The following is a 57475-nucleotide window of genomic DNA, read 5'->3' as shown; positions in this document are numbered from 1 at the left end:
GATAGTGACCACCGGCTTATAATCCAGCAGCCAGCGATATTCACCGCTCTGTGAATACAAGCCAGATAGGCTGATGGCAACCGTACCATGAAAATCGGGTAGTTCGGCGATCTGATCGTTAGTGGGCGGCGAGACATGGTCGATTCCATAAGCTTTCGGGTCGGCCGTACCGAAGTAATGGAAGTAGACAAAGTTTAAATCTCGTTCGTCTAAGTATTTTTTCAGGAGGATCAGATCTTGCCCCCAATCAATATTGGAATCGAGTAGATACTTGTATCCCTGGCTGGGCCCACCGATTGACTGGTTGAAGTAGGAAATATAATGCGGATAAATGGCGAAGGAATCAACGACGTAGAATAGTACCAAGGCCAAACCCAGGAATTTTAACACTAAACCGCGGCGGGACCATTTGAGCGTAGCTAATACGCCAAAACCAATGAAAATGAATGGGTAGATCGGCAACAAGTGCCGTACTCCCAGATTCAGCTTGCTGGTCAGCGTCCAAATGAAGTATGCCGTGGGTGTAAGTATAATGATCCACCAATCGATTTTTGATTTTCTTAATCGCTGGCAAAACGGTGCCAGAGAAAATCGGTGCCGGCGCGTTTTGGCTAAATTCATTGTCTGGTCATGGTCGCGCATAAACAAGCGTCGACCCAGTAAGGCCAATATTACCAACAGAAAGGCCAGGGTGACCAGAGGAGATTTAATTAGAAATGCGATAATAAAGTAGTACCACCAGCCGGTGTTGGAGTAGTGACCCATCAGATAAGCCATATGGCCCCAATAGTTGTGGATTGAGAGAACCACAAAACCCTTGAAATAACTGTAGGCCGGTAGCGGTACGGTTTCGGTCAAGCGTTGAACAAAGTGTCCCACACCCGTGCCGGTGTCGGTGATGAGGTTGATAAATTTCAATGTCGGCGTGTCATAATGCACCAGTGATTTACCTAGCGCGAAGCCGTGCGCTACCTCGGGGTCAGAAGCGGGCAGGCGCATTTCGAAACCGTAGATCGCCCAAGTGATCAGGAAGCTTCCAAGTAACAAGAGCAACGCAAAATAGAAAATCTTCTTTATCGATCGCGGAGCCAGAAACTCCCGCGTATTATCAACGGAGGCGGGGGACTGGCCGCGCCGCTGCCACCAAGCGATGATCAAGTACAGTATGGTAAGTGGGAAAAGAATCACCGCCGAAAATTTGGCTACTTGAGCCAAGCCGTAAATTAAAACAAACAATAGAAAGTTTTTGGTTGACGACCGATCTACAAAACGTTTGAGAAAATAAAGCGTGGCAAACAGACCCAAGGCAATGCCCAAATCGGTCGTAATCCATCGCGAGTGAGCGATCACGGTGGGGTCACACACATAGAATAACAATGACAGCAAACCGCCGGTAGCTCCGAACAAATGGGCTGACCATTTGAAAATAATCCAGCCGAGGATTATACTGAGTAGCATGATTGGCAGGCGCGCCCAAAACAGCAACCATGTGTGACTCGCGGTATTTTCGTACAGGAACTGGCGTCCCAATTGCCACTGGTCGGGATTTGTTTCCCAAGCCGAAAACGACGTAATCGGTTTTAACTTCATAAACTGAAGCGGCAGCGTGGCCAGCATCTTAATCAGCGGGGGGTGTTCTGGGTTCATCTTAAAGTCCCCGGTCGTCCAGTACGAATACCCGGCGGCAATATGAGGCGCTTCGTCAATAATCTGGGATTGGGTCATAGCGCTGGTCAGCTCTACGACCAGCATGCCGGCCAGTAAAGCCAGCGCCAGCCAGGTGGCGCGTTTATTCAGCCAATTGGTCATGTGTATTGCAAAAAAATAATGAAACTACCGCAATATTTCAAGGATAAAATAATTCTACTGCTTGCCGGCGTCGCGATCATTATCAATGGATCGCTGTGGTGGCTGTTATATTCAAAGTTTCAAAACCAAACCGAGTACGTTCCACTTCATTATAACATCTATTTTGGCATCGATCTATACGGTCCGTGGCATCGGATTCTGATAATGCCCCTATCTGGTACCGGCTTTATCTTTATTAATTTAGCCTTGTCCATTATAATGTATAAGCGAGCGCGGCCGATGGTATACGTGCTACTGGCCATCACGGTCATACTGCAAGCGCTGCTACTTTGGGCCGGTTGGCTGATGCGTCGCGAATTAATTATTTGATATTATGGTTTTTCCACAAGACACGGAAGTAATCGCCATTTTTGTCCTGACCGTTTGCTCATTTGTGGTCGCGATTGCTTGGACGCCGGCGCTAACCCACTTTTTGTACAAATATAAGATGGGCAAGCAGATTCGGGATGAGGCTTCGGCGCCGATATTTGCCAAGCTGCACCTAAAAAAATCCGGCACGCCGGTCATGGGTGGCCTACTGATCTGGGTGACTACGCTGGTGCTGGCGATAATATTCTTTGCCCTATCCAGACTTATCGATGGTGATTTTATCCATCGTCTAAACTTTTTAACTAGAGGTGAAACGCTCCTGCCATTAGGTGCGTTAGTGGCCGCCGCATTGGTGGGTTTAGTGGATGACATTTTTAATGTTAAGAAAATCGGTCCATATGGCGGGGGCTTAAAAATACGACACCGCCTATTAATTTATACCGTGATTGCTATTGTGGGTGCCTATTGGTTTTACTACAAGCTGGACTGGGATCTGCTGCACATCCCATTTCTGGGCAACTTCAACATCGGTTGGTGGTATATTCCCATATTTATATTTGTGATCGTGGCGACTTCTTTTTCAGTCAATGAAATCGATGGGCTGGATGGATTATCGGGCGGGACGTTGTTAGCTGCGTTTACGGTTTATAGCGTCATATGTTTTATGCAGGGGAAATATAATCTAGCCGCGTTCTGTGGTGTAATCGTTGGTTCCTTGCTGGCCTTCCTCTGGTTTAATATCCACCCGGCTCGATTCTTCATGGGGGATACAGGAGCGATGTCGTTGGGCACGACGCTGGGTGTTATAGCCATGTTAACAAACACGGCATTTTTGCTGCCGATTATCGGTCTGTTGTTCGTGATTGAGTCACTCTCGGTGATAATTCAGATCAGCAGCAAGAAATTTCTCCACCGCAAAGTATTTTTATCAGCCCCGATCCATCATCACCTGGAAGCAATCGGCTGGCCGGAAACTAAGATTGTGATGCGGTTTTGGGTAATCGCGGCCGTGACTGCGGCAATTGGGTTGATCATATTCCTGGTGGACAAATCATAGGAGGATAATTTAAAAGTGAGAATTATGAATTTAGAATGTAGACAGCTTCCAAGACGGAAGCATTGTTGGGATTTAGGATTATTGCAGTTTAATATACCTTTTCGCGAAAAGTCGAAAACATTTTCGTGTGCCTTTTAATTCTCCGAAAAATATTGTACAATAAACCAAGCTATGAAACATAAATGGAAAAACAAACGCGTCCTGATTATGGGATTGGGGCTCTACGGCGGGGGACTGGCGGCGACTAAATATTTTTTGAAACACGGTGCCAAGATTGTCGTCACTGATTTACGTGATGCCGTGGTATTGAGGCCATCTTTGGCGAAGCTAAAAAATGCACGCGTTTCATACACGTTGGGCCGGCATGAACACCAGGATTTTATGAACGCCGATATTGTAATTCAAAACCCGGGTGTGCCAAATAACTCGCCATTATTAAAGACCGCCCAAAAAGCCGGTGCCAGAATTGAAAATGAAGCCGGAATATTTTTTAGCCAGGTAAAAGTGCCCATCATTGGCATCACCGGTACCAAAGGAAAAAGCACCACTACTACGCTGGTCTGGCAGATTTTAAAACAAGTAAAACCCAAAACGTTGGTCGCCGGCAATATCCGCACTACGGCCATGCTGGAGATTATCGATCGTTTGCCAGTACGCAACCCCGTGGTGTTAGAGTTATCATCTTGGCAACTCGAGGGATTAGTACGACACCGAATAAGCCCGCACGCGGCGTTGATTACCAATGTATTGCCGGATCATCTGAATCGTTATCGCTCCTTTGCCCATTATCGCGACACCAAAGGAATTATTTTAGAATATCAGAAACCAAACGATATCGGAGTGCTCAATTATGACAATGACAGCACGCGGCTGCTCGGTAAACGAGTGCGGAGTAAATTGTTTTGGTTTTCAAAACAGCCGTTTACTAAATCAACAATAAAAGGCGCGTTTGCCGATGGCGATCAAATATACTTCGGCACGATCAAAAAAAATGTCGTTGTAATGCCGGTCAGTGAAATCCAACTACTAGGCGGGCACAACCTAGAAAATGTGCTGGGAGCGATCACCTTAACGGCTGCTCTGGGAGTCTCATTGCCTACGATTCGCCGGGTGGTACGAAAATTTAAGGGGATTCCCGATCGTCTGGAGTTAATTCGAACAGTTGGTGGCGTGCAGTATATCAATGACACGACGGCCACGGCGCCAATAGCGACACTGGCAGCGATAAAAGCATTAGCGCCGCAGGGACCGCTATTTCTTATTGCCGGCGGTCAGAACAAAGATCTGGATTATCAGACCTTGTGCCAGGAAATCGATCGTTCAGTTAAGGCGGTGATTCTGTTGCCGGGCAATGCCAGCGATATCATTCGACATAATATTGCCAAGCGATTAGTTTACCCGGCGGCTGATATGGAGCAAGCGGTTAAAATTGCAGCTGGCCTAGCTAGGTCGGGCGAGACGGTGGTATTATCGCCCGCGGCGGCGAGTTTTAATTTATTCAAGAATGAGTTCGATCGGGCGGAGCAGTTTGTTAAAGCCGTACGGAGGCTATCGTGAAGATAACTCGGCACCGACAAGCTAGCACAGGACACGCACCCGACTACCGTTTGATGGCCACGATCGGATTAATATTATTAATCGGTCTTGTCATGCTGTCTTCGGCCAGTACGGTGGTCGGGTATGAGCGTTTTGGAGACAGCAATTATTATATCAAGCATCAGCTGTTGTATGGCGTGCTATTGGGTTGTTTTGGTTTTTGGATCGCTACCAAGATTGACTATCGGTTTTGGCAGCGCTGGTCATTTCCATTGTTGATTGGGACAATACTGTTATTACTTGTTGTTTTTATTCCCGGCATCGGACTGAATATCAAGGGATCGCATCGTTGGATTAATCTGGGTTTTTCCACCATCCAACCGGCCGAAATAGCCAAGCTGACTTTTTTATTCTATCTGGCCAATTGGCTGCAAAAACGCGGCCAGGGGGTTAAAGATTTTTTGTATGGATTTTTGCCATTTATAATCATGCTGGCTCTAGTGGCCGGTTTGATTTTGCTTGAGCCCGATTTTAGTACCATGCTGATACTGTGCGTTATGGCCGTGGGTGTATTCTTCATCGGCGGCGCCAACCCATGGCACGTGGGATTGCTGGGTGTTTTTAGTTCCGCTTTTTTCATGCTGATGATCAAAATAGCCCCGTATCGGGCAGCGCGCTTTACAGTCTTCTTGAATCCCGAATCCGACCCGCAGGGAATTGGTTATCATATCAACCAAGCCTTGTTGGCGATTGGATCCGGCGGATGGTTTGGGTTGGGCCTGGGGCATTCACGCCAGAAATATAATTTTCTACCCGAAGTTCAGGGCGATTCTATCTTTGCTATTATAGCGGAGGAAATGGGTTTGCTTTTTTCACTTTGCCTAATTGCATTATTTGGTTACTTGATGTTGCGAGGATTTAGAATCGCCCGACAGGCGCCGGATAATTTTAGCCGTTACGTCAGTGCTGGTATCGTTGTTTGGATTGTATTTCAAGCTTTTTTTAATATTGCCGCCATGGTGGGCATCGTACCGCTGACCGGCATTCCACTGCCGTTTATCAGCCACGGCAGTACCGCGGTAGTATCGTCACTCTTCGCGGTGGGCGTACTGGTTAACATTTCCAAGCAAACCAGCGCCACATCGCGCCGGTCGTAACCGGCTTGCATTTTATCCAAATTCGGGTATAGTTGAGGTATGAAAATCGCATTAGTGGGGGGTGGAACCGGCGGTACTATTACGCCCTTACTGGCCGTAGCCGAAGTATTTCGTAAGCGATATCCGGACGCGGTATTGTTTTTTATTGGCACAAATTCACAACCGGAACGGATGCTGGTTGAGCGAGCCGGTATAAAGTTTTATTCGGTTCCAGCCGGCAAACTACGACGGTATTTTTCTCTAAGCAATTTAATTGATCCGTTTAAAGTGATAGCCGGTTTTTTCAAGTCTTACGGTCTGTTGCGGGCTCAAAAACCTGACGCAATATTATCAGTCGGTAGCTATGTAAGCGTATCGGTCATTTGGGCGGGTCGCATGTTGGGCATTCCAGCTTTGGTGCACCAGCAGGATGTTGTGCCGGGTTTGGCCAATAAATTGGTAGCCTCGGTGGCCAAGAAAATCAGCGTTACGTTTGAAAGCTCGTTGCGTGATTTCCCCAGGAGCAAGACAACGTGGATTGGTAACCCGATCCGGACCGAGTTGTTAATGGGTGACCGGGCTCAAGCGGCTAAGATATTTAACCTCAAACCAGAGCCGCCAATCGTGTTAGTTTTTGGCGGCGGAACTGGCGCCGCACCGATAAACGAATTAATCGCCGGAGCCGGCTTCCGTCTGGTAGAGATCTGCCAGCTGATTCATATCTTTGGCCCCCAAAAGATGCTAATCAAGCTAAAGCATGAAAATTACCACACCTATGAATTCCTAGCCGAAGATATGAAGCACGCTTATGCCGCGGCTGACGTGGTTGTTTGTCGGGCCGGTTTGTCCAGCATTACTGAAGCAGCAGCTCTGGGTAAGCCAACTGTTTTTATACCAATGCCACACACCCACCAGGAAGCAAACGCTGATCTATTAAAGCGCTACAACGCGGCGGTAGTACTCGATCAACAGTCAATCGACTCGGAATTTTTAGTCAATGTAATTCAGGGTTTGCTCGCCAATCCAGGCTGGCGCGAGGTACTGTCAAAAAATATACGCCAATTGGCCAAACCAGACGCCGGTGAACGTCTAACTGATTTACTGGTCAGCCTAACGGCAAAATCATGACAAATATTTTGTCCGCCGGCCATGTCCATTGTTTGGGTATCGGCGGTATTGGCGTTTCCGGGCTGGCTCGGTTACTGCACTGGCGGGGGATTATCGTCACCGGCAGCGATTTGCGGCAGTCCATTGTCACGGATGATATGCAAAAGTTGGGGGTGAAAGTCTGGATTGGTCCGCACGACAGTTCGCATGTGCCACCCGATGCAAAAATTATTGTTCACACTGTGGCGACATCGCAGGACAATGTGGAATTAGCCGAGGCCCGCCGTCGCGGTCTCACTGTTATAACGTATCCCGAAGCGGTGGGCCAGCTGACCGAGGGGAAGCGATTGATTACTGTATCTGGCACGCATGGCAAAACGACCACTACGGCGATGATTGGACAATTATTGATCGCGGCCGGTCTTGATCCGACCGTATTGGTCGGCAGCCGTCTGGCATCAATTGATGGCAATGCCCGCAACGGACAGGGAGACTATTTTGTACTTGAGGGCGATGAATATGGCCGGGCATTTTTAAACTACCACCCTGAAATTGCGGTTATCACCAATATTGAATCGGACCATCTGGATGTGTATCGTGATATCGACGATATCAAGGAGACTTTTGTCCAGTTTCTAACTAATATCAAACCCAACGGCACGTTAGTTTTTAACCATGACGATGCTAATGTTTTGGATTTGGCCAAGCATTTCAAAGGCCACGCGGTCAGCTTTGGTTTATCGGGTGGTAATTATCTCGGATTAATACAGGGTCAAGAACGGGGCGCAATATTTAACGAAGCACACACGGGTACAATCAGATTGGCAATCCCCGGATCGTTTAATGTCAGCAACGCACTAGCCGCGATTAGTGTCGGCCAGTTGTTGGGTATAAAGCCTGATTTGATAGTCAAAACCCTGGGAGAGTTTGCCGGTTTGTGGCGTCGGTTTGAAATCGTCGGTGAACACAATGGAGCGATTATAATTTCGGATTATGCACACCATCCCACCGCTGTTCGGGCTACCGTAGCAGCCGCGCGGCAGTACTTCCCGGACCGACATTTGCTGGTAGCTTTTCAGCCGCACCATCGTCATCGAACCAAGGCGCTATTCAATGATTTTGTTGACGCGCTGTCCGGAATTGATAAACTGATACTCCAAGAGATTTATGATGTGGCGGGGCGGGAAACCGACAGTACGCAAGACGTCAGCTCGCGTCAGCTGCTGGATGTGCTGCGCCAGCATGGGAACGATGGCATTTATTGCGCCAACGATGCCGACACCGAAGCGACACTCAAGGGCGTAATCAAGCCAAACGACGTTGTGCTGATCATGGGAGCGGGGACGATTGATACCGTGGCGCGTAATTTAGTAAAACAATGAGTGATACATCGGCGATCGAAAAGTTACCCGGCATCAAAAAGCATGAATTGATGTCCCGACATACCACTTTTAAAATCGGCGGACCGGCTGATTATTATTTTGTCGCCCGATCAAAGCCTGACATTGTCCAAGCCATCTCATCCGCCCGTTCCAGCCAGCTGCCATATCTGGTTATCGGTCACGGTAGTAATTTGCTTGTTTCAGATGCTGGCATTAGAGGTTTGGTGATTCGCATTGAAAATGATGGCATCAGCCGCGCCGGCAGCCGGGTAACGGCTGACGCCGGTGTTAGTTTGGGACGATTGGCACTATGGACAGTTGAACAGGGATTAACCGGTGCGGAATTCATCTCGGGTATTCCGGGTTCGATCGGCGGCTCGATCCGGGGTAATGCCGGCGCGATGGGCGGAGAGCTGAAAGACATTGTCGTTTGCGTCGAGGCGCTGGACGAAGCCGGGCAGTTTCGGATACTGGCCAATTCCGAATGCCAGTTCGCTTACCGCGACAGTCGATTCAAGCACAACTCCGAAATAATCATATCGGCGGTTTTTCAGTTAGCGGCCGGTCAACCGGCTGTTGGACTGGCTCGGCTCAAGGAATATGCTCTGAAAAGAAGCGCCACTCAAGACTATTCAATTCCATCAGCGGGCTGTATGTTCAAGAATCCCGCCGGTCAATCAGCTGGCAAACTGATTGACGATCTGGGTTTCAAGGGGCGCCGGGTGGGGGATGCTATGGTGTCCCCAACACACGCGAATTTTATTACCAACGTCGGTCATGCAACCGCGGCGCAAGTTGTTGAGCTGGTAGCTTTAATCAAACAGTCAGTATTGGAAAAGCACGGCATCGAACTGGGTACCGAGGTGCAGTTCATCGGTTTTTAAAAAAATATTGATAATACAAAACCGCCTAGCATGGGGAACGGCGGTTTTGTTGTGCTACTTACTACTAATTAGTTGTGTTTGTTTGCAATAAGCCCGCACCTAAAGGATTATAGCCGTTGTCTATTTCTTCTTTGTCGGTGTAGCCATCACTATCAGTGTCGGCTTTGTTCGCGTCGGTACCGTATTGAGTCTCTTCAAAGGTCGTTAGGCCATCGCCGTCAGCATCTTCGCTGCCAACATTATTTTCGGTCAGACCGTCGACGGTGTCATCAACTGACGTGATGCATCCGGTACCATCGGCTGAACGTTGGCACGGCGTCACATCAGTGGGTATTGGTTGTTGTTCATATTCCAGCGAGAACGCTTGAGCCGTTGCCGTGTTCGAACCATCAACAACTCCCGCGCCATAATGAAGAAAAGCGAATATATCCATGCCACCGTCCTCTTCCGCCGTAGTTGGCAATATGTTGTAGGTCAGTGTGTAGCCTGTATCGGCGTCAGTCGATTTAGCATATACATATGATGCGTCTGTCACTGTGTCAACGGGGGACTGGGTGTAATAGTCGGGCGCTAACTGACTGAGGGAGTCAGGATAAGACCCGCTCTTTTTTTGGTATTTTTGCAATACGTCGCGCAGCCGGACTATCCGGCCGATCTGGGCGGAGCGTTTTAACTCCATCTCGGGCAGGCGTAGCAAATCCATAGCCAGCTGATCGATAGAGGTGCTTTCGGTGGGAGCGGTGACGGTTAGGTTTTGATTAACGTCGCTGTATGTTATGGTAACATTCATTCGAACCTGTTGATTGGCCAGGTCAGTTTCGGAATCAGGCGGAACAATCCGAAGGCTGAGAGCAATCTTAACCGGCAGGTTGGTTTTTTTTGAGAACCAGACGTCAATGGTCATATTTTGATCCAGTTGCCGTATGAATGTGGCGAATTTGTCACTCTGAAGCATCTGCGAAACCGACGTGTCAACTTTATATTTTTCCGATCCTTCGATCTTATTCATAGCTGCGATCGCGGCCGTGTAAGCTGCAGATGCCCGGCTGGTGTCAATGCCTAATTGCTGGTGTCGGGTGGACTCGGTGCCGATCTTTTCGTCTTTAAGTTTATTCTTGACAATAAATAAGTTTTCATTAATCAAAGCCCTGACAGCTTCTCTAATCTCTTGCTGGAGTTTCGGTTGATTCAGATCGATCCCGGTATCATTGGTGTACTGATCGGCCAGCTGGGTCAGCTTGTCCATTTCCGGCCAGCCGGTTGCGTTCCAGGTCAGAGTATCGGAATCAATCCGGATCCACTTGTTCATATATGGAGCGAGATTAACCGATCCGCTCAGCGCTCCATCGGGCAGCTGAGTTAATTTGAGATAGATCTTTTTGTCAACAATTTTTGACTCGTATCCCACCGAATAGTTTACGCCATCGGCTTGGTAGGCGCCCGACAGGGTCGATTCGGTATCGGTCAGCAATTCATCACTGTTAGAATTAAATAATCCGGTCAGCGTGCCAATCAGTACCGCGTCTTTGGGCAAAATCTGACCAATTGATGCTGTGGCGTATTCTTCAACCTTATCGGCGCTGGTGATGTTTAGTGAATTGAAGTCGATTGATTGCGCGCCGGATGTGCGCGCTTCGTTCACGACCGAAAATTCTATCTTTGAACGACCAGACTTCAAATTGAACCACTCGTTCAGGGCGGTGTCGAGCGTGTCATGGGATGGCAGAAAGGGGATGCTGATGTAGCCCTGGGCATGTGCGAAATATGTTCCCGCCCCCAGAATGATAATAATCAGTGGTATGCTAATAATTAAAAACAAACGTCCGGTCCGGTGTGGTTTGGTCGGGGCTGCCGGTGGCGCAACTGGATTAACAAAAACCGGCGCACTGGATGGCGGCACGGGAGTCTGGGTTTGTGGCTGATCCATGGTTGTGTATTTTTAAATTTATTTTATTGTTTAAGTATAACAAAAATATCGCCCATTGTCAATAAATACGCACGAGAAAACGCCACTATTCCTGTAAGGGATTAGTGGCGATACTGCTGGTCAAGAACTGGCGAAACCTCGGTGCTAGCGGCAGGCTGCTTGAATCGCGTCAATCGCACGGAGGTTCGTAAGAGCCCGATCACGGCTCTCCGGATTACCGCGGAACGCAATTCCCAGCAGAGTCTCGTGATTGATCCGGATTCGGAATCCCACGGGCGAATCCTCGAACCTGACGTGCTTTGCCGCAGCCGGCATAGCGTGTCCGTTTCGAACCACGAACTGAGAAACGCCGTTTCTACCGAACATCTCAACCCCCCGATCTGACCATTTTCCGGACAAGATCCATCCCGTCCGGTGTTTTCCCACCCCGGTATTATGTGGTTCATCAAGTGATGTCTATTGCTTGGGAAAACAAGGGCATATTAGCAGTAATACTGAAAAATGTCAATGCTGCCACGCTAAACACAACGCATAGGACGCCCACTGTCCCACGACGTGAATCACAGTTATAAATTGCCTGGCTTTTAGGCATATTTATCCACAGTGGGGAGTCACTGCTATAGTTATATACCCCCCTTGATAATAGCTGCGAAATGGTATCTTGCTATATCTTGTGGTAAGCGAATAGAGAAAATTCAATATATTGTATTTACAGAATATATTTCATATTTGACTGGACGGGTCCATTTGTATTGTAACTAAGTGTTGACCAGTGTTGGAAAATGGAGTAAAATAGGTATAGAGTGGTTGAAAGTGGATAAAAGTGGGGATAAGTAAGTTGAGTAGTGGATAACCAATTCGAGCCCAGTTACTAACACCTGCTATGTTTATCGGCGAATACAAACATCATCTAGACGAAAAAGGGCGCTTGGCTGTGCCCGTGAAGTTCCGTGGCGATCTCGCGAAGGGCGCCGTGGTGACGCGGGGATTAGACAACTGTCTATTTCTTTATACTAAAGACGAATGGCAGAAGCTGGCGGATAAGCTGGCTGCTTTGCCGATCAGCCAGGCCAATACCCGGGCATTTTCCCGGCTGATGCTGGCTGGCGCGATGGATGTCGAGATTGATGGTCAGGGCCGGGTGGTATTGCCGGAATATTTGCGCCACTACGCCACCATCAAGAAGAAAGTAGTTATTACCGGCCTGTACAACCGCTTGGAAATCTGGGACGAGATCGCCTGGGCTAAGTATAAGCAGGGGACCGAAAAGAATTCCGGTGATATTGCCGAAGCGATGGGCAGTCTCGGCGTTTAGTCCGCACATTGTATGTACCACCAACCCGTACTGCTGGCCGAGACCATCAAGCTGCTGGATCTGCGACCGGGCGATAGTGTCATCGACGGTACAATCGGTGGCGGGGGGCACGGTGCGGCGATATTGGCCGTCACGCAACCGGATGGTCTGTACATAGGCGGGGATCTGGATCCGGACGCGATTACCGCCACCAAGCGCCGATTGAAGCCATACGGATCACGCGTTCACATATTCGAAACGAATTTTACCAAGCTACCACGCATCTGCCATGAACAATTTCCAAATATTCCAATTCGCGCTGTTCTCCTTGACTTGGGGGTATCATCTCATGAGCTCGAAAGTACGGATCGTGGATTTTCTTTCCTAACTAAAACCGCACCGCTCGATATGCGGATGGGCCGAAATGGTTTAACCGCCGCCGATGTATTGAATGCCTACAGCGAGAGTGAACTGCGAATAATGCTGCAACGCTATGGCGAAGAACGTTTTGCGGGTGATATAGCCGACGCTATCGTCAATCAACGCCGGATAAAAAAGTTTGAAATAGTCGGGCAGTTGGTAGATCTGGTTACAAAAGCATATCGCGAAAAGCTTCATTCAAAAAAAGACGTTCCCTGGGTAGGCGGACGGCATCCAGCCACGCTCACGTTCCAGGCTCTGCGCATTGAGGTGAATGATGAGCTGGGCAATCTGCGCCGCGTCCTGCCGGAGTTTGTCGGTCTCCTGATGCCAGGCGGACGAATGGCCGTGATCACATTTCATTCATTGGAAGATAAGATTGTCAAAAAGTTTATCAAGCGAGAAAGTATGGACTGCATCTGCCCGCCCGAGTACCCCGATTGTCGTTGCGGTCACCGGGCTACAGTTAAGGCAATGGTTCGGAAGGGAACAGCACCCAGCCCAGAAGAAATAAAAAACAATCCCAGATCACGCAGTGCGCGGCTCCGGGTAATGACAAAAATATAGCACACCACCATGACTAAGTTCTTCCGCTTTTGCCAGGTCAACAATCAAAAACACACGACTCCCAAACAGGCCGGTTGGTTACGACGACTGCTATCGCGCCGTCCACTGGTGAATGTGCTACTCTTTGGTTTGATATTGGTACTGGGCATCTGCTATCTCTGGCAAATCAATGTTACTGCTACCAGCGGTTTTGCCGTCAAGGATCTCAACGCGCAGTTATCCGAAATGCAGGAATCACAACAGAAGCTGCAACTGCAGATTGCTGATTTGCAGTCATTGCAGCGTATCCAACTAGCCACCGAACGTCTCAAGCTCAATACCCCGACCCGCCTGCAATACATCAATAATGCCGCCGGGGCGGTCGCTTTGGAAAAGTAAAGTGCCGCACCTGATGGGAGATACACGGGTATGACGTGGAAACGACACTACCAAAAAGATAAACGAAGAACCCGATCAATCGATCGCCTGCATATCCTGACAGTGGCGTTTTTTTTATTTGTCGTCGCGATCACCTATCGGCTATTCGATCTGCAGGTATTGCGTCATGGTTTCTATGAAGCGCTAGCGTCGAGTCAACACGACATAAATTCACTGCTGACACCGGAACGTGGTGAGATATTTGTGCGCGATCGTTCCGCTCAGGGACAGCTCTATCCGGTCGGTGCCAACAAAGGTCTATCGATTATTTATGCGATACCGAAGCAGGTCAAGGACGCCCCGGCTACAGCTGAGAAATTGGCCAGTGCTTTGGACATTGATCAGGCGGAAATTCAGCCCCGTTTAGAAAAATCCGAAGACTCTTATGAGCCGATCAAACGCCAGGTTGATGATGAAACCTTAGATAAAATAAAGAAACTGGACTTACCCGGAATTGAATATTCCAAAGAAAGCGTTCGATATTACCCCGAGGGGAGGTACTTCAGCCAGCTCTTAGGTTTCGTGGGCTATCAGGGCGATGTCCGAGCCGGACAATATGGATTAGAAGGTTATTTTGATAAGGAGTTGGCGGGACAGCCGGGTTATTTCAAAGCCCAAACAGACGCCAGTGGGCGCTGGATTACCGTAGGCGATACTAAACTGGAAGAAGCTGTCAATGGTTCGGATCTGGTGCTGACGATTGATCGGACGGTGCAGTATACCGTTTGCACCAAAGTTGCCAATGCCGTAAAAAAGCATGGTGCTGACGCCGGCAGTGCGATTGTCATGGATCCCAAGACGGGCGCTATTATTGCCATGTGCGGCTATCCGGATTTTGATCCCAATAAGTATAATGAGGTCGAGAGTCCAAGCGTCTACTTTAATCGGTCGGTCTATCAGCAGTATGAACCCGGATCAGTGTTCAAGCCGATTACCATGGCGGCCGCGCTTAATGAAGGCGCGGTCGGGCCGGACACAACGTTTGTTGATACCGGCTCGCTCCAAGTAGGCAAGTACACCATACGCAATGCTGATAACAAAACCTACGGCGAACAAAACATGACGCAAGTACTGGAAAACTCGATCAACACCGGGGCGATATTTGCTGAACAGAAAACCGGTAATGAAAAATTCAGTCAGTACGTGGAACAATTTGGTTTTGGCCGTACCACCGGGATTACCCTGAGCTCGGAGAGTGGCGGTGATATTAGTTCCTTGGAAAAGAACAAGGACATCTATTCCTTTACCGGATCATTTGGTCAGGGTATCACGGTCACACCACTCCAATTGGTTACGGCCTATGCGGCGATTGCCAATGGGGGCAAGCTTATGAAGCCATACGTAGTGGATGAAATCATTAAAGACAATGGTTACGAGGAAAAGACCGAGCCGACCGTAGTCCGGCAGGTGATCTCTCCCAAAACCGCTGCTACCTTGGGCGCGATGCTGGTGCGGGTGGTGGAAAACGGGCACGGTAAGCAGGCCGGAGTGTCGGGATACTACATTGCCGGCAAAACCGGTACGGCTCAAATACCTTACACCGACCGACCGGGTTATGATCCGAACCGAACCATTGGTACGTTTGCCGGCTTTGGACCGGTGGAAGATCCAGCCTTCGTCATGGTAGTAAAACTGGATGTACCGCGTGACGTGATCTGGGCGGAAAGCTCGGCCGCGCCATTGTTTGGCGACATTGCCAAGTTTCTGTTAAACTACTACGAAGTTCCGCCTACGAGGACGGATCAAAAGTAAATTCAAATATCTAATATCGAAATTCTAAACAAATACCAATTAGGGATGATCAAATATCTTTAAGCCTTGAGAACAATGTGATTTGATAAATTGAAGTTTGTTTAAGGGTTAGAAATTGGTATTCTGTGCTTACACGACCATGTTTAAGAAAGTAATCCAAAACATTCTGCGTTCGCTGGCCACCAAAGTGATCCGCAGACATCAGCCACGAATCATCGCCATTACCGGCAGCGTCGGCAAGACTTCTACCAAGGAGGCGATCTTTACCGTCGTTTCGGAAAAACTGCACGTCCGACGCAATATCAAGAATTACAACAACGAATTGGGCGTACCGCTGACCGTGTTGGGTGAGGAGTCGGGCGGATCAAATCCACTGCGCTGGCTGGGCATCATCTGGCGAGGATGGCGGCTCTCCATGAAACCATCCAAAAGCTACCCGAGCGTATTAGTATTGGAAATGGGCGCCGATCACCCCGGCGATATCAGCTATCTGGTTAAAATAGCGCCGCCTTCGATCGGCGTGATCACCAGTGTTGGCCCGGTGCACTTGGAATATTTTCATAAGATCGAAAAAGTAGCGCATGAGAAATGCGAAATTATCCGTTCTCTGCCAGCCAGCGGGTACGCGGTTCTCAACGCCGATGATGACTTGATTGTGCCCATGCGCGAATTGACTGGTGCGAAGGCTATTACCTATGGTTTCGGTGAATCGGCTGATGTTCGGGCGCACGATGTAAATATGGATATTGAATCTGGCGATACTGGATCCATGCGAATAAAGGGTTTGAGATTCAAGGTCACCTATCGCGGCAGTGTGTTTCCGGTGCAGCTTCCTGGCGCGGTCGGTCGTCACCAGGTATATCCGGTATTAGCGGCTATGGCGGTTGGATCGGTGCTTGGCTATAATGCCGTTGAAATGACTCAGCGGCTCGAACGCTACCGATCTCCGGCTGGTCGGATGAAAATAATATCCGGCATCAAGCAAACCACTTTGATCGACGATTCCTATAATTCTTCACCCGCCGCGGCTAAGGCGGCACTAAACACCATTCGTGACTTACCCATAGCGGGCAAAAAGTACGCGGTGCTGGGAGATATGGCGGAATTGGGACACTACACCGAACCGGGCCATCGCGAAGTGGGGGATCGGGTCGTTTCTTGTGTTGATTATCTGGTGACCGTAGGCGAACGGGCTCGGATAATTTCCGCCGCGGCTATGACAGCCGGTTTTTCCAATGATCACATATACAACTTCGATGATGCGTCATCCGCCGGGCGATTCTTACAGGATCGCATTCAGCCCGGTGACGCTCTTTTGGTTAAAGGATCTCAAGTAGTTAGGATGGAGCAAATAGTCAAGGAGCTGATGGCTCAACCAGACCGGGCAACAGAATTACTGGTCAGGCAGGGACCGGAATGGCAGAGTTAAGGGTCGGTTCGATTCAGCGAGGAGGGATCGAGCTATGGATAGCCCAGGAAGGTCTGCGATGGACATCGGACAAGCGACTCGACTGGTGTGGACGATCTTCGAGTATACCGGCGATGCTGTGCCGGTGACCTACCTGATTGAGTACGCTCTGTTCGAGGGTGATGGCCTAACGGTGTGTCGAATGGTGCCTGGCAATAAGTTCATACTGGAACTACCAGAGACCCAGGCGCTGGAGGAACATCGGGTGGATGTGGCTGACTTAGTAAGAGCCCATGCCTCGTAAGAACGCATGGGTTTACTTTTTTATGCGACGGCATTTACCAAATTTATACCTTTTAATTAAAAGGTTAATAAACCACCCCCTAACCTTGATATACGCAGATATATATGTTATTCTAGAGCCGTCTAATTGTTAAGAGACGGCGCAGGGTAATATGCCGAACAAACGGCCCAAAATATGTGTTATGTTCTGCGGCGGATCGAAGCTGATCGGTCGGCTCAACAAGACTCTAGAAGTGCGATCCGAGCCGGATATTGCCCGCTGGTTGGACGAAGTTCCAGAGCTGAGAATTATCGCTGATCTGGATCCGGTGTTTATATTTGACGGCAGCGGCCAAGCGATATCGCCGGATATTTGGATCCAGCTGGCTCGGCAGATAAAAAAACACTACGCGCAGTATGACGGCTTTGTGATCATGCACGCGTTTGACTCCATGGTTTATACCGGGGCGGCCTTGAGTTTTATGCTCCAGAATTTAGGGAAGCCAGTTATCTTGACCGGAGCACAGGAAAATACTAATGATGACACAGACGAAGGCGCCAACTTGGGCGGTTTCCGCCGTCTCGGCATTAGAGCCAATTTGATCAATGCGGTTCAAGTGGCCACCATGGATATTGCCGAGGTCTGCATTATGTTCGGCAATCGCCTGATGCGCGCCACCCGCACCCATCGGAATCAAAATGATCCGGTAAATATATTTGATTCGGGGAGCGACACGCTAGGAAAGGTAGATTTTGGCATCAAGCTTAATGAAGTACGACAACGCCGACGCCGAACCGGATTATTGGTTCGAGCGGAAATTTCTTCGGATGTAGTTGTGACCGGCATTCATCCCGGCATGCAGCCGCAAGCACTTTTAAGCTCGATTGGCGCCAACGTAGCGGGCGCCATCTTGCCAGCCAACCTTATGCGCCTGCCCAAATCGGAATGGGCCGAACTCAACCGCCAGGCTCAAGCACGAAAACTGCCGCTTATTTTACCTGGTTTTGCCGAACATATACCAGCATCACTGCAATATCTGGTTCCCGTACCACGCATGATTGAGGAAGTCGCGTTGGTAAAAGTCATGTGGGTGCTGGGGCAGACCCGGTCGATTAATCAGGCGAGAGAATTGATGACGGCCAATTTGGCGGACGAATTCTTGCCGGAGCTGGAGGTTAGACAATGAAAATATACTTCTTTGCTAGTGCCAGTTTGGCCGAACGTACCCGCCAGCGGCAGAATAAAATCCGGGATCTGCTGACACGTTCAGGTATTACTGTAGCTACCAATTTAACTCCCTTGAGCGAGGTCGATGCGACCTGGCAAGATCGGGCCGAAGAACTTGGCCAAAGCCTCCTGGACCAAATGGACGCGCTGGTGATCGAGGGCACACAATCCGATCCGGAAGTCGGTTATCTATTGGCTTATGCCATCTCCGGAAAAAAACCGACCCTGTATCTCATGGAGAAGGGGAGCCAAGCCAAGAATCCGTTGTCGTATCTGGCACCCAAAAATATACCAGCCAATATCTTGGTCAGAACATATACCGATCACACGATTGACCGAGCCGTTTCGGAATTGTTGGAACAAATAGAACACAGCGAGTACGCCGAAACACCCTCGATCAAGTTTACGCTCCGTATTACGCCTCTGATTGAGCAGTATTTACATTGGAAGACGCACAACACCGAGCTGTCAAAAGCTGATTTCCTGCGCCAGCTGATTATTGATGAAGTGATCAAGAAAGATGAGGAGTATAAGAAATATCGGCATAGACATACTGAATAGAGCAAGTCAAAATTCAAAATTAACAATGCAAAATTAAGGTAGCTCCTAATGCGGGGGCTTTTTAGGATTTAACATAGCAGCAATCAACGCATAATACGGCGTTATCTATTGACTTCGATAAGCCAGGTGCTAAAATGTAATTAGGAAATAGAGCCGTCGCACATTATAGCGCCGTCGCACAAAACTGATAAAATTGGCCGCGGGATATATTTACTGGACAAACAAACCGCCGTCGGCCAATAGCGCCGTCGCGAGGCATTGTGGATAAACTGGTTACAACCAGATACAAAAAGCCAGGCCGGGAGAAATCAAGAGGCATCATGAATCTAAACAAGGCCAGCCTGATCGGCAATCTAACCGCCGATCCGATCAAACGGACGATTCCGTCCGGTCAGCAGGTCGCCACATTCTCAGTCGCGACCAACTATGTCTGGAAGGACGCTCGTTCACATGAAAAGAAAGAAGTAGCCGAGTTTCACAATGTGGTTGCCTGGGGTAAGTTGGGTGAAATCTGCGCTATGTATCTGAAGAAAGGTAGCAAGGTATATCTGGAGGGGAGACTTCAGACTCGATTCTGGGCTGATCGCAAGACCAACACGCGCCGATCGCGCACCGAGATTATCGCCGATGATCTGATTATGCTGGGCCACATTGGCACTAAGCGCGAAGAAGCCCGCGAGCAGAAAAAGCAAGAAGTCATGGCCAAGGAAGGCGTCAGTATTGATGAAGTCCCGGTAGAGTAACGAACCATGTTCGGCCGGGGCGCCACCGAACCGCGTTCCCGGCCGAACCTAGTTGCGCATTTACAACAGACAAAAGAACTTAGGCTTGCCCATCGTTGATCGATGCCGCATGGAAGTGATACCCGTCCTCTCATTTTCATCGGGACGGTCGAGATGGGCAGTTCCGAGATCTTTTGACAACATAATCAGCCGAGAACATGAAGACGGGCGTGTACCGTCTTTTTATTGTCCGCCGACGCAATTAGCGCAAACAGTTTTGTGCAACGTTTAGGCGGACAATCCACCGAAACTCGAAGAGCGTAGGTGGGTGCTTTGGCGGATTACGCGCGATATGGAGTATTCGGTGAAATCATCGTTACTCCAAAGCTTTGGTCTTCGTATTCCCGGCCGCGCTCTGCTCATCGGAGAAGATTATTAACTAAGACATCTCCCTGCCGTCTTTTCCTTGTTTGATCTGGGGAGAGAAAACCCCAGGTCGACCGAGGTTTCTTCCGGCCGGTGGGCAGAGTGGGGGAATCGCTCTTTCACATTCACAGAAAGGAGGATCACGTAACCGTTCGGTCCGTGTCTCGGTAAACTTAGGGTACGGTCACGCATATTCCGGGAGGTTTGAAATGAAGAAACTTCTGGTGCTCGGTTTGCTGGCGGCGGTGCTGGTGGTCGGATGCGGGTTGGAGCACAAGGCTCTAACCGATCTCGGGCAAGACTCCGTCGCGACTGACCCGCACAATACTATCCGTACTGTGCAGTTCCAAGAGCCGGTCAGCATCGATCAGTTGATCGACCTTGAGCAGCGCTATGGATTCAAAGTGGAGGAACTTCGTTTCGAGTACGATGGTATGACCTGCGGATACACCGTGAATGGTCGCGAGCTTGCTAGCGTACAGGACGATTTCTATCGGCAGCATATGGATTTCTTGACGCACACCCAAATGAAGATTGCCGGTGGCGGTCAGGAAAAAGGTCGACCTAGCGATGCTATGATGGCAGGTATGATCGAGGAATGCCGTAGCCGTTCCATCGGTGTGCCGATCGTCAGTCTGCGTAACGAGTTGGCTGATACTACGATCCACAATCTGAAGCTGATACTCCGCGATGATATCGTTGTACTACCAACCAACCGCCAGATTGAAACAATACCCGTATTGGTTGATAGCAGTCACAATGCCCATGGACAACCGCAGTCGCTCTGGCATGAACGCTGGGCACCGTACGGTGGCGGGTCAGCAGTGACTCGGCAGTACACCGACCAGTCGTTTATCTTCAATGATGGCCGGGACTTTGTCGACAATCGGACGTATGAGCACGAGACTCAGATCTACGATCGCAACTTCGCGAACTACGCTGGCTATTGGGCGACGAATATGCCAAGCGCGTACAAGGACACGCCGTTCATGGACAGCATCGACAACTTCACGGTCGGGTGCTATCGCGCGAATCAGCTGCAAATGAACCGGTGGTACTGGACCTACATGTCTCTAAGCGCCCAATCTCACTCCACGGCAGTTTGCAGGATCAAGGGACAGATCGGGCATCGTAACCCATCGTGGTGTTACTCCACGTGGTGTGTCTTTCCCGACGGTACGACGGGTACGATGGCCTACTTGGCTCTTCCCAACTATGGCTGCAGCTGGCAGTACTAGTTGGCTGGGGAAACCGCAGGGTTTCCCCTTAACTCTATTATTTGTTACATTATATATATGAAAAAAGCAATCATCATCTCAATCATCGTTGTTGTGACGCTAGGGGTACTATTTCCACTAGTTGGTCAGCTAATTCAATCCAACAACTCAAATGTTCCGCCAATCTGTCGTAGTCAAGCCGCCCTGCTAGTTCCGAAATCATTGCGTTTGATAACCCTATTTCAGGATACAAAAGATTACCAACCTATTGTGGTATCAAAGGCGCGAACAATATTTAGTATCCCAGTACGTAAAATAAGTTTTCCAACGATGGAGGATTGTCGAAACGGAACCAGCGCAATAGCTGAATAAAATAACAATACATATGAGCAAACTATCAAAACTATTTTTCATCATACCGGCAGTAAGTTTCGGTATTATAACAGCGGTAGGTGATTTTCCGCACAAAACATTGATTGAAGTTGTATGCCTTTGGATTTTGCCGCTGATATATGTTTATCTACTATTGCGGAGCAATTTATCGATCCGGAAGAAACTATGGTATCCCGTTATTATGATCGTGAACACGGGTATTGCGGAAGCCATTGGTATTTTTCTCGAACCGCGCTACCCAATGTCAATCACCATGTCCAGCTGGGATTGGTATAATTACCGGGTATTCTATTATTTTATTGGAATTATTCAATTTGTGCTATTTACGGGTCTGATTGTAGTTACAACATCAAAGAAAATTAACGTCGTACTCTCAAACAGTATCACGGGTGTCGTACTGGCGTTCTATGGTTGGCTGAGCACATCTGCTTTCGCGGATTATCGGCCATTGCTGATATCAAAACAACTGCCGATAATATTGGCGCTGTTTGTAGTTGTGGGATATATATTTTATCGAATATTAAAATTGAGAATGAATACGTTATATTCGATCGTACTAACCCTGATTATTTCATTCATCTATCTTTATCCAACTGTTTATTCAAGCGGTGTGTAGATGTTCGTAATTAGTAACGTCAGCTATAATCAAAAACAGCCTTCCGCTTGGTGGCTGTTTTTGCTGTATACGGTTTACAAACTACGCAATCTTCTTATTAATCGTTTCAAGTACGTTTCTTACTTTCGTATCCGACCCAACCCGCTCCACTATTTCCATAAAGACTTTACGCATGGACTGTCCGACGTCCCGGGCGGATCGGAAATCGAGTCCGGCTTTTTCCAACGGAGCGCTTAGGGCGCCGGCTTTAGCGGCGTCGGTTACTTTCATCTCGCCCAGCGAGTGCAGAACTTCGCGCGTCGTCCCAGTCTGGGGAAGTTTTTCTAGAATATCCAGTCCCTTGCTAAGCGCGTTAAGGTTTGATGATGACAGTTCGATGCTCCCCGCGGATGATTCCACGACCGGGGCGGCCGTTTCAACAATTACGCCCGCGACAGCCGGATAGCAGTCGGGATTGACTTCGTGGAATCGAGCATAAAGTTCGGGATTCGTATTGGCCAAGTCTAGGATTGACTTTTGGATCGCGTTTTGAGTCATGTGGTCGGCAAGGGCGGCGGCTAATTGATCATGGCTGGCGCCCAGAAGTTCCGCGGTCGGATTGGCCGTATCGGGAGCGGTAATGTTAGCGCCATGAATCAAGTGATCGATAATAGTGTCGTTAATCGGTTCACCCGGATGATTGGAAATCCACTGGCCGATTACTTCGTTGTTGTGTGTGATCGAATCAACGGCTTGCTGGCTAAGCTCTTTGGCGTGCGACACCACCTCCGGCAGGTTCACGGCATGCGGTCCTTCAAACGCGGCCGTAAAATCAATTTCCTTGCCCACAGCCAGTTGATCCACATTATCTAAACCAAATTCCTGGGGATTGGCGACAACCCGATCTTTAATGCTATCGATAATATAGGCTTTACGCGCCGCATCCAGTTTGTCAAAATTATCACCCAAGCGCCGATGCAGCTGATCGGTGGCCATCTTCCACACGCTGTCGCCTTTATGGGTCACCTCCTTGAAGCTGGCGGCTCGTTCGGCGGCTTGCCGTCCGGCTTCGACAGAAGCGCCAGCACCAGTTTCGGCGGCAGGCGCGGCATGTCCACCGGCCTCGACCGCAGCTCCAGTGCTCGTTTCAACACCAGCCGGGGCGTGTAATCCTGTATCGGCCGACATACCTGAACCAGTAGCGCCAGCGTTGTGGCCCGTTTCCGAGGCTGCCAAACCGGCTTTACCGGTCGCGCCAGCACCGTGGGAAACGTCGGCCGCGTTAGATGATTGGCCGGCGTGTTCCAAGCCGGATTTGGCGGCCGACTTGGCAGCTCTGGCGTTCTCCAGACGATCCATGCCAGCCATGGCTACGGTGGCACCCGTCACTACGCCTATGCCGATTGACGCGACCCATTTGAAGACTGCTCGAAGACGGTTATCGGCTCGATCAAAAGCAAAGGCTTCGTGCAGGCGGCTTTGTTCATCGAGAGAATTATCCAATACTCCGGCAATAATTTGCTCGGGTGTCTCGCCGACATGGTCGCGGAGATAATTTTCAATTTCCTTTTGTTGGTCTAGTTGGTATTCGGCCAATAGCATATTGCCAGTATCGTCCGACCATGTTTTTTTCAGTAGACGGGTGGTGTGGGTGCCAAATTCTCCCTGCCCGGCTTCGCCGTAGCGGGTGATATGGGCAGCTAGTCTGGTGCGAAGCTGGGCACGACTCATACGGGATATTTGTTCGGCCGTAAATTTTTTGGTCCAACCCTTTTTCTCGATCAAACCCTGCAGGCCACCTTCGGCCATCATGGTTGAACCGACGGACGACATGGCTACCCGGGCGCCCAGAATGGCAGCACCCAGAACCGGACTGGCCAGACCGCCGGTGGCGATACCGGCGCCGAGCAGGCCAATACCAATCAAGGCTCTTTTACCGGAATTTTTGCGCCAAAATTCTTTGAGTCTATGTCCGGCCGAACGTTCACCGGATGATTTCATTGCTTCGCGCAGGGCAGTCTCCTCGGCGAATCGATCGGTTAACGCTAACTCTACCAAGCGTGTCTGCAGTTCTCGGGCCACGTCTGGCTGAGACAGGTCGCGCCCGGCAAAATCTTGTTTGATTTGTTCAACCTTGGGTTGCTGTTCAGCGGCCAGCGCTGCTTGGTACTCGACAATTGATTGATTTACTTCCTCGTTGCCTACCCGGCCAAAGATTTGACCGCGTTTCATCAAAGTACGAGCGGCTTTGGCTCGAGCTAGCTCCAGCGGTGTGGGTTCGTGGGGTTCGTCGGACTCGGGTCGATCGAATGTCTCCAGCGGCGGGGGAGCATCGATGGGTTCTGGAGGCGCGTTTGTTTCCGGTCGCTCTGATGCATCAGCCGCCTGTGATGTATCGGGCGCTGATTCTGGTGAAGCTGTTCCTGAGCGGTGATCAGGGTTGGCGCGCCGGTTTACCTCAGCAGCCAGTAGACTCGATTGTCTTTTTAAGTGTGACACCCTTTCTTGTAATTTTCGCATGCGAAACTCAAACGCCAATGTGCCGTCTTTGTCTGATTCGGGCGGTTTGTGGGCCTCTTCGTGAAGAATTTCAATATTCAATGCTCCAGCTCGCGATTCTAAACTTTCCTGTTCATTTAGCAGGGCTTTGGGTGAGGCGCTAGCGAGTCCGCGGGCATATGCCTCTTCCGTATATGCGTCGGTGTTTGTACCTGGTGGAGTTTCGGTTGGAGAGGCGATGTCTGGGGTGGTTTCGGGCGCTGTATCTGGTCGGATCGGGTCGGTGGCTGTTTCGGTAATGTGTTCTGGTGCGGTAACCACGCCGGGTGTTTCTTTAAGCTGCTGATCAATACGTCGGAACTGGTCGGCAAGGGTGCGATCAGCGTAGGTGTTTCGACCGTTGTAACCCTCCATTTTTGCGGCCAAAGTCGCACGGGCCTTTGCCAGGTCTTCCGGTGATAATCCGGCAATATCGTCTGGTTCCAAACCCAGCACTTCGTGGGCGCTGGTCAGGTCAGGCTTGAGCCATTCTTTTGTTATCCGTCTTTCAACAATTGGTGCGTTTGGTGTGGCTGGGGTATCAACGTCACTTCCAAGGTCAGCTTGGTGAGAAGCTGTATCCGGTCCTGCCTCTACTGGCTGGTTAACATTCACTGTGTCCGGGACCGTGTCTACAGCAGGCTTAATCCCCATCACATCGTCATAATCATTGCCCAGAATCTTTCTGAGCTCTTCTTCTGTGATATCTGAACTGCGTGAGAGTTCGGGTAGTGGTTCGGCTGGTTTGTCGTCGGGAATAAGTGGCTCAGCGATGTTGTCTAGGTTATCCGAGGTGAGTTTGGCCGCTTGTTCTACCTCTAGTGCCATTTCGAGTTCTTTGTTGTCTAGTTCGCTCGCTAAGGGTACCGTAGAAACAACGGGCTCCGGCGATGGTTCGACGGGTGGCTTGGTGGTGTCGGCAATGGTTCTGAGCGGCGCAGGCGGCGGTTCAGTCGGATCGGGCGGGGCTAGAAATTCTTGAGCTTCAACGATGCCTAATTGCGCCACTAACTTTTTCCGCCAACTTTCGGATCGGACTTTTCCATCCAACTCGGCCTGCAAAGTGTCAGCGGCTTGTTTGCGATCGACTGAATTAAGCGCGGCCAACTCAGCCGGTGTCATTCCCATAACATCATGCGCACTGGTTAGGTCCGGTAAGTCATGCGCCGCCGTGTCCCGACGGCCACGTTTTTTATATTCACCTCCGGGGCGTTTTGGCTGGCGCGGGGCTTCATCATCTTGGCGTCGCGGATGTCCTTCTCGTGATCGAGCCATATTATTTAGGCTTAACGGATTCTTTGGTTACCATTTGGCGCAGGATGCCTACATCATCGAGCATTTCTTGTTTGAATACGGTGATTTCTTCGGCCATGATCTGGTTGTACTCGGGTATCACTTTTTGGAGAAAACCATCAAACTCTTCGCTGGTAGCGCCTTTGGCAATCAATGCATCAAGATCGGCTTGGGCAGTCACGGGCAGGCGTTCCAACAGCCGGTCAGTAATACGATGCTGAACCACCTCGCTCATTTTGGCAACCAAATCATCCTGCTTTTCCTTGGGCAGGTCTTGCAGGCCAAGCAGTTCGATAATATTCGACTTTAGCAATTGGGTCGGTTCCATAGTTTTAATGTTATGTATTTGAATTTATTATGGCATCATTTATTTGATTGCGCAAATAGAAAAACAGCAGGTGATCAGCCTACTGTTAGCCGTTGGCGGTACAGCTCGTACTTCCTTCGAACCCTCATCTCAATGCGCTTGGGATGCTGGCCGCGGGTAACGGCTTTGAACGCGCCCATGGTTCCTTCCACTATATCGACGGGTACGCTCCCGCGGTAAGTGGCGACATGCAACAGGCCTCGGATATGCCGGAGATAGTGGCGCGGAAGGAACAACCGGCCGCCTTTGTCGAGTCCCACCCCGGTGATGACCACCGGTCGCTTCAGGATATCGACTACCTGGCATTTGCGGTGCTGGATCGGCAGGCCAGCCGCGATGATGATATCGCGGATCTGCCAGCGTATGCGGCAGCCAATTACCACATCGGATGAGAATGTCAGATCGTCCAGGTAGCGGGTATAGGTGATACCGTGTTGCCAGCAGAGCTCGATCAGCTGCTCGTCGATCAAACGTGCCGCGTAGAAGTTGAACAAGTCGGGCGAAGCTGGCGCGCCGGTGACCAAGCCACCGCGTGGATCCAGGCAGTATCGATCTAGGAATTCACCGATCGCTACCGCATTATTCTCTGGTACCAGTCTGGTCAGCAGTTCGATCAGTTGCAGTCGGTTCACCTGGCGATAGGCGCTGTGCAGGTCGATCAGATAAAAAAACTGATGAAAGCGGTGCGGTAAAACGTTGTTTACCGGACTGCAGCCTGGCAGCATGCCTGTGACCACACTGCTGTCTACCGGGAGTTGTCTGATGCGTCGGATAATCCGGGCGTGGACGAGGCGCATCGACCGGTTGGGTGCGCCGATCCATCTGATCTTGTGATAACCGCTCACCGGATTCCGATCCCGATATGGGAAATAGCGGAATGCCGGAGTTTCGACTGAGGTATCATCATCCGGCATTTTTGCCTCCAAGGTAAAAAGGGCGTGGGCTGAACAAGTCAGCGGACGCCCCGGAAGTCAGCGAGATAGTGCCATTGCCGCTGAGGCCGCTGTCTCCCGTACATCGCACTCCGTGCGCATTCAATGCGCGGCGGAAAACGCCCCTCACGCTCAAGCCATCACATAGGATGCGAACGGCACAAGGTGAGAAAGGGAGAAGTCGGCCTGTCATGAGACGCAGCCCGTGGGCTGTGCTCTCTCCACGACGTCCGTCGTGAAGGGTTCCTCAATGGTACCAGCACCATCTCATTGCTGACTTCCGGGTGCTTCCCGGATGGGAAGCGTGGCGTCTGCCAGGGGCTGGCAGCGCCCTGACTTTATCATTCTGTCTAGTGCGGTGTCAATTAAGTAAAAAAACAAAGATACTACTAGCCCATATAGTATTTTGAAATAAAAAAACGGGCAGAGAGTGACGAGGGTAGGGCGTTGTCTCTCGGCCCGTTGCTAGCCGTGGTAGAGGGCACGGCTAACATTGTGTAGCTGGTTGCTGTGGTCGGCTACTGGAGCACGACCACCTTCTTGGTGATGTGTTGGTCGCCGGCGACGAGGCGCAGGTAGTACGCTCCGGACGCGACGGGTTCATTGTACGTTACCGCGTGCGAACCCGCTGTTTGAGGTCCGTTGATGAGGTCGGCCACTCTCGCGCCGGCGACGCTGTAGAGGACCAGCTTCACGTCACCTGCGGTCGGCAAGGAGAACCGCGCTCCGATCCGTCCGGTAGTCGGATTGTCCGCGCTCAGGGAGAAGGCGAGGGGCGCGTTGTCTGTTGGCACGCTGGACGGGTTCGGGGTCACGAACGCGTCGTCGCTCGTGTTCCCGTTGAAGTCCGTGGCTGTAATCCGGTAGTACATGTTGGCCGGGGCGTTGTCCACGTACCCGGTGTTGCTCTGCTGGACGATCAGATTCTCAGGCCCGGGCACGAAGTCGGGTAGCGTGCTCCCGTATAGGCTGAAATAGTCGAAGTCCGCTTCCGGACTTTCCAGCCACGTGAGAACGTTCCCGCCGTTGTAGTTCAGGGCGAATCCGGCAGGCGGAGCCGGTGCCAGGTTGTCGACCGAGTAACCCGAGTCTGGGGCGCAGTCGTAATGCACGGAGGGCGAGCCGGTGTTGGCTCGGATGAAGAATGTCGAATAGCACATACCACCGGAAAGGCTAGAGTCGCAGAGCGTCGGGCACACGGCGTTGTAGGCGTCTTCACCCCAAGCCGGTACGGTCTGCAGGACATCCCAGTCTCCCGGAGGATACAACTTGTCGAACGAATCGACCCGTCGGAGGATGGTGTAGCTCACCACTGTTTCGGGGTCGTAGCTTGATCGACCCCATGAGATCCTGACCTGCTTGCCTTGGTCTCTCGGAATGTCGATGACCGAGGTGATCACGTAGCCGCAGGCAATACCGAGCGCGCCGATGCGACCACATCCGTACCCATCGACGCACGGTGACTCCGTGCTGATGGTGTACTGGCCAGTAGACGGATCGCAGAACAGCGGGTCTTCGGAGAAGTTCCCGCCGATGCCCGCGAAGTCACCGTCGCTGATGTCGCAACAGGTGATCTCGCTCGACAGAACGCCGTTCAGGTCGTCGGCGTTCCACAAGATGGTCTTGTCGATCACCAGGCTTACCACGGCGGAACCCTTATTGATCCCCGTGGCGCAGTCGGCGATGGTGTTGTTGGTGCTCTCGACCCAGATCTGGGGGCTGTACCCGTAGATCGAGATGGCGGCGACTGGGCAGTTGTAGATCAAGTTGCCCGACATGAGCGCGTGGGTGTCCGAGGAAGAGTTGGTTGAGACGTTGATCGCTGGCGTTGACATCATGGAGTTGCCGCACGCTTGGATCACATTGTCTTCGAGGTATCCCCAGACGGTCACGTCGCCGGTACCACCAAGGCTGACCGCGGTCCCGTTCAAGTTCTCGAAGAAACTGCGCCTGACGTAAACTGTATTGGTAGTCCCGCTACCAAGAGACCCCGTTCCTCCAACGTCGATCGCGGTTCCGTAACCGTACTCACCGCCGAACGTACAGTTGCGGAACGCGCAGTCCTCAACGGTCACAGTCGCGACGCGTCCACCTGTGTTCGAGATGTCGATAGGGGGCTGAGTCATACCGCCCCCCGAGTTGAAGTCGCGGAACTCGCTCCGCAAGAACAGCATAGTCACATACCCCGTGATGCTAACCCCGTTGTCCACGAAGACACAGCCGTCGATCGTGGGGCTAGCGCCGGACACGTAGATCGCCAAAGGCGCGTAGTACATGTAATCAAATCCGTTGATGATCTTGACGCCGATCAGCTTGGAGCCTGCCCCCTCACTTGAGTCGAAGTAGAATCCGATGTGGGGCGTTTCCGAGCTTCCCTGGCAGTCGATCACGCACGATTCCGGATTCCCGCTTTGGGAACGGACGGTGATCGCCTTGCCCACGAAGTCGATGTCGCGATTGCCGTCACCGGTAAAGATGCCGTCGGTGAGTTCGATGATGTCACCGCCGATGGCAGCGTTGATCGCGGCCTGGATGTTCGGTGTCGGCCCGCTTCCGTCGGGGTATACTACGTAGGTCGTAGCGTCCGCCCTATGCGGGACGATGAGTCCCACGAGCATGACTATGCACAGGGCGACGAGTAACTTCTTCGGGTTCATTGCTTGTCCTCCATAGGTTGAACCCCTGAACGCTACAGCCGACACCTTGCCAGCTGTAGAAACTACGCGAGTTATCAAAAAGCACCAGTGCTAGTCCAGTTCGCCCCTCCTAATTCGAACGGGTTAGCGTGAAAGTACCCGAATTATTCCCAGTACAGACGCCTATACCCTACAGGAATAGGGTATTTTGTCAATATTTTATTGCCTGAATTTGTGTGTATCAACGCCAAAAGCGGCTGGTGAGCCGGTCTTGGCGTTTGAAATTTTGGATTGTTATAGTTTACTCGAAACTAGTGGCTCCAGCGGTATCGGAGTGCCTTCGGGCGCGTACTCGATCTTGGTTCCAGCCGGCCAGATGAACTGAATATCTTCGGGCATAGATAGATCAAGATAAATATTTGCACCGGCGGTGGATAGGCCGGTTAGGTTCGATGCATCTTTGAAGTTGGCGGTGTGCTCGCCGACAATAGAATTAATGTAATCAACCGAACCCTGATTAGCGGCCGTGGTCAGCATGCTACTGCCGCAAGTCCAAGTGCCGGGCGTGCCGGTAACTTTTTCATGCACGGTGCCGCTGGGAATAGCCGGGCCGTCATTTGGCAGGTCATTTGGTCCGATCTCCATGTCAGCCAGATTGAGGTCGATCCAACCGTCGATATAGGTCACTTGTTCCTTGACTGTGACACAGCCACTGCCCGGCATCATCTGGGGGGCGCGCAGAACTTGGCTAAAGTCGACGCGCCAGGGGACGAAGTAAGCATTTGATTTTATTACGCTGGCTTCCGGGATCGGGTGGCCGAGAATAAACTGATGCGTGGTAATACCGCCGGGTATCGGTGCCGGAGTGGTGGTGTCTTCATAAATCACATAGTCGGTTCGATCGGTGACATTGCCCGACGCGGTACCGCTTCGATTCGTCGTGCCAGACGCGGGAACGGCGTCACCGTCCGTGGCGTCGGGCTTACCACAGCCCGCCACAAACACAAAAGCTACCAGAGCGATCGCGACTAGGAGCGTTTTTTTAAGCATAGTCAATTTATTTTACAAGTGATGTGCCTGTAGACATTATACTACATCGAGAACGGGGGACAAGCATGCGACTTTGGGCAGTAGGAATTTTTGGGAAATAATGAATGAAGGCTGGGCTGGATAATATATTTTGATATTAGTAGCCCTCTGTACCTCTCAAGATTTTATTGTCGTATTTTCTGTAATAGGTAAATGCTGTTCGGGCGGTTTTACATTTTGCAACAATAGATCCCCATTCCTATACGCAACCATCTCCTCTGTGTTAAGTGCATTTTGAAGATAACGAAAATAAATTTCAACTAACTTTTTTTCATTTTCATTAAATCGTTTAAATGGTTCTGCTAAAACAATCTCCCCGTACCCCCAGCGAGGAATTGTTCTCTCGGCAATATTTATAGAGCCCTCTTCCTTTACACAGATGTTAATTTCTCGAACAGCATCATCATATCCCTTTGTAAATAATGCATATATTACTTTAAGGTAATGTAGTAATACTTTTTCAGGTCGATCAATAACCATACTCTCAAGCAGTATGACCTTCTCGTTAAATGCTTTGTAATCAGCAGTAATCAAGTACAGTTCGGTTAGGTTTAGAAGAGTGTTTATATTTGACGGATCAAGGGAAAGAGAATCTTCTAAGTCTGATTTAGCTCTACCAAGTTTTCTCTGTCTTAAATTTTCATACCCAGTCTTCTGTTTTTGTTCAGCTTTTTGTATTGAAACCTGCTCAAAGGCAAAGTAACCAACAACTATTGCAAATAGAAGAGTAATATTTTGACCAACCACGCTAATTGCGTGGTCAAGGCTATCGCCTGTATATCTTTTAAATATTGATAAATATACTATTACAGAGATCAGAATAAATATTGCACAAATTAACCAGTACCTTTTAATTAATCTAGCTTTTAAAATATATAACCTTCCCGCACCCGAGGAAATAAATTTAATAAGTAGGGGTATTATTACCCCAAGCAATAGACCCGATAAAAAGTATATCATTATGCTGATGGATGAGTTTTGCATTCGTTATACTTCAAAAATTACCCTTCCTCCACCTGCGGCACCTATCCTTATTAGCGAGTCTGAAAGTAAGTGTTTGTCAGCATTTCGAATTACAATGGTTGCGCCCGATGCATTTGCAGCCGATGCAATTCGAATTAGCGTATCCGCCAGAAATATGTCCTTATCTAAATCAATTATTAAACCACCACCTACTGCCGCAACTTGAATTAATGTATCAGATAGAAACATTTTATTATAGCTATATTGTTAGGTAGGAATGTACTATTTTCTACATATTATAAACAAAGTGATTATATTCTATAAGTCTAAATATTACAACCTAAACCTCATTACGAAAAGTATATACAGATGTAAGGGCTAGCTCTTGACACCTCTTGGCATGCATAGTACAATAGTTCTGGGTTAACAATATTCCTGATTTCAAGAACTCGTCTCGACCCGGCAGAGAAGTAATATTCTTTGTTGTAGACGTTCTTGATTGAACGTTTTTCGTTTATAAGTAAGCATTTTCAATGCTACCTACGCCCCCGCGACGTGAGCCTCCCAAGGCTAAACCCGGCTTCATTCAGATGGCCGGAGTAGTGGACGAGCTATTGCCCAACGCGACCTTCCGGGTCACGCTGGAAAACGGGCACACGATTCTGGCTCATTTATCCGGTAAAATGCGGATAAATCGAATCAAAATCGTACCAGGTGACCGGGTATTGATGGAAATGACCCCCTACGACCTGACCAAGGGTCGCGTCACATTCCGTCTGTAACAACTTTATTATCGGCTATGAAAGTACGAGCATCGGTTAAGAAAATGTGCGCCCAGTGCAAAGTTATTCGCCGAAAACAACGCGTACGCGTTTTGTGTTCAAATCCGAAGCACAAACAGAGACAAGGCTAATTAACACTATATTATTGATATATGGCTGCAAGAGTCGCCGGAGTCACATTACCTCAAAACAAGCGGATCGAAATCGCCCTGACCTATGTCTATGGCATTGGCCGGACTACGGCGAGTAAGATTTTAGAGGCCAATAAGATCGATCTGAATACTCGCACCCAGAACTTGAGCGTTGACGAACAAAAGCGTCTAAGTGATTATATTGAAAAAAATATCCGGACCGAAGGCGATCTTCGGCGCGAACGCATGGGCAGCATCAAGCGTCTGCGCGAAATTGGCTCGTATCGGGGCACCCGCCACGCGAAGGGATTGCCAGCCCGTGGCCAACGAACCAAGACGAATAGCCGGACCGTCCGTGGCAACGTTCGTAGAACTATGGGTTCGGGGCGACGTCCATCAGCCGAAAAGACTTAGAATAGCCGCGAATGTGACAGTCCTAATTACGCCATAACGATAATTTAATAGCTGAAATGACCGACGAAGCTACAATCGAACCGAAAGACAACACCAAGTCTGCGGTACCTGCTATGAAAAGCGACACCGAGAGCAAACCGACTGCGAAAGGGGCAACCACCGAAACTAAGACATCCAAAACGAAGCCGGCTTTTCGATCCAAGAAAAAAGTCCGGAAGTTTATCAACAAAGCGGTGGTACATGTTTTGGCGACGTATAATAACACCATTATTACTTTCACCGACCCCGAAGGCAATGTGCTAGCCTCCTCTTCGGCCGGTCAGAACGGCTTCAAGGGTCCCAAGAAATCCACGCCCTACGCGGCCGGTATTATTGTCCGTTCGGTTGTTGATCGAGTGCGCGATTTCGGCATCAAGGAAGTCGATGTGCGCATCAAAGGTGTCGGATCCGGCCGGGAAGCGGCGGTTCGTGCCCTGAATGCCCAAGGTTATACCATTTTATCAATCCGGGACGTCAGTCCGATTCCGCACAATGGCCCCCGGCCGCGCAAAGTGCGCCGAGTGTAACATCTGATTTATACCCTATGTCAAAAGTATCCATATCAAAATGCACCCAATGCCGACGTGAAGGCGAAAAACTCTTTCTGAAGGGAGAGAAGTGCTACACGGGCAAGTGTCCGATCGTGAAACGGAACTATCCGCCCGGACAACACGGCGGCAAGGGGCGCGGCCGGATGTCCAACTATGGCCAGCAGCTGCGTGAAAAGCAGAAAGCCAAGCGGCAGTATGGCTTGAACGAAACCCAGTTTTATAACTATTTTCAAAAAGCCGAACAGCGTACGGGAGATACGGCGGAAAATCTTGGCCGATTATTGGAGACGCGCCTGGATAACGTCGTCTACCGTCTGGGCATCGGCACTTCCCGGGTATTATCGCGCCAGCTGGTTAGCCACGGTCAGTTTTTGGTCAACGGCCGCAGTACCGACATACCATCCTATCAAGTACGTGCCAATGATACGATCCAGGTCAAACCAAATCGGATGGCCAAGAAATATTTTCAAGATACGCTCAAGCGAATCGCCAAGCAGGAAGTGCCGGTTTGGCTAACACTCGATAAGGTCAAACTAGAGGGCAAGGTATTGGCATTGCCGGCGGCGGAGGATCTGAAACAGAACTTCCAGACCCAGCTGATTATCGAATTCTATTCACGATAAAATATTAATATTTAACGGCGGAGATAAAACGCGATGGAACTTATATCCCTTCCCAGCAAAATCGATGTAAAAAAGACCGGCGACAACGTGGCTATGTTCACGATTGAGCCCTGCTATCCCGGTTACGGCATGACGCTGGGCAACGCGATGCGCCGAGTATTATTGTCGTCGCTGGAAGGCGCGGCCATTACGGCCGTAAAAATCGAAGGCGTTAACCACGAATTTTCCACCATTCCGAATGTCAAAGAAGATGTGGTGGAGATCATATTGAATCTAAAGACTTTGCGGTTCCGCAGTTTCAGCGATGAGCCGGTCACGGTCAAGCTTTCAGCCAAGGGTGAGAAGAAAGTCACCGGCAAGGACATCAAGGCGACCAGCGATGTCGAAGTAGTACATCCCGAACAGGTGATTGCCACCCTGACGGACAAAGCGGCCGAACTGGAAATGGAATTAAAAATCGAAAAAGGCCGGGGTTATGTGCCGGTAGAGACCCGCGAAAAAGAGAAGCGGGAAATCGGCATGATCGCCGTTGATGCCATATTTACCCCAATTCGAAACGTCAACTTTGACGTGGAGAATGTCCGGGTTGGGCAAATGACGAATTATGACCGGCTGATGCTGGAGGTCATCACTGACGGCACGCTATCTCCCGAAAAAGCATTTCACGAAGCCGCCAAACTACTGGACGCACATTTCAATTTCCTGCTTAACGGTTTAACAGAAACGGGCAAGCCCGCCAAGGTTAAAGCAGAAGAGCCCGAAGTTACTGAAACCGCCGTAGAAGATGTTATCACCGACCTGGCCGAACCAAAGAAAAAGCGCGCACGGGCTAAAAAAAGCGAGACTAAAGAAGAATAGTTTTATTATCACGCACTCATGAGACACCGCAACAAGACGAAAACTCTCGATCGCCCAGTTACGCAGCGTTTATTGATGCGGCGCAATATGGCTGTTAGTCTAATCATGCATGAACGGGTGGTTACTACGGAAGCCAAAGCCAAGTGGCTGCGTCCCTTTGTAGAACGATTGGTCAGCCGGTCGAAATCGCGTACCGTATCTGTGCGACGCAGTTTGATTGAGATTTTGAATAACACGGCTGCCGGGCATAAACTGGTGGACGTATTAGCCGAGCGCTTTGCCCAGCGTAATGGCGGGTATCTCCGTATTACCAAGACTGGCACCCGTTTGGGCGATGGTGCGTCGACTGCCGTGATTGAATTCGTAGAGCGCATGTCAAAGACCGAACTAACCAAAAAACAGCCCGGCGTGAACAAGAAGATTGATTCCAAAGCTAAGGAGAAGAGCCATGATACCAAAAAATAAGTCCAAGATAAGTGAGGTGCACACAGTTGACGCAGCCGGTCGCGTACCGGGTCGTTTGGCTACCGAAATTGCCCATTTATTGCAAGGTAAGCATCGGGTTGATTACGCGCCTAATTTGGATATGGACATTACGGTCAAGGTATCTAACGTGAAGAATATGCGCCTGACCGGAAATAAGCTTAATCAAAAAGTTTATCGGCACAATACCGGTTATCCCGGGGGTTTGAGAACGGTCGGATTAAAAGTTTTAATGAAAGAACGGCCGCACGTGGTGCTGACCAAGGCCGTCAATAAAATGCTGCCTAAGAATCGTTTGCGCAATCCACGTATGCGCCGAATAATATTCATCTAACGTATGCCCAAAACTGCCAAACCGGCCGCGGACAAAGACACGGCCAAACCAATCCGCAAACGCGGGCGACCGAAGAAAACCACGGTTTCTGCCCACACGGCGGCTCCAAGATCTCACCCAGTGGATCAAGCCGAACCCGCCAAACCTAAAGTAGCCAAAAAGCGAACCTATTTGTTTGCGGTTGGTCGGCGCAAGACTGCCATAGCGAGGGTGCGCCTGCACAAGAAGGGTACCGGCATATACCAGGTCAACGGGCAGCCGGTTGAAAAGTATTTCAATACTCTCGAGATGCTGCAGGTGGCTAAAGCGCCAATTGATCTGCTGAGTCTTGAAACGCAGGACGATATTACCGTGCGGGTCAGCGGCGGCGGGAAACGCGGTCAGGCTGACAGTGTCAGACACGGGCTGGCTCGTGTTTTAGTAAAATTAGATCCGGAATATCGGACGCAATTAAAACAGGCAGGTTATTTAACGCGGGATCCTCGAGCCAAAGAACGGAAGAAGTACGGATTGAAACGTGCCCGGCGCGCGCCGCAGTGGCAAAAACGTTAATTCTTCTAATCATAACAATCCAAGAGTGACTGCCGGCTCACATTCAGATCGGATAGCGCGGAACGCTTCATATCTTACGCTTGCTCTGACGCTGCAGAAGGTACTCTCTTTTGTCTACTTCGCTTATATATCAAAGGCTGTCGGCTCGGAAGAAATCGGCCGATATCTTTTTGCTATCTCTCTAACCACGATATTTGGTATTTTGATCGACGTGGGCTTGAGCCCAGTGCTGACTCGTGAGATTGCTAAAGACCGGGATCAGACTAACACGTTTTTAAATTCAGTGGTATCAATCAAGATACTCACCGCCGTCTTAGCTTATCTGGCAGTCATCACCACGGTGGCCATTATTGGTTCGCCTGAATTGACTCGTCATTTGGTATATATCACCGGGATCGTGATGATATTAGACACGTTCACGCTCAGTTTTTACGCAATATTACGTGGCCACCAGGTGTTGAAGTTCGAAGCGATCGGTACGATTGTCAACAAGATCGTGGTCATGGGCTTGGGCATATTCCTACTGCGGATCGAGCACAACGTCATGTTTCTCGTTTTGGCCATTTTACTCGGCAGCTCGTTCAACTTCTGTTATAGCTTGAGCCTATCGATACGAAAAATGAAATGGCGCCCGCGGATTTACTGGGATAGGCCCATATTGAGACGGATATTTATTATTGCTTTTCCATTTGCCCTAGCTAGCGTATTCATGGTCGTGTTCGGTTATATTGATACCGTATTACTGAATGTTATGAGTGGCGAAAAGGGCAATAGTTATGTGGGCTGGTATGGTACCGCCTACAAGCTCACCTACGCTTTTCAGTTCATCCCGATCGCCGTCGGCGCGGCATTGTTTCCGGCCATGAGCGCTTACTTCGTCAGTTCGAAAGAAATGTTGGCGCGAACTTTCGAAAAGGCGGTCTATTATTTGCTGGTGATTGTCATTCCGATAATATTTGGAGTATTTGCTATCGCCGATAAGCTAATCTTAGGTGTCTGGGGGAAAGCGTTCGGCGCTTCGATAATTCCTTTGCAAATTCTCATTTTCAGTTTATTCTTTGTGTTTATAAATTTCCCCATTGGATCATTATTAAATGCGTGCAATCGGCAGATGCGAAACACGATAAATTTGGGCATCGCCATGTCGGTAAATGTAGTTTTGAACCTGATACTGATTCCCGCCCGGCAATACATTGGCACCAGCATTTCATCTTTGGTGTCAACGATTGTGCTTTGCGGTTTGGGCTTGATTGTCGTAGATCAAATCATCAAATACAATAAAAAGTATTTATTTACCATCTTGGCAAAAACAATGATTTCTGGCGGCGCGATGATGGCCGTATTGTATGCGTTAAAACCTGAAATCAAGTTTATCTATCTGATACCGATCGGCGTGCTGGTATATTTCATAGTGCTGTTCGTGATCCGTGGTTTCGGGGTGCAGGAATATCGCCGTGTTTACCAAGCGCTAATCAAGAAGTTCACATGAGCCACGACCTCCTGGTGACCCAGGACTATCCGCCCCGGCTGGGTGGAGTGGCGCGGTTCTATCAACGGCTAGCACAGTTTTACCCAGTCGGAGAAATGACCATTCTAGCACCGTCCGATCCGGTGGCGATTGGTTTTGATTCCAGCCAGCCGTACCCGATTATCAGACGCAGGTTTTTCTGGTCGCAGCGCTGGTTATGGCCGCGCTGGTGGCCGCTGGTGTGGCAGCTCTACCGGATATTATTGAAGAAACAAGTCAGGTCTATTATCGTGGGACAAGTTCTACCGGTGGGTACGGCCGTAGCGCTGGTGACCCGGCTATTTCGGGTGCCTTATGTTGTGATTACCCACGGGATGGATATTCGTCTACCGCAGTCGCGCCAACGTAAAAAAATAGCCATGATGAAAGTGCTGCGTGGCGCGCGATTCATCGTTGCCAATAGCGAATACACCAAATCAGAGCTGATCAAGCTGGGTTTGCTGGCTAACCGGATTCGTGTTATTACTCCAGGATGCGATAAGCCCCGACTAGCTGACGCGGCCGCTGTTCAAAAAATACGCGATAAATATGGTCTGACCAGCCAAGCGCCCGTGCTCGTAACCGTGGCTCGTTTGGAAGAACGCAAGGGGATTGATACCGTCATGAAGGCGTTAGCCCATCTAACCAGTGATTTTCCGAATATTAAGTACCTGATAGTTGGCACCGGTCCGGATGAGCCACGCTTACGCCAGATAGCTAAAAATTATGCGTTAAATGACCGGGTGCTTTTTGCGGGCGCTGTCTCTGACAATGAATTACCAGCTTACTATGCCGTGGCTAGCCTATTTGTCATGCCGGCACGCCAGCTAGATAATGGTGATGTGGAGGGTTTTGGCATCGTCTATCTTGAGGCGAATTCATACGGCCGGCCGGTGATCGGTGGCCGCAGTGGGGGCGTATCCGAAGCGATTGTTGATGGAGTAACTGGAATACTGGTGGATCCAACCACCAGCACTGAAACAATCCAAGCCATACGCCGGTTACTAAATAACTGGCAGGAATGCGACCGTATGGGAGCGGCTGGGTTACAGCGGGCGAGAGATCAATTCTCATGGACCGACCGGAGTCGAGCCGTGGCACAATTAATGCGCGCAATCAAATGAAACCATTTGATCTGGTCATGCTGAATATGTCTAGTTTCCAGGAATGGCAGAGCGGCGTGGTTAATCGCAATTATCACGTACTGAAAATGTTGCTGCGACGTCCGGAAGTACATCGGATATTTGCCATCGACTACCTGCCACTGACGCTGAAAAGATCGATTCGCGCCTATTTGGAAACACTTATGTTTGGGGTAAAGGGAAAATTGCTGTACCAAGATTTTAGCTCGCGGCTGGTTCGGATGGATCGATCGATTATGGGTGATTATCCAGGTAAACTTTTTGTCTATTCCACCGTTGACAGCGCTTTTTCCGAGTCCGTCACGCGCCGCAATATTCAACGGCGTTTGAAATCATTGAAATTTGACCAACCGGCACTTTGGTCGTACCTGCCGCTGTTTGGCCGGTTGTTCACCGAACTGCCAGCATCGTTGCGGGTGTTTGACGCGGTGGATGATTGGACGGCGCACCCCTGGATGGCGCAATGGCGCGGGCGTTTGGAAACAAATTATCGTACCATCAGTAATCGGGCGGATGTAGTTTTTACGGTGGCCAATGAATTACGGGACCGGTTTGACCATCAGCCGAAGGTGCACTGGATCCCCAACGGGGTTGATTTTGAACACTGGCAGAACCACGGACCCTTCCCCGATGATTTGACCGGCATTCCAGCGCCGATTGTCGGCTATGTGGGCGTGATCCAAAACCGGATCGATTCAGAGTTGATCCAACAATTAGCCGAGCGAAATCCAGCGAAATCTTTTGTCTTCATTGGCAATGTCTATTCCGATTTTAACAAGAGTGTGTTTGATCATTGTCCCAACGTGCATTTTCTGGGACAAAAAACTTACGCTGAATTGCCGTCCTACGTTAACCGTTTTCATGTCTGCATGATTCCGCACCGGATTGATCCATTTACCCGTTCGATGAATCCGCTGAAATTGTACGAATATCTGGCTTGCGGTCTACCCGTCATCAGCACGCCCGTATCGGGGATGAGTATGTTCGGTGATTTGGTGCGGCTGGCCAAAGACGCCGGGTCATTCAGCGAACAGATTGATCTGGCCCTGAGCGAGGATAGTGAGCGTTTGCGCTTGCAACGCAAAGCGGCGATGCGAAGCCACACTTGGCATCAGCGGGTGGATCGAATGATGGAAATTGTTGAAGCGACTATGCTGAATAAATTAGCCGGGCAGGCGGTAAATTGCCCAGATGGCGCCGCGGCTGATAATCTGGTAAAATAAACTTCAGAACCGTTGACAAGATAGCCATAAAAGTGTACGGTAGATTCCTGCCCAACGGCAATTACGCAGATGTGGCTTAGCTGGGTCGACCCCGTGTATATGGGGGAGACGGGCAGCAGCGAGCCGAGTCTGAAAGACGAAGGTGAGCGCCGATTGCTTCGAGTAAACGCAGAAGCAATCGCTGCCCGGGAAAAGCAGAGATTTTGTCCCACACATTATTGATTGAGAGTTAATGTATTGCGGGATCCACGAATGTTTTGATAATTTGCCAGCGTAGCTTAGTGGGTCGAAGCGGCCGAAGAGCGACTGAACTGCTTCAATCGTGAGCCGCTGAGATGGGCTGGCCGATGTCAATAAGACCAAGCCAGCACCGGACAGACATGCCCGCCAGTCGCCGAGTGCCGATGTAGCTCAGCTGGTAGAGCAACGGTTTTGTAAACCGTAGGTCGTCGGTTCGAACCCGACCATCGGCTCCAGAACAATCTATTTAAATCAATCTTCAATTAATCTTCTATTCCTATGTCTCAAGACAATCTAATCAAGCTAGAGTGCTCGGTTTGCAAAAAGGTCAATTATTTTTCCAATAAGAATAAGAAGACCATCAAGACCAGGCTGGAATTGAGCAAGTTCTGCAAACATTGCAAAAAGCACACGATTCACAAAGAAACCAAATAGTAAATATGGCCGACGCTAATTTGTTTGCTGGTACGGGCGCTCAACTGGAATCACACGACGGTATCATTGTTTTCACGTTGGGAGGAGAGCGGACGATCGATAATGCCGCTAAGGAACGCCGTTGGTTCGATGATGGTGTGCAGGATTTGGAAAATAAGCTGCCCAGTCAAATCTGGGGTCTGGCGATAGATTTTAGAAATGTAAAAGCAGAACAATCCGATACGGTTGGAATAAAAACATTAGCCACCCGGTTATTGCAAGATAAGCAGATCGGCGCAATTGCGATTGTCAAAGCCAACAAGGGCTACCAGCTAATTATTCGTTCGATCGTGTTCGCGTTGACATCTGAAACCGGAAAACTGAAATTTTTCGAGGCGACCGATATGGCGTTAGAATGGTTAAAAATCAAGGGCTCGGCCAAGTAGAGTAGAATATTATGTTGTAGTGCATGGGGGCGTAGTTCAACAGTAGAATACTGGTCTCCACCCCGTCAGTCGCGACTGGCGGGGTACAAAACCGACAGAGTACAATTTGGAATTTGCTGGTGGGGGTTTCGTCCAGTGGTAGGGCGGAGGTCTCCAACCCCGCACCAAGCGGCACCACCAGCATATAAATATTTTACGAATTGATGATGGGGGCATAGTGAAATGGCTATCACAAAGGTCTCCAAAACCTTTATTCTAGGTTCGAGTCCTAGTGCCCCTGCCATCAGTTCGCAAGCACAAAACTATCTGCTTTGGTGCGGGGCGATCCCCTCAACCCCTGCCAGGAGATCCCAAGTAAAGATAGCGGGGAGTAGCGCGGAGAAAATAATGTACTATGTGTATCTATTGCAGAGTTTAAAAGACAGTAAGTTATACATTGGTAGGACAGATAATTTAATAAACAGACTCGAAGAGCATAATAGAGGTAATGTTCAGTCAACCAAGTATCGAAGACAGTTGGAGTTGATATATTATGAAGCATATAGGAATCGTGAAGACTCAAAGGGTAGAGAAAGGGGACTAAAGAAAAGTGGATCTGTATATATGGCTCTCATTAAGCGAATTGGGTTAAGTCGTGAACAGCGGAATGGTCTCCACCCCGCCAGTCGCGACTGACGGGGTCCACCCCGACGTCATCGAATGACAGGGTCCAAAACCTTTATTCTAGGTTCGAATCCCTGTCTGCCGACAGGCAGGCTAGTGCCCGTTCCATCAGTTGATAACATATAGTTAGACGATATAATAATTTGCTATTTAATTAGAATCACTTAGTAAACTAACCAACAAGTGTATGATAATGCGAAATGAATCAGAAATGCCTTTCCCTGAATCGAAGGGGCAAAAAGAAGCAATAGAATCACCAGAAGAATTTATTGAAAGAGTTTATAGCGATCTCGTAGAACAATTAACTATCAACGGAAGAAATTTAACGAAATATGATGATATCGACAGAATTGTTGAAATATTTTGTCAATTTATTGATAGAGAACAAGTCGCTGGAAAAATAACAGAAAAAACCGAAGAGACGAACCAGGGGGAGGGTACAAAAACCTGTATTTATTTTGACAATGTTCTTATAATGGAAATTGATATTTGGGACAACGAGGTAGATTCGGTGCAAATATCTGATGATCTTCACGAACTTGTTAGGAGGCTTGCAACCAACAAGGAATAATAAAATTATTCCACATTAACGTTGTTAATAAAGATAACTCGTTTAGTATTACATCATCTAACACGGTATATACGACATTAGTTCCTCACTGCGGGGATACGATATGGCCGACAGTTTAGTCCCTCCGTTCAACACTGACGTCGCATGATGCCTAAATAATAAATGAACAAGCAAGCTCTCTACAAGCTCATTGGACTGGGATTGTTCCAATGGTTATTGTTGATGATTACAATCTTCGTTATCTCGCTTATCTATGGTGTAAATGAACAGGCTGAAATGAGCGCCCCGCCGCTGTTGGGTTACATTATCGCCGCGGTTATTTTGGCTGTTTTAGCTTACGCCTGTGGACGCTGGCTTAAGCCGGCCCGTCGCAGCCAGGCGATTCAAGCTGGCTTGTTCTGGTCAATTTTGACGACTGCATTCTGGTTGATTACTGTGTTTGGAAATGGCACTCAAGAAACCATCTTTAGCAATTGGGGCGTCTATTTGCTGTTTATCGCTCAGCTAGTTGGGACGCTGTTTGTCCGCGCCAAGAAGACTAACGACGTCATCTCAAAGCCGGTCGCTTAGGAAGCGAAAAGACATGAACTCAAAACCTCTGGTAATGATCGGTATGATAATCGGCTCCGCCGTTGGTGCATATATCCCGTCCCTATGGGGCGCGGGTATTTTTACCGTAGAATCCATCCTGGGTGGTTTAATCTTTGGAATACTTGGAATCTGGGGAGCGTACAAGATTGCGCAGCGTTTGTAATGAATATTAGTTGCATATAAATGTTTCATCGCCACGCACCCATGCCGACGCCAGCCAAGCATATTGGATATCTGATTGCAGCCATGATTCTAGGCGTCCTGTTAGGTGTGCTAATTCACGCTGGGATTGAGTTAATCTATTTATACTGGGCTGCAACGCACGATAAAAATATTGTCTGGCACGGTGGCTGCAGTTTGTCGTGGATTATCCAAATTATACTACCAATCTTAGGTGTAATCGGTGGTTACACGCTGGGACGCTGGTGGTGGCGCGTGATCTATATCGAGCAACGCTGGCTTAAGCGTAAGTAGGATAGATCGTTAAATTGGTACGGTGAATTTTCGATTAGCGCCCTTGCCAAAGGCGTATTTTTGTGATACACTGGCTGGACTATTAATGACTACCCATGGCCGATAATAACGTCGTCCTGCGATTTTCCGACGTCACATTTGAATACGAGCACGGTAAAAAATTACTTGACGAAGTAACTTTTTCGATTCGGTCCGGGAGCCGGATCACCCTGATGGGGCAGAATGGCGCTGGCAAGAGCAGCATACTGAAAATGATCACGGGCGAACTAACACCCGCCGATGGTTCGGTGGTGCGTGTACCCCCAGACGCTACGGTGGCCATCGCCCGGCAGGTTATGCCTACAGAGTTACGCGATCTAACGATTAGGGAATATTTTGCCACCGCGTTTGATAGGGTGGAATATTCGCTGGACAAAAGGATCCAGGATGTTTTTGAAATTGTAAATCTTTCGTTACCTTTAGATCGGGTTGTCAATAAACTATCCGGTGGTCAACAGGCTCGGTTACTTTTAGCGCATGCCCTGATTCAAAAACCAGATCTGTTGTTGCTGGACGAACCAACTAATAACTTGGATCAACACGGTATTGACCACCTGACCGGATTTCTGGTGATGTACGATAAAACCGTGCTGGTTATCTCGCATGATGCGGATTTCTTGAACGCATTTTCCGACGGTGTGTTGTATCTCGATGTCCATACCAAAAAAGTCGAACAATATTCGGGCGATTATAATGACGTGATCGAAGAAATCAAAGCTCGAATGGAGCGAGAAAATTTAGTAAACGCACGCATGCAGCGGCAAATAGTTCAGAAGCGCGCCCAGGCCGAAGTCTTCGCCCACAAGGGCGGTAAACTGCGCGGCGTAGCCAAGCGGATGCGTGGTGTGGCCGAAGTGGCCGAAGAAAACTTAGTGGAAGTGCGGCGGGAAGATAAAACAATCCGTTCGTTTAATATTTTAGCACAAGAATTCGATATCCACTTTCCCGGCAAGGTAGCCGAGATTCGCTCTGTAACGATCGTGAAAGACCATCGAGCCACCGATCAGGCTATGGAATTGGTGGTTCGAAAAAATATGCACGTTTTGCTAGCCGGCCCAAACGGTATTGGCAAAAGCACCTTGCTCAATTCGATCGTGCAAAACCAATCGCCGCATGTCACGATACCAACGGAGGTGATCGTCGGTTATTACCAGCAGGATTTTGGTAATTTGAATCCCAAAAAAATTGCTTACGACACCTTGAAAGAAGTCATGGTCAAATACGACGAACACATTCTGCGCTCCACAGCGGCCGGGTTTCTGATTGACGGCGCGCTGTTGACCCGACCGATACAATCATTATCCGAAGGCCAAAAAGGGCTATTATCTTTTTGCCGATTAGTTTTGATGCGACCCGGTCTATTGATACTTGATGAACCAACCAATCATATTAATTTTCGTCATTTGTCGGTATTAGCCGCAGCGCTCGATGCTTATGAAGGCGGGATGATTATGGTGTCGCATATTCCAGAGTTTGTGTCTAAAATTAGAATTGACACTACCGTCGATTTAGCCAGTTTGTAAAGCAAGCCATATGAACAGCCACTACGACGTAATCGTGATTGGAGGTGGTGCCTCCGGTATGATGGCCGCGGGGCGCGCCGCCGAACGCGGACGGCGGGTGTTGTTATTGGAAAAAAATGATCATCTTGGGGACAAACTAGCCATTACCGGTGGCGGTCGGTGCAATATTTGCCATGCTGAAACCAACCTGAGGCTATTACTGAAGAATTACGGTGCGGCTGAAAAGTTTCTTTATTCAACGTTTTCACAATTCGGTGTCGACGACACGTTCACCTTTTTTGAATCACATGGTTTGCCGCTGCAGATTGAGGCCGACCAAAGAGCCTTCCCGGTAACAAATCGTGCCAGCGACGTAGTGCGGTTACTTGAAAAGTATCTGACGCAGGGTAATGTGACAATTCGTACCAACGCCGAAGTGCGCGGTTTTATTGAATCAAATGGGAAAATAGTCGGAGTACAATTAGAAAATCAAACGCTGACCGCCGAATCGTACATTCTGGCCACCGGCGGCAAGTCGCACCCCGAAACTGGTTCCACCGGTGATGGCTTTGGATGGCTAAAAAAGTTGGGTAACGATATTGTCGAACCAACGCCAACGGTGGTGCCTTTGGCCGTGCGGGAAAGTTGGATAAAATCACTGGCCGGTGTAGCGCTGGACGATGTTAAGGTAACATTCTTTGTGGATCAGAAAAAACAATTGTCAGTAAAGGGTCGAATACTTTGCACTCACTTCGGAGTTTCGGGGCCAATAATTCTTAATACCTCGGGGCAAGTAGCCGAACTTTTAAAAGAGGGAGCGGTCACTGCGTCCATCGACTTGTTCTCAGGTCTTGATCTAGGCGCGTTGGACAAGTATATAACGCAAATATTCAACGATAATAAAAATCGGGATCTGAAAAATGTCATGGCGCTAATCGTTCCACCGGGAACATCAGCGGTGATATTATCGTTATTACCCGAGTTGGATCTGGATAAAAAAGTCCACAGCATAACCAAGTCAGAGCGCAAAACGCTGGTCGATCAATTAAAGGCGCTGCCGATTACGATTACAGGTTTGATGGGCTATGAGTTAGCCGTGGTTAGCGATGGCGGTTTGGCGATCAGCCAAGTTGATGGAAAAAACATGCGTTCGCGCCGGTACTCAAATTTATTTGTCACCGGCGACCTGCTTCACATCAACCGGCCATCGGGCGGTTTCTCGCTTCAACTCTGCTGGACGACCGGCTGGGTGGCGGGAGAGCATGCCTAATGAGTTGGCTGGTGCGTTCCATTGCCTATAATCTTCCCGGCACGTATACTGTAGATATCCCAACTCAATTGAAACCCGGACAAATTGTTAGAATATGCCTGGCACAAAGATAAAAAAACCTTCGGTGACGCACCATATCAATCCTACGGCCAAAATCGGCAAAGTTTGGCATACGCTCGGCCCGGGTCTGACAACTGGCGCGGCCGATGATGATCCTTCGGGTATTGCCACATATTCGCAATCAGGAGCCAAGTATGGTTTCTCGCTGCTTTGGTTAGCGCCGCTGACTTTCCCGCTGATGTCAGTGGTGCAGGAAATGTGCGCTCGGATCGGTTTGGTGACAGGTCGAGGTCTAGCGGCGAACATCAAACACCACTATCGCCCCTGGGTGCTATTTCTCTGCGCGGGATTATTGTTGATTGCCAATACATTTAATATCGGAGCGGATCTAGGTGCGATGGCTAAAGCGACTCAACTGTTGCTGCCATCGGCCAATTTTGTACTCTTGATAATCAGTTACGCCCTGATTAGCATTTTGCTGCAGGTTTTAGTGTCTTACCGACGGTATTCAAAGTATTTGAAATGGCTGGCGCTGGTTCTGCTGGCCTACGTTTTGACGGCATTTACCATCAAGATGGATTGGCTCGATGTGATTCGTCACACCCTTATCCCAACTCTGACACTGACCAAAGACCAAATTCTGTTGATCACCGGTATCCTGGGAACCACTATCTCGCCCTATCTGTTCTTTTGGCAAACATCGCAGGAGGTTGAAGAAGAAATTATGGTGGGTCGGTCGAGCGTTCAATCACGTACTGGAGCAACCAACAAGGAAATAAAGGACATGCGTTTTGACGTGTGGACGGGAATGTTGTTTTCCAATCTTGTAATGCTGTTTATCATCGCGGTTTGTGCCGCCACGCTCAATGCCAGCGGTATCAGCAACATAGCTACGGCGGCTGACGCGGCCGCAGCCTTAAGACCGTTAGCGGGCAATGGAGCGTCGTGGTTGTTTGCTCTGGGCATCATCGGCACGGGTTTATTGGCTGTGCCGGTACTGGCCGGTTCGGCGGCTTATGCCATTACTGAAAGTTTTGGCTGGCACGAAGGACTATACCGTAAATTCAAAAAAGCTCACGCCTTCTATGGCGTGATTGCCTGCGCTGTGGTGGTGGGCGGTTTGATAAACTTCATTCATCTCGATCCGATTAAAGCCTTGATATATTCGGCAGTGTTAAACGCGCTGGTCGCGCCCGTGGTGTTGATCTTGATAATTCGATTGAGCAGCAACCGCCAGATCATGGGCGTCAGAACAAATTCGCGTCCTGTGAAAATAGTGGGCTGGGCGGCATTCGTATTAATGTTATTGGCTGGTCTGGCGACGATCGTGTCGTCAATAAATTAATAAACTGCTTCAATAATTATTACCAACAATGAAAACCAACTTATTTAGTCCTTGGGTCTTATGGCTGGCACTGTTAGTGGCGGCAGCAATCTGTACAGTTTGGCTGCCAACCGATAATGTATTTCCACCGAACACGTATATTGCCATATTGCTAATTCCAGCCATTACCAACTGGATATATTTGATGATTCGTGCTTCCCGGGCACATCCGGAAGCCGGGCTAAATCCCGAGAAGGTCACTCAGCTGGTTCAAACCGGCATATATGGCCGTATCCGGCACCCGATGTATTTGGCTGACATCGTGTTGGTCTGGTCGGTCTGGTTATTTTGGCCGCAGTTGAGAATCTTAGTGTTTGCGGCCTGGCTTACTATAGTGGTTGGAATATGGATCGCCGTTGAAGAGCGTACCATGCGGCGCCGATTTGGCCAGGAACACGTCGAATATTCCACGCGCGTGCCCATGATCATTCCGCGGTTTGGCCGCAAACCATAGCCAATGTGATAAACAGAACAATACCCGAATTCAATTTACGTCTGCCAACGATTGACAGTCGGATGCATATCGGGTAGCATGGAGATTGTCCGTAATATGTTTTTAACTGCGCCGACGCAATGGAAATTCGCGGACAGTCGGCGGCGTTCGATTATACAATGACTACACCAATCAATCCTGAACAACCCAGTTTTTCAACACTCGGCATTAGTCCCAAGCTGTTACAAACCATAGCCAAAAGGCGTTTCCAAAAACCAACCTTGATTCAAATGCGAGCCATTCCGGTCGGCTTGGCGGATCGAGACCTGGTGGCTTTGTCAGGCGCCGGCACCGGAAGAACCCTGGCTTTTGGCATTCCGATGATCCAGAACATTGCCCGCCGTAAAGGTGTCGGCTGGGTAGTGGTGCCGTTCGCCGGACTGGCCGCGCATGTGGATGCAATTCTGCAAAAAGTTGGTCGTGAAGCCGGATTGCGCACATTGGTGTTAGTCGACGGTCTGTCCGATGATCAGATAAAACGTCGGTTAGCGCGCAAACCACACATAATAATCGGACAGCCGGCCAGCCTCCTTCGTTGTCTCGAATCTAAATTGACGAGCGTAGATAAGTTGAAAGTATTTGTCTGCGATGAGGCGGAGCGTTTATTCGAATCAAGATACGCCGGTCTAATGGAACGTTTGTTGTCTATGCTGCCAGGCGATCGGCAGCTGATGGCCTTTTTTTCCGTGTCATCGCCATCGGGAGAAGAAGCGCTGGCAAAATATACCCGCAATCCCGAAATCATAAAAACTGATCCAATTGAGAATCCGGCTCGGCGACGCTGGCCCAGAGGTCGAATACCCGACCGGAGATCAACCGACAGCCCGATCCGGCCAGCACCGAAGGCTTCAACGCTTGACTTAGAGTTTGCGGAATTTCGTCCGGCCAAACACTACGGTTCGTTGGGATCGAGCGCGTTGACCAATACGCACAAACAAACGCCCGCAACACCCAGCAAAGACCGCCGCTAGAATATTGATTAATAATCCCAGACGCTACCCGTCTGGTTAATGTTTATTGTCCCATGTCAAGTCTCCAGGAAGTATTTGACCGTATTCAACAAGCCAAGAAAGAGCAGCGCATTATCAGAAATACCTATCGGGATGCTTTATCGGCTAGTGGCAGTTATAAGGAAACGACGGAAAAACTGCGCGGTTATAAATTAAAAAAGAAACAGATCGAAGACCGAGTCAAAGAAGATCTGGGACAGGAGTATCGACGTCTGGAGGATTTGGCGTTTGATATAAAATCTGATCAGGAGTTATTAAGCGATTTGTCAATCAATCAATTGACCAAGGGCGAAGAAGTGTCAGTGACCGACGAGGAATCAAATCGCTATGAACCGCTATTTACCGTGAGATTTAAAAAGAAGAGATAGTTAGGCTAATATTAGCCATTATAAATAATCAAATTATAAAAAAAGCCATCCACCAGAATTGGCGCTCTCTTATCTCTGGGTGCTATTTTGTTAATTATGCTATTTGGTTGTATAATGTATCTGCTGATACCTATTTAATAATTCTAAATCGGTAAAAAGTGAATAAAAAAGCCACTATAACAATAGTCGCGCAGCGCACCAGAACTGAAATAATATCACAGCGGCTGGTGGTTTATTATTGTATTATGGCTACTTTTGGAGTGGCTATCGCTATTTTAACGGCTATTATGGCCGGCGTGCAATATGCCATGCCACAGGCGAAGTTGCCCTCGGTATTATCCAGTGATGCATCCAATTCGGTGACGTTAAGTTGGACAGCTCCCGGTGATGATGGCGCGGTGGGACAAGCGGCGCAGTATGATATCCGATATGCTGCGGAGCCAATGACCTCTGAGAACTGGTCGGCTGCAACTTCTGTATCGAACCCGCCGTCACCTCAAACAGCCGGAAATAGCGAATCAACGCAAATCACCGGCCTGGCTCCAAAAACGACCTATTATTTTGGCCTGAAAACAGTTGATGAGTCCGGCAACTGGTCGGCGTTGTCCAATATTGCCAGTAAAACAACCGCCTGTGTCGAAGCGTGGAGTTGGGGCGAGTGGTCGGCTTGCGTGAACGGCCAGCAAACGCGCACGGTTTCCGATCTGAACGATTGCGGTACGACGATTAATAAGCCAGCCGATACCCAAACCTGCGTATCGGAACCGGTGGTGTGCCAGGAGAACTGGACCTGCGCGGATTGGTACGCCTGTGCCGATGGCCACCAGCAACGTACCTGCACCGACCAAAACAATTGCGGAACGGTTGTTAATAAACCCGGCGAAAGCCGTACTTGCGAGGAGCCGGGAGATGGCCAGGGCGGCACTGAAACCCCATTGTATCAGGATACCTATATTGTTACAGCGCCGAATGCCGGAGCCGAACCGGAAATACGGGTAATCGATCAAAATGGTAAAGTGATATCGAAATTTTTAGCTTATGAAAAATCATTCCGAGGCGGGGTTAATGTCGCAGTTGGCAATCTGGGCGCCGACAACATTGATGAAATTATCGTTGGTCCGGGTCCTGGCCGTGAACCGATCGTGAAGATATTCACCTATGGCGGCCGACTAATAAATCAATTTTACGCTTACCCTAAAACCTTTACCGGCGGTGTTAATGTGGCGGTGGGAGATATTGATGGAAAACCAGGTGGCGAGATCGTTACCGGGCCAGCCTTTCGAGGCGATCCGACCATTCGTATTTTTGGCTATCGTAATTCCCGGTTTGAATCGGTGATTGGCGACTTTCTGGCCTATGACTCAAAATTCCGCGGCGGTATCAGCGTCGCCGTGACTGATTTTGAAAATGATGGACGCGCTGAGGTGGTGGTGGTGCCCGACGAACGCAGTGGCGGTCCCCAGGTACGAGTATTTCGCTACGAAAAAGGCAAAATGCAGTCGCGTACGCTGGGATTCATGGCTTATAGCTCCAATTTTCGTGGCGGTGTGAGTTTTGCCACCGGTGACTACAATGGCGACGGTCGGGGCGATCTAATGACCACTCCGGCATCTAACGGCGGTCCGCATGTCAGATTCTTTGGGCTGCGGCGCGACGGTACGCTAGGTCTGCAAAACCCCGGTTACTTCGTCTTCAACGATAAATTCCGCGGCGGCGTCAGCGTAGCGGCAGGCGACTTCGATTATAATAACAAAGATGAAATTGTGGTAGCTGTGCGTTCGGGTGACGTAGCCTTAGTTAGAATATTTCAAGCCGATGGCAAAAAGATAATAAAAGAATTCAAAGCTTATCCTGACACCATGCGGTCCGGCATAAAACTTGCCACGGGGCATTTCACTGAGCCGAAATAACCAATCGTACTTGCACTATTAGGACAAAACAAAAACCCCGGCCATTAGACCGGGGGCTTTTGTTAATACGATGTTGTATTAGAGAATGGCGTCCTTGGCTTGCTTGGAAACGCGGAACTTCAGAACGGTCTTGGCTGGAATTTGAATCGTGGCGCCGGTCGCTGGGTTGCGGCCTTGGCGGGCGGCTCGGTTCTTCTTAACCAACTTGCCCAATCCGGGGAAGGTAAACTCGCCCTTCTTGGCTTCCGCATAGGCGGTCTCAACTATCAGATCCAGTAAGTCTGAAACTTCCTTTTTTGGGCGACCAGACTTCTCAGCTAGATAGGAATAAAGCTGCGACTTGGTCATTGTTTTTCCTGTCATACGTCTCCTTTTTGAATTATTAATAACTCCTTAATGAGCTTTTACTAGGTAATTATAGCTGATATTTATGGAATAGCCAAGAAATGTCAATAAATTAAGTCCATTTTACAGCCTAATCAATCTGGAATATAAACCAGCATCAAGTAATAGCACTAATATTAGCACAAATAATATAAAACATATTATAGTGCCGACTAAAGTACTTTGAACAAAAAACAAATAATGTTTAGATAGTTACGGCAAAAAATTTATCTTCACCAAACAAGCTATACACAGGTGAGCACTGTTGTCTATTTAAGGGCGGGTTAGGCTGGCATCACTATCGAAAGCCGATAAAAGAAAAAGCCCCAGGAGGTGCGAGAGTGGGGGCCTTTATGGTTGGGTCTCTATTGCCAGCACGCTAGGTGTTGGGCATAGAAGACGGCAGGTGAGCCAGGGCGGAGTTTATCAGATTAAAGACTTTCTCAACCAGTTCAACTATTGAGTGGCTCACAGTAGGAAAGAACAGTTTCAAGATCACGAGCGTCACTACTAGCAGGAAGATGTTTCTCATGGCTTTGTCACTTAGTGAGTCAAGCCTGAAAGGTGAGGATTGGCTTACGGGACTAGCGTAGGCCGGGTGTAGTGACACCGGATCCTATGATTCCCTCCAGCGGAATTGGCCCGTTTCATATGTTAAGACAGGCCGTCACCGCTAGAGGGGATGCTTTTTCAAAGAACCAGCTTGGCAGTATAGCTTGGCCGGTCTTGTGTGTCAAGGATGGAGAGATATTACAGATGTAACCGAACCAGATTCATTAATTATTATCATACTATGTAGCATTGACCGGTGGTAAATCGCGTGATAGGTTTGGGGCAACATCGACCAAGAAATACTGGGTCATATTCCCAGGGCTGTCCACAACAAGGAGGGGAATGTGGATACGCTGACACGGGTTGACATCACGCAGGCTGCCAGACCGGCCACAATTGCTTTCGCTTGCCTGAAAAGACACAACCGGGTGATTGGGCCCGGGTGGCTGGCGAGAACGATTTTGCGCCGTCGGCCATTAGTGCTAAACAACGGTTTCGTGGTAGTCATTACCGGGAAACCGGGGGCGATCGATCAGACACAGAGCGCCACGATCGGTGATTTCGCTGATGCCAAAATGATTCCCATCTGGCAAAATGAAGCGATAGCGATGCTTCGGGGGGTTCAAGATCACGGCAAGTCAGGCTATCGCAGCAGCTGGGAATGTCGATCTCCCGAGCATGGCGTCTGGAGCGGCGGTATCGTTACCCGACATGGCCTATACATAGCCTGTCGCGGAATCGGACACGAGCACTACGACGAAGTCATGGCACTGGTGGTAACTGCGTTGATGGGATGGGAAGATCTTCCTTATCTGCGGGACATTGCCCACACGAGCGGAAACGCTCACTTCGAACAGATCCATCTGGCAGCCGCCAAGTTTACCGCTGCCCCCGCCTCCACCCGTTAAAAGGTCGAGGCTTTTCTATTATATTGCCTAATATAAGCGACATTATCGTGATATTGATTCACTAGCCATTGACAACTATTGCGATCGGTGCTAAGATGGTTCGTATCGCTTGAAAAGGCGATATATGAGGCAACGATCAGTGATCCGTCATTTGGACGCTTGACCGGCCGATGTTCCCCAATAGCGGGACGGGGCTGGCGCGAATCACTGGGAGCCAGTAGCGTAACCGGCAATACAGGCAGGATACGCACAAATACTGGGGAGTGTCTCATCGATGGACGCTCTTTTTGCGATATAGAAAGTTAGGTGAGGCGAAGATCAACAGTCCATAATATGGACGCTTAGCTTCCGATTGGTTCTTTCGTTTGAGAAGATGCAACGTCTTTTCAGATGAAGGAATCAGCTGGAGGCGTGGACTGTTGGGAGCCAGTAGCGTAACCGGCACAAGGTTTGCAATACTGCTCGGGATCTAGGATTGATCTCGTCTACGCCTTTACAGCGACAAGGCTTGTTTCTGTTACCGTAAGGAGGTAATTGATCATGGCAAAGATTCTGGTCTTTGATGTGAATCCTGCTCGGCTCATGGGTCTATGCGCGGCACTAGCGCCGCATCAGGTGGTCAGCGCGGGCAACATTCTACAAGCCGTGCAGGAAGCCGTACTCAGTCACCCCGACCTGATCATCAGCGACTGGGACGACTCCGATGGGGTCAAACTGGTTCAGGAGTTGTGGCGCGTGCCCAATTTCACGCCGCCGCCGGTGTGCTTCACGGATACCACCCATGGTCCGCGCTACACCAAGAAACTCCGGCTGGCGGCTCTGAGGCGGGGTGCCTATGGATTCATTCCACGTCCACTCAGCCATGCAGGATTGGCGTGTCTGGTCAATGCGCTGCTTGGCAAGATCCGTCTGCACGGATATCCCTGCGGGCCGGTTGGACCAACGGAACGTCAGGAGTTGGTCGAGGGTGATCCAATTCTGATGACCGTACGGATTCTGTCCGAGCCAGCGCGGTTGCCAGAGCACACCGCTAGGGTTCGTCGACTGGTGGCGTATCCGTCGAAGCTGCGTCTGGTGACCTTCGAAGAGGGTGAGTGGCCCAAGCAGTCTTCCAACTAAACCACTCGAATCGAATCGCTGACTTTGGTCCGGCCGTCTCTACGGGGAACCGCGCTGGTCCACTGGTTAAGCCGCCCGGGAGCTGATCAGGGTGTAGACCTTGGTTAGCTGCCCGGGCTTTTTTATTAATAACTGATTGGAAGTTATTGCGCATGATTCAGCGGGGCTTCCATAATTTATTACAATCTGTTACCATACGTTCGTTATCTTGGGTGCGTTATCTCTGGCGGGGACCGTGAGTCAGATTGGTTTAGTTACGTACTATATTAATAGAAAAATAACGTATTGCTGGTCGGGGTGTGGCGCAGTTGGCTAGCGCGCAGCGTTCGGGTCGCTGAGGTCGTGGGTTCAAGTCCCACCACCCCGACCAGCAGTATGTTTTAAAATACGCTAGTTGTCGAAGCGTTCGGGTCGCTGAGATCGTGGGTTTCTTCAAAAGAAACAGGCCCAGTACCATTCGCGACGCATGGCTAGTCTCACCACCCCGATAGAGCTAAGGTGTATTTTGGTTTTTATAATGGCTTTCATTGGTTTGTAGTTGATCCAATAAAATCGGCTGGCTATTATTGTGCCAGCGAAAAAACTATTGACTTCGCGGATAGATATAAGGTAAAGTATTGGCGGTTTTCAGGTTAGTGTGTTAGTTGTGCCGGAGCACCCGTCAAAACTGACGGAGAAAGAAGGAGCCGATGAAACTGGGGTGGTTGTTACTTTGTATCGTGATGCTGCTTATGCCTGTTGGCGTTTTTGCACAACAGCACGCGGTATCCGATCTACCCGTTCAAGAGTCGTCTCATCAGCACAAGGTTGTCGTCATCGGTGACGCTTTTGAACGGTACATCAGTACAACTAACGTGGGGGATGTCACAGAGCGGGAGTCTAGGTACTTTCTGCAGGCACCTAACCGCGATATTCTGATCGCTTTCGAAGCCCAGAACAATGTAGTCAAGGTGCCGGTAGAAGCAGGCCTGGAACTTCAGTTGACTGGTGTATCGCTGGGTGTTAGCCCGCCTTTGAAAGAGTGGTGGGGAAAACCACTCGCTCTCAAGCTGGCTGGCGAGCGATCTGCGTACCAGCGTAAGCGCGGCGAACCGGTGAACGACTTCTGGGCGTTTGGGGTGTATCCAAAGTACGTACCCAGCGACACGCGCACTTTCAACCTCGATCTCGAACACGATTCCGAACGGACCTGGCAGTTTGATGGGTATGCCGGTTTTGGCAATACGAACCGACTGTATCTCGGTGCCGGAAGATCGGAATATGTTAAGCAAGGTTCCAAACGCCTAATGTCGGCGCGAAGGGTTGGCAGCGCGGCCAGGGTAGCGTTTGGCACGAACAATCTGGCGTTTGGGGGAGTCACGTACACGTTCGACACCGAACGGCCAACCTGGAGCCTGGGGTTAGCTCATTGCGTTAACCATGGTGGGCCGAGTGGTTCGGGGGCAAACCCCGCCTTTATCGCTATTGGCCGGATCAAGCCCGAAGCCAAGTTCGGTCTCGGAATTGTCACTCTGTGGGGTCAGGCTTTGGGCAAGGGTATGGTCGGCGGTCTGATGGAGTCGTTCGTGCCTGGCTCGTTCGTGCAGACCCAAGTGGTCAACAACAAAACCTTCGACACTCCGGGACAGAGCAATGCCTATGACGCCCAGGACTTCGGCCGGATCGCGGCGACGGTTACTATCGTGGACGTCAAGGCTGGTGCCACCACTCGAATGAGGCAGGCCGAGTATACATTGTATGGCACGCTGCCACACTCTGGAGTGATCACCAATCCTTACGCGGGCCTCTCATACGATGAATCTACGGATTTGCTTTTCAGTCCGCGGTTGCGTCGGATGACTGATCCGGGTCACGTCTGGACTACGGTAAAGGCTGGAGCGAAGCTGCAAATCGTATCTCGGCCAGATCCGCGGCGTTTGGCTCGCAGTGGCTACTTACGCATCGAGCTCAATACTCGGATTCATGGCCATATCCAGGGTGCGGGGATTGAGGCCACGTATTGGATCTAAATCGAATGGCGGACAAATACCCGAAACGGTAACGTGACGGGTTTTATATTTTTATATATGTTTTGCCAACTGACACCTTTTTTGTTATAATTAGCCGGCAATTTAATCGCGTCACAGCCAAT

General features: G+C 49.6%; 58 protein-coding genes, 3 tRNA genes and 2 pseudogenes (2 of these 63 running past the window's edge). 51 read left to right on the top strand and 12 right to left on the bottom strand.

The annotated features are described in order from the left end of the window. Positions 1-1809 carry the 5' portion of a glycosyltransferase family 39 protein gene (locus tag WC734_01825; GenBank protein MFA6197876.1) on the bottom strand. Its footprint begins 42 nt before the window's first position, so 1809 of the gene's 1851 nt are visible here — the first part of the coding sequence; its start codon is at positions 1807-1809; the stop codon falls past the left edge of the window. Between the two features lie 18 nt (positions 1810-1827). Between WC734_01825 and WC734_01820 the strand changes: the two genes are divergently transcribed. From WC734_01820 to murB, 7 genes are all read left to right on the top strand, one after another. Further along, positions 1828-2178: a hypothetical protein gene (locus WC734_01820; protein ID MFA6197875.1), complete on the top strand. Its 351-nt coding sequence runs from the start codon at positions 1828-1830 to the stop codon at positions 2176-2178. Between the two features lie 4 nt (positions 2179-2182). Beyond that, the gene (gene mraY, locus WC734_01815) at positions 2183-3235 is read left to right on the top strand and encodes a phospho-N-acetylmuramoyl-pentapeptide-transferase (GenBank protein MFA6197874.1); all 1053 of its coding nucleotides are present in this window, start codon (positions 2183-2185) and stop codon (positions 3233-3235) included. Positions 3236-3406: 171 nt separating this feature from the next. Then, a complete protein-coding gene (murD, locus tag WC734_01810) occupies positions 3407-4792 on the top strand; it encodes a UDP-N-acetylmuramoyl-L-alanine--D-glutamate ligase (protein ID MFA6197873.1) in 1386 nt (461 codons plus the stop codon). Beyond that, positions 4789-5928, top strand: a complete 1140-nt coding sequence (gene ftsW, locus WC734_01805; protein MFA6197872.1) for a putative lipid II flippase FtsW — start codon at positions 4789-4791, stop codon at positions 5926-5928. Before murD ends, ftsW begins: the two co-directional genes overlap by 4 nt. A 39-nt stretch (positions 5929-5967) precedes the next feature. Further along, complete coding sequence (gene murG, locus WC734_01800; protein MFA6197871.1) at positions 5968-7035, top strand: undecaprenyldiphospho-muramoylpentapeptide beta-N-acetylglucosaminyltransferase; 1068 nt, start codon at positions 5968-5970, stop codon at positions 7033-7035. Further along, a complete protein-coding gene (gene murC, locus WC734_01795; GenBank protein MFA6197870.1) occupies positions 7032-8396 on the top strand; it encodes a UDP-N-acetylmuramate--L-alanine ligase in 1365 nt (454 codons plus the stop codon). Before murG ends, murC begins: the two co-directional genes overlap by 4 nt. Beyond that, positions 8393-9280 carry a UDP-N-acetylmuramate dehydrogenase gene (murB, locus tag WC734_01790; protein ID MFA6197869.1) on the top strand — a complete coding sequence of 296 codons (888 nt, stop codon included), beginning with the start codon at positions 8393-8395 and terminating at the stop codon, positions 9278-9280. The genes murC and murB overlap by 4 nt, the downstream gene beginning before the upstream one ends. Positions 9281-9344: 64 nt before the next feature. Here murB and WC734_01785 read toward each other — a convergent pair whose 3' ends face one another. Continuing rightward, entirely contained in the window at positions 9345-11207 is a 1863-nt protein-coding gene (locus WC734_01785) for a hypothetical protein (protein ID MFA6197868.1), read from the bottom strand. A 144-nt stretch (positions 11208-11351) separates the two neighbouring features. Next, positions 11352-11573, bottom strand: coding sequence for a hypothetical protein (locus WC734_01780; protein MFA6197867.1), 222 nt, complete (start codon positions 11571-11573; stop codon positions 11352-11354). A gap of 517 nt (positions 11574-12090) precedes the next feature. On the opposite strand from WC734_01780, the gene mraZ reads away from it, so the two are divergent. From mraZ to WC734_01720, 12 genes are all read left to right on the top strand, one after another. Next, entirely contained in the window at positions 12091-12522 is a 432-nt protein-coding gene (gene mraZ, locus WC734_01775) for a division/cell wall cluster transcriptional repressor MraZ (protein ID MFA6197866.1), read from the top strand. A 12-nt stretch (positions 12523-12534) separates the two neighbouring features. Further along, a complete protein-coding gene (gene rsmH / locus WC734_01770) occupies positions 12535-13488 on the top strand; it encodes a 16S rRNA (cytosine(1402)-N(4))-methyltransferase RsmH (GenBank protein MFA6197865.1) in 954 nt (317 codons plus the stop codon). 9 nt (positions 13489-13497) lie between these two features. Then, complete coding sequence (locus tag WC734_01765) at positions 13498-13866, top strand: hypothetical protein (protein ID MFA6197864.1); 369 nt, start codon at positions 13498-13500, stop codon at positions 13864-13866. 30 nt (positions 13867-13896) lie between these two features. Beyond that, positions 13897-15657, top strand: coding sequence for a penicillin-binding protein 2 (locus tag WC734_01760; GenBank protein MFA6197863.1), 1761 nt, complete (start codon positions 13897-13899; stop codon positions 15655-15657). A gap of 139 nt (positions 15658-15796) precedes the next feature. Next, positions 15797-17086: a Mur ligase family protein gene (locus WC734_01755; protein MFA6197862.1), complete on the top strand. Its 1290-nt coding sequence runs from the start codon at positions 15797-15799 to the stop codon at positions 17084-17086. A gap of 58 nt (positions 17087-17144) precedes the next feature. After that, positions 17145-17369, top strand: a complete 225-nt coding sequence (locus WC734_01750) for a hypothetical protein (GenBank protein MFA6197861.1) — start codon at positions 17145-17147, stop codon at positions 17367-17369. 151 nt (positions 17370-17520) lie between these two features. After that, a complete protein-coding gene (locus WC734_01745; protein MFA6197860.1) occupies positions 17521-18534 on the top strand; it encodes an asparaginase domain-containing protein in 1014 nt (337 codons plus the stop codon). Continuing rightward, positions 18531-19136 (top strand): hypothetical protein, encoded by a 606-nt coding sequence (locus tag WC734_01740; GenBank protein ID MFA6197859.1) that lies wholly within the window; start codon positions 18531-18533, stop codon positions 19134-19136. The genes WC734_01745 and WC734_01740 overlap by 4 nt, the downstream gene beginning before the upstream one ends. Before the next feature lie 320 nt (positions 19137-19456). Beyond that, a complete protein-coding gene (ssb, locus tag WC734_01735) occupies positions 19457-19879 on the top strand; it encodes a single-stranded DNA-binding protein (GenBank protein MFA6197858.1) in 423 nt (140 codons plus the stop codon). A gap of 614 nt (positions 19880-20493) precedes the next feature. After that, positions 20494-21522, top strand: a complete 1029-nt coding sequence (locus WC734_01730) for a hypothetical protein (protein MFA6197857.1) — start codon at positions 20494-20496, stop codon at positions 21520-21522. A 57-nt stretch (positions 21523-21579) separates the two neighbouring features. Continuing rightward, the gene (locus WC734_01725) at positions 21580-21873 is read left to right on the top strand and encodes a hypothetical protein (protein ID MFA6197856.1); all 294 of its coding nucleotides are present in this window, start codon (positions 21580-21582) and stop codon (positions 21871-21873) included. A 13-nt stretch (positions 21874-21886) separates the two neighbouring features. Next, complete coding sequence (locus WC734_01720; GenBank protein MFA6197855.1) at positions 21887-22510, top strand: hypothetical protein; 624 nt, start codon at positions 21887-21889, stop codon at positions 22508-22510. A gap of 81 nt (positions 22511-22591) precedes the next feature. Here WC734_01720 and WC734_01715 read toward each other — a convergent pair whose 3' ends face one another. The 7 genes from WC734_01715 to WC734_01685 all read right to left on the bottom strand — a co-directional run bounded on the left by WC734_01715 (position 22592) and on the right by WC734_01685 (position 32556). Further along, positions 22592-26302, bottom strand: coding sequence for a hypothetical protein (locus tag WC734_01715; GenBank protein MFA6197854.1), 3711 nt, complete (start codon positions 26300-26302; stop codon positions 22592-22594). A 1-nt stretch (position 26303) separates the two neighbouring features. Continuing rightward, positions 26304-26648, bottom strand: a complete 345-nt coding sequence (locus tag WC734_01710; protein ID MFA6197853.1) for a DUF5663 domain-containing protein — start codon at positions 26646-26648, stop codon at positions 26304-26306. 74 nt (positions 26649-26722) lie between these two features. Beyond that, positions 26723-27601 (bottom strand): reverse transcriptase domain-containing protein, encoded by an 879-nt coding sequence (locus tag WC734_01705; GenBank protein ID MFA6197852.1) that lies wholly within the window; start codon positions 27599-27601, stop codon positions 26723-26725. Between the two features lie 536 nt (positions 27602-28137). Continuing rightward, positions 28138-30276, bottom strand: a complete 2139-nt coding sequence (locus WC734_01700; protein ID MFA6197851.1) for a T9SS type A sorting domain-containing protein — start codon at positions 30274-30276, stop codon at positions 28138-28140. Between the two features lie 273 nt (positions 30277-30549). Continuing rightward, complete coding sequence (locus tag WC734_01695; protein MFA6197850.1) at positions 30550-31305, bottom strand: hypothetical protein; 756 nt, start codon at positions 31303-31305, stop codon at positions 30550-30552. 156 nt (positions 31306-31461) lie between these two features. Beyond that, positions 31462-32328, bottom strand: coding sequence for a hypothetical protein (locus WC734_01690; protein ID MFA6197849.1), 867 nt, complete (start codon positions 32326-32328; stop codon positions 31462-31464). Between the two features lie 3 nt (positions 32329-32331). After that, positions 32332-32556, bottom strand: coding sequence for a hypothetical protein (locus WC734_01685; GenBank protein ID MFA6197848.1), 225 nt, complete (start codon positions 32554-32556; stop codon positions 32332-32334). A 341-nt stretch (positions 32557-32897) separates the two neighbouring features. Between WC734_01685 and infA the strand changes: the two genes are divergently transcribed. The 27 genes and pseudogenes from infA to WC734_01550 all read left to right on the top strand — a co-directional run bounded on the left by infA (position 32898) and on the right by WC734_01550 (position 52381). Beyond that, positions 32898-33089, top strand: a complete 192-nt coding sequence (gene infA / locus WC734_01680) for a translation initiation factor IF-1 (protein MFA6197847.1) — start codon at positions 32898-32900, stop codon at positions 33087-33089. A 17-nt stretch (positions 33090-33106) separates the two neighbouring features. Further along, complete coding sequence (gene rpmJ / locus WC734_01675; GenBank protein MFA6197846.1) at positions 33107-33220, top strand: 50S ribosomal protein L36; 114 nt, start codon at positions 33107-33109, stop codon at positions 33218-33220. Positions 33221-33241: 21 nt separating this feature from the next. Next, positions 33242-33634, top strand: coding sequence for a 30S ribosomal protein S13 (rpsM, locus tag WC734_01670; protein MFA6197845.1), 393 nt, complete (start codon positions 33242-33244; stop codon positions 33632-33634). Between the two features lie 197 nt (positions 33635-33831). Beyond that, a pseudogene (gene rpsK, locus WC734_01665) lies at positions 33832-34200 on the top strand (30S ribosomal protein S11). Positions 34201-34217: 17 nt separating this feature from the next. After that, the gene (gene rpsD / locus WC734_01660; protein MFA6197844.1) at positions 34218-34847 is read left to right on the top strand and encodes a 30S ribosomal protein S4; all 630 of its coding nucleotides are present in this window, start codon (positions 34218-34220) and stop codon (positions 34845-34847) included. Between the two features lie 33 nt (positions 34848-34880). Beyond that, the gene (locus WC734_01655; GenBank protein ID MFA6197843.1) at positions 34881-35705 is read left to right on the top strand and encodes a DNA-directed RNA polymerase subunit alpha; all 825 of its coding nucleotides are present in this window, start codon (positions 34881-34883) and stop codon (positions 35703-35705) included. Between the two features lie 18 nt (positions 35706-35723). Continuing rightward, positions 35724-36170 (top strand): 50S ribosomal protein L17, encoded by a 447-nt coding sequence (gene rplQ, locus WC734_01650; protein ID MFA6197842.1) that lies wholly within the window; start codon positions 35724-35726, stop codon positions 36168-36170. Next, entirely contained in the window at positions 36154-36522 is a 369-nt protein-coding gene (gene rplM / locus WC734_01645; protein ID MFA6197841.1) for a 50S ribosomal protein L13, read from the top strand. Before rplQ ends, rplM begins: the two co-directional genes overlap by 17 nt. A gap of 171 nt (positions 36523-36693) precedes the next feature. Then, positions 36694-37074: a 30S ribosomal protein S9 gene (gene rpsI, locus WC734_01640; protein ID MFA6197840.1), complete on the top strand. Its 381-nt coding sequence runs from the start codon at positions 36694-36696 to the stop codon at positions 37072-37074. Then, positions 37040-38563, top strand: coding sequence for a flippase (locus WC734_01635; GenBank protein ID MFA6197839.1), 1524 nt, complete (start codon positions 37040-37042; stop codon positions 38561-38563). Before rpsI ends, WC734_01635 begins: the two co-directional genes overlap by 35 nt. After that, positions 38560-39705 (top strand): glycosyltransferase family 4 protein, encoded by a 1146-nt coding sequence (locus WC734_01630; protein ID MFA6197838.1) that lies wholly within the window; start codon positions 38560-38562, stop codon positions 39703-39705. Before WC734_01635 ends, WC734_01630 begins: the two co-directional genes overlap by 4 nt. Continuing rightward, entirely contained in the window at positions 39702-40946 is a 1245-nt protein-coding gene (locus WC734_01625; GenBank protein MFA6197837.1) for a glycosyltransferase, read from the top strand. The genes WC734_01630 and WC734_01625 overlap by 4 nt, the downstream gene beginning before the upstream one ends. Positions 40947-41346: 400 nt before the next feature. Further along, a tRNA-Thr gene (locus WC734_01620) sits at positions 41347-41422 on the top strand. Between the two features lie 43 nt (positions 41423-41465). Beyond that, entirely contained in the window at positions 41466-41621 is a 156-nt protein-coding gene (rpmG, locus tag WC734_01615; protein ID MFA6197836.1) for a 50S ribosomal protein L33, read from the top strand. Between the two features lie 5 nt (positions 41622-41626). Then, the gene (locus WC734_01610) at positions 41627-42046 is read left to right on the top strand and encodes a hypothetical protein (GenBank protein MFA6197835.1); all 420 of its coding nucleotides are present in this window, start codon (positions 41627-41629) and stop codon (positions 42044-42046) included. A 208-nt stretch (positions 42047-42254) separates the two neighbouring features. Continuing rightward, positions 42255-42329 (top strand) — tRNA-Trp (locus WC734_01605). 104 nt (positions 42330-42433) lie between these two features. Continuing rightward, on the top strand, positions 42434-42721 hold the full coding sequence (locus WC734_01600) for a GIY-YIG nuclease family protein (GenBank protein MFA6197834.1): 288 nt from the start codon (positions 42434-42436) through the stop codon (positions 42719-42721). Between the two features lie 199 nt (positions 42722-42920). Further along, positions 42921-43280 carry a hypothetical protein gene (locus tag WC734_01595; GenBank protein MFA6197833.1) on the top strand — a complete coding sequence of 120 codons (360 nt, stop codon included), beginning with the start codon at positions 42921-42923 and terminating at the stop codon, positions 43278-43280. Positions 43281-43442: 162 nt separating this feature from the next. Continuing rightward, positions 43443-43850 carry a hypothetical protein gene (locus WC734_01590; GenBank protein ID MFA6197832.1) on the top strand — a complete coding sequence of 136 codons (408 nt, stop codon included), beginning with the start codon at positions 43443-43445 and terminating at the stop codon, positions 43848-43850. 204 nt (positions 43851-44054) lie between these two features. Next, positions 44055-44345: a hypothetical protein gene (locus WC734_01585; protein MFA6197831.1), complete on the top strand. Its 291-nt coding sequence runs from the start codon at positions 44055-44057 to the stop codon at positions 44343-44345. Positions 44346-44440: 95 nt separating this feature from the next. Then, positions 44441-45907 (top strand): ATP-binding cassette domain-containing protein, encoded by a 1467-nt coding sequence (locus tag WC734_01580; GenBank protein ID MFA6197830.1) that lies wholly within the window; start codon positions 44441-44443, stop codon positions 45905-45907. 10 nt (positions 45908-45917) lie between these two features. Continuing rightward, positions 45918-47156 (top strand): aminoacetone oxidase family FAD-binding enzyme, encoded by a 1239-nt coding sequence (locus tag WC734_01575; GenBank protein ID MFA6197829.1) that lies wholly within the window; start codon positions 45918-45920, stop codon positions 47154-47156. A 94-nt stretch (positions 47157-47250) separates the two neighbouring features. Then, a complete protein-coding gene (locus WC734_01570; GenBank protein ID MFA6197828.1) occupies positions 47251-48561 on the top strand; it encodes an Nramp family divalent metal transporter in 1311 nt (436 codons plus the stop codon). 28 nt (positions 48562-48589) lie between these two features. After that, positions 48590-49054: an isoprenylcysteine carboxylmethyltransferase family protein gene (locus WC734_01565; protein ID MFA6197827.1), complete on the top strand. Its 465-nt coding sequence runs from the start codon at positions 48590-48592 to the stop codon at positions 49052-49054. Between the two features lie 158 nt (positions 49055-49212). Next, the gene (locus WC734_01560; GenBank protein MFA6197826.1) at positions 49213-50064 is read left to right on the top strand and encodes a DEAD/DEAH box helicase; all 852 of its coding nucleotides are present in this window, start codon (positions 49213-49215) and stop codon (positions 50062-50064) included. Between the two features lie 53 nt (positions 50065-50117). Next, positions 50118-50471, top strand: a complete 354-nt coding sequence (locus WC734_01555) for a hypothetical protein (protein ID MFA6197825.1) — start codon at positions 50118-50120, stop codon at positions 50469-50471. A 245-nt stretch (positions 50472-50716) separates the two neighbouring features. Then, positions 50717-52381 (top strand): FG-GAP-like repeat-containing protein, encoded by a 1665-nt coding sequence (locus WC734_01550; GenBank protein ID MFA6197824.1) that lies wholly within the window; start codon positions 50717-50719, stop codon positions 52379-52381. Between the two features lie 78 nt (positions 52382-52459). Here the strand turns inward: WC734_01550 and WC734_01545 are convergent, their stop codons facing one another. Together WC734_01545 and WC734_01540 are read right to left on the bottom strand one after the other, a co-directional pair. Beyond that, a complete protein-coding gene (locus tag WC734_01545) occupies positions 52460-52744 on the bottom strand; it encodes an HU family DNA-binding protein (protein ID MFA6197823.1) in 285 nt (94 codons plus the stop codon). Positions 52745-53144: 400 nt separating this feature from the next. After that, positions 53145-53297 (bottom strand): hypothetical protein, encoded by a 153-nt coding sequence (locus tag WC734_01540; GenBank protein MFA6197822.1) that lies wholly within the window; start codon positions 53295-53297, stop codon positions 53145-53147. A gap of 364 nt (positions 53298-53661) precedes the next feature. Here WC734_01540 and WC734_01535 point away from each other — a divergent pair, with 364 nt between their 5' ends. The 5 genes and pseudogenes from WC734_01535 to WC734_01515 all read left to right on the top strand — a co-directional run. Continuing rightward, on the top strand, positions 53662-54225 hold the full coding sequence (locus WC734_01535; protein ID MFA6197821.1) for a hypothetical protein: 564 nt from the start codon (positions 53662-53664) through the stop codon (positions 54223-54225). Positions 54226-54765: 540 nt separating this feature from the next. Continuing rightward, the gene (locus WC734_01530; protein ID MFA6197820.1) at positions 54766-55344 is read left to right on the top strand and encodes a response regulator; all 579 of its coding nucleotides are present in this window, start codon (positions 54766-54768) and stop codon (positions 55342-55344) included. A 293-nt stretch (positions 55345-55637) separates the two neighbouring features. Further along, positions 55638-55714, top strand: a tRNA-Pro gene (locus tag WC734_01525). A 319-nt stretch (positions 55715-56033) separates the two neighbouring features. Next, the gene (locus WC734_01520) at positions 56034-57353 is read left to right on the top strand and encodes a hypothetical protein (GenBank protein ID MFA6197819.1); all 1320 of its coding nucleotides are present in this window, start codon (positions 56034-56036) and stop codon (positions 57351-57353) included. 121 nt (positions 57354-57474) lie between these two features. Next, a pseudogene (locus WC734_01515) lies at position 57475 on the top strand (pesticidal protein Cry7Aa); it runs 404 nt beyond the window's last position.

The organism is Patescibacteria group bacterium (genome assembly GCA_041661625.1).
Lineage (GTDB): Bacteria > Patescibacteriota > Patescibacteriia > JAHIZJ01 > JAHIZJ01 > JBAZUB01.
The sequence above is the reverse complement of the archived record's forward strand: the minus strand, read 5'-3'. Positions and strand labels throughout refer to the sequence as shown.

Bases quoted from the DNA above. Each gene is read 5' to 3' on its own strand.
- WC734_01820 (MFA6197875.1), top strand. From the start codon at position 1,828: ATGAAACTACCGCAATATTTCAAGGATAAAATAATTCTACTGCTTGCC.
- mraY (MFA6197874.1), top strand. From the start codon at position 2,183: ATGGTTTTTCCACAAGACACGGAAGTAATCGCCATTTTTGTCCTGACC.
- murD (MFA6197873.1), top strand. From the start codon at position 3,407: ATGAAACATAAATGGAAAAACAAACGCGTCCTGATTATGGGATTGGGG.
- murG (MFA6197871.1), top strand. From the start codon at position 5,968: ATGAAAATCGCATTAGTGGGGGGTGGAACCGGCGGTACTATTACGCCC.
- murC (MFA6197870.1), top strand. From the start codon at position 7,032: ATGACAAATATTTTGTCCGCCGGCCATGTCCATTGTTTGGGTATCGGC.
- murB (MFA6197869.1), top strand. From the start codon at position 8,393: ATGAGTGATACATCGGCGATCGAAAAGTTACCCGGCATCAAAAAGCAT.
- WC734_01785 (MFA6197868.1), bottom strand. From the start codon at position 11,207: ATGGATCAGCCACAAACCCAGACTCCCGTGCCGCCATCCAGTGCGCCG.
- WC734_01780 (MFA6197867.1), bottom strand. From the start codon at position 11,573: ATGTTCGGTAGAAACGGCGTTTCTCAGTTCGTGGTTCGAAACGGACAC.
- mraZ (MFA6197866.1), top strand. From the start codon at position 12,091: ATGTTTATCGGCGAATACAAACATCATCTAGACGAAAAAGGGCGCTTG.
- rsmH (MFA6197865.1), top strand. From the start codon at position 12,535: ATGTACCACCAACCCGTACTGCTGGCCGAGACCATCAAGCTGCTGGAT.
- WC734_01765 (MFA6197864.1), top strand. From the start codon at position 13,498: ATGACTAAGTTCTTCCGCTTTTGCCAGGTCAACAATCAAAAACACACG.
- WC734_01760 (MFA6197863.1), top strand. From the start codon at position 13,897: ATGACGTGGAAACGACACTACCAAAAAGATAAACGAAGAACCCGATCA.
- WC734_01755 (MFA6197862.1), top strand. From the start codon at position 15,797: ATGTTTAAGAAAGTAATCCAAAACATTCTGCGTTCGCTGGCCACCAAA.
- WC734_01750 (MFA6197861.1), top strand. From the start codon at position 17,145: ATGGACATCGGACAAGCGACTCGACTGGTGTGGACGATCTTCGAGTAT.
- WC734_01745 (MFA6197860.1), top strand. From the start codon at position 17,521: ATGCCGAACAAACGGCCCAAAATATGTGTTATGTTCTGCGGCGGATCG.
- WC734_01740 (MFA6197859.1), top strand. From the start codon at position 18,531: ATGAAAATATACTTCTTTGCTAGTGCCAGTTTGGCCGAACGTACCCGC.
- ssb (MFA6197858.1), top strand. From the start codon at position 19,457: ATGAATCTAAACAAGGCCAGCCTGATCGGCAATCTAACCGCCGATCCG.
- WC734_01730 (MFA6197857.1), top strand. From the start codon at position 20,494: ATGAAGAAACTTCTGGTGCTCGGTTTGCTGGCGGCGGTGCTGGTGGTC.
- WC734_01725 (MFA6197856.1), top strand. From the start codon at position 21,580: ATGAAAAAAGCAATCATCATCTCAATCATCGTTGTTGTGACGCTAGGG.
- WC734_01720 (MFA6197855.1), top strand. From the start codon at position 21,887: ATGAGCAAACTATCAAAACTATTTTTCATCATACCGGCAGTAAGTTTC.
- WC734_01715 (MFA6197854.1), bottom strand. From the start codon at position 26,302: ATGGCTCGATCACGAGAAGGACATCCGCGACGCCAAGATGATGAAGCC.
- WC734_01710 (MFA6197853.1), bottom strand. From the start codon at position 26,648: ATGGAACCGACCCAATTGCTAAAGTCGAATATTATCGAACTGCTTGGC.
- WC734_01705 (MFA6197852.1), bottom strand. From the start codon at position 27,601: ATGCCGGATGATGATACCTCAGTCGAAACTCCGGCATTCCGCTATTTC.
- WC734_01700 (MFA6197851.1), bottom strand. From the start codon at position 30,276: ATGAACCCGAAGAAGTTACTCGTCGCCCTGTGCATAGTCATGCTCGTG.
- WC734_01695 (MFA6197850.1), bottom strand. From the start codon at position 31,305: ATGCTTAAAAAAACGCTCCTAGTCGCGATCGCTCTGGTAGCTTTTGTG.
- WC734_01690 (MFA6197849.1), bottom strand. From the start codon at position 32,328: ATGCAAAACTCATCCATCAGCATAATGATATACTTTTTATCGGGTCTA.
- WC734_01685 (MFA6197848.1), bottom strand. From the start codon at position 32,556: ATGTTTCTATCTGATACATTAATTCAAGTTGCGGCAGTAGGTGGTGGT.
- infA (MFA6197847.1), top strand. From the start codon at position 32,898: ATGGCCGGAGTAGTGGACGAGCTATTGCCCAACGCGACCTTCCGGGTC.
- rpmJ (MFA6197846.1), top strand. From the start codon at position 33,107: ATGAAAGTACGAGCATCGGTTAAGAAAATGTGCGCCCAGTGCAAAGTT.
- rpsM (MFA6197845.1), top strand. From the start codon at position 33,242: ATGGCTGCAAGAGTCGCCGGAGTCACATTACCTCAAAACAAGCGGATC.
- rpsD (MFA6197844.1), top strand. From the start codon at position 34,218: ATGTCAAAAGTATCCATATCAAAATGCACCCAATGCCGACGTGAAGGC.
- WC734_01655 (MFA6197843.1), top strand. From the start codon at position 34,881: ATGGAACTTATATCCCTTCCCAGCAAAATCGATGTAAAAAAGACCGGC.
- rplQ (MFA6197842.1), top strand. From the start codon at position 35,724: ATGAGACACCGCAACAAGACGAAAACTCTCGATCGCCCAGTTACGCAG.
- rplM (MFA6197841.1), top strand. From the start codon at position 36,154: ATGATACCAAAAAATAAGTCCAAGATAAGTGAGGTGCACACAGTTGAC.
- WC734_01630 (MFA6197838.1), top strand. From the start codon at position 38,560: ATGAGCCACGACCTCCTGGTGACCCAGGACTATCCGCCCCGGCTGGGT.
- WC734_01625 (MFA6197837.1), top strand. From the start codon at position 39,702: ATGAAACCATTTGATCTGGTCATGCTGAATATGTCTAGTTTCCAGGAA.
- rpmG (MFA6197836.1), top strand. From the start codon at position 41,466: ATGTCTCAAGACAATCTAATCAAGCTAGAGTGCTCGGTTTGCAAAAAG.
- WC734_01610 (MFA6197835.1), top strand. From the start codon at position 41,627: ATGGCCGACGCTAATTTGTTTGCTGGTACGGGCGCTCAACTGGAATCA.
- WC734_01600 (MFA6197834.1), top strand. From the start codon at position 42,434: ATGTACTATGTGTATCTATTGCAGAGTTTAAAAGACAGTAAGTTATAC.
- WC734_01595 (MFA6197833.1), top strand. From the start codon at position 42,921: ATGCCTTTCCCTGAATCGAAGGGGCAAAAAGAAGCAATAGAATCACCA.
- WC734_01590 (MFA6197832.1), top strand. From the start codon at position 43,443: ATGAACAAGCAAGCTCTCTACAAGCTCATTGGACTGGGATTGTTCCAA.
- WC734_01585 (MFA6197831.1), top strand. From the start codon at position 44,055: ATGTTTCATCGCCACGCACCCATGCCGACGCCAGCCAAGCATATTGGA.
- WC734_01580 (MFA6197830.1), top strand. From the start codon at position 44,441: ATGGCCGATAATAACGTCGTCCTGCGATTTTCCGACGTCACATTTGAA.
- WC734_01575 (MFA6197829.1), top strand. From the start codon at position 45,918: ATGAACAGCCACTACGACGTAATCGTGATTGGAGGTGGTGCCTCCGGT.
- WC734_01570 (MFA6197828.1), top strand. From the start codon at position 47,251: ATGCCTGGCACAAAGATAAAAAAACCTTCGGTGACGCACCATATCAAT.
- WC734_01565 (MFA6197827.1), top strand. From the start codon at position 48,590: ATGAAAACCAACTTATTTAGTCCTTGGGTCTTATGGCTGGCACTGTTA.
- WC734_01560 (MFA6197826.1), top strand. From the start codon at position 49,213: ATGACTACACCAATCAATCCTGAACAACCCAGTTTTTCAACACTCGGC.
- WC734_01555 (MFA6197825.1), top strand. From the start codon at position 50,118: ATGTCAAGTCTCCAGGAAGTATTTGACCGTATTCAACAAGCCAAGAAA.
- WC734_01550 (MFA6197824.1), top strand. From the start codon at position 50,717: ATGGCTACTTTTGGAGTGGCTATCGCTATTTTAACGGCTATTATGGCC.
- WC734_01545 (MFA6197823.1), bottom strand. From the start codon at position 52,744: ATGACAGGAAAAACAATGACCAAGTCGCAGCTTTATTCCTATCTAGCT.
- WC734_01540 (MFA6197822.1), bottom strand. From the start codon at position 53,297: ATGAGAAACATCTTCCTGCTAGTAGTGACGCTCGTGATCTTGAAACTG.
- WC734_01530 (MFA6197820.1), top strand. From the start codon at position 54,766: ATGGCAAAGATTCTGGTCTTTGATGTGAATCCTGCTCGGCTCATGGGT.
- WC734_01520 (MFA6197819.1), top strand. From the start codon at position 56,034: ATGAAACTGGGGTGGTTGTTACTTTGTATCGTGATGCTGCTTATGCCT.